The sequence below is a fragment of the Anaerosolibacter carboniphilus genome (assembly GCF_014205875.1).
Lineage (GTDB): Bacteria > Bacillota > Clostridia > Peptostreptococcales > Thermotaleaceae > Anaerosolibacter > Anaerosolibacter carboniphilus.
Genome location: NZ_JACHEN010000017.1, coordinates 57,672 through 110,645, shown reverse-complemented (window position 1 = coordinate 110,645; position 52,974 = coordinate 57,672). Strand labels below are relative to the sequence as shown.

The 52,974-nt window shown below is 39.7% G+C and carries 54 protein-coding genes, 1 rRNA gene and 4 riboswitches (1 of these 59 cut by a window edge); of the genes, 22 read left to right on the top strand and 33 right to left on the bottom strand.

Annotation, left to right across the window (positions count from 1 at the left end; genetic code table 11):
* Together HNQ80_RS14225 and HNQ80_RS26290 are read right to left on the bottom strand one after the other, a co-directional pair.
* Nucleotides 1-279, bottom strand: a 16S ribosomal RNA gene (locus tag HNQ80_RS14225); the annotation flags it as partial.
* A gap of 503 nt (nucleotides 280-782) precedes the next feature.
* Entirely contained in the window at nucleotides 783-1,571 is a 789-nt protein-coding gene (locus HNQ80_RS26290) for a methyl-accepting chemotaxis protein (RefSeq protein WP_330602884.1), read from the bottom strand.
* A 236-nt stretch (nucleotides 1,572-1,807) separates the two neighbouring features.
* On the opposite strand from HNQ80_RS26290, the gene HNQ80_RS14215 reads away from it, so the two are divergent.
* Entirely contained in the window at nucleotides 1,808-2,593 is a 786-nt protein-coding gene (locus HNQ80_RS14215) for an undecaprenyl phosphate translocase family protein (RefSeq protein WP_243183264.1), read from the top strand.
* 34 nt (nucleotides 2,594-2,627) lie between these two features.
* Here the strand turns inward: HNQ80_RS14215 and HNQ80_RS14210 are convergent, their stop codons facing one another.
* Nucleotides 2,628-3,266 (bottom strand): tetratricopeptide repeat protein, encoded by a 639-nt coding sequence (locus HNQ80_RS14210; RefSeq protein WP_207727025.1) that lies wholly within the window; start codon nucleotides 3,264-3,266, stop codon nucleotides 2,628-2,630.
* Between the two features lie 304 nt (nucleotides 3,267-3,570).
* On the opposite strand from HNQ80_RS14210, the gene trhA reads away from it, so the two are divergent.
* Nucleotides 3,571-4,251: a PAQR family membrane homeostasis protein TrhA gene (trhA, locus tag HNQ80_RS14205; protein ID WP_184311331.1), complete on the top strand. Its 681-nt coding sequence runs from the start codon at nucleotides 3,571-3,573 to the stop codon at nucleotides 4,249-4,251.
* Nucleotides 4,252-4,617: 366 nt separating this feature from the next.
* Nucleotides 4,618-6,084 (top strand): alanine/glycine:cation symporter family protein, encoded by a 1,467-nt coding sequence (locus HNQ80_RS14200; protein ID WP_184311330.1) that lies wholly within the window; start codon nucleotides 4,618-4,620, stop codon nucleotides 6,082-6,084.
* Between the two features lie 83 nt (nucleotides 6,085-6,167).
* Here the strand turns inward: HNQ80_RS14200 and HNQ80_RS14195 are convergent, their stop codons facing one another.
* The 6 genes from HNQ80_RS14195 to HNQ80_RS14170 form a co-directional block, all read right to left on the bottom strand.
* Nucleotides 6,168-6,416 (bottom strand): late competence development ComFB family protein, encoded by a 249-nt coding sequence (locus HNQ80_RS14195; RefSeq protein WP_184311329.1) that lies wholly within the window; start codon nucleotides 6,414-6,416, stop codon nucleotides 6,168-6,170.
* Nucleotides 6,417-6,525: 109 nt separating this feature from the next.
* Nucleotides 6,526-6,613, bottom strand: a riboswitch (cyclic di-GMP riboswitch).
* Nucleotides 6,614-6,720: 107 nt separating this feature from the next.
* The gene (locus tag HNQ80_RS14190) at nucleotides 6,721-7,371 is read right to left on the bottom strand and encodes a potassium channel family protein (RefSeq protein ID WP_184311328.1); all 651 of its coding nucleotides are present in this window, start codon (nucleotides 7,369-7,371) and stop codon (nucleotides 6,721-6,723) included.
* Between the two features lie 16 nt (nucleotides 7,372-7,387).
* Nucleotides 7,388-8,749: a TrkH family potassium uptake protein gene (locus HNQ80_RS14185; protein ID WP_243183262.1), complete on the bottom strand. Its 1,362-nt coding sequence runs from the start codon at nucleotides 8,747-8,749 to the stop codon at nucleotides 7,388-7,390.
* Between the two features lie 51 nt (nucleotides 8,750-8,800).
* Entirely contained in the window at nucleotides 8,801-9,226 is a 426-nt protein-coding gene (locus HNQ80_RS14180; protein WP_184311327.1) for a CBS domain-containing protein, read from the bottom strand.
* Between the two features lie 109 nt (nucleotides 9,227-9,335).
* The gene (gene corA, locus HNQ80_RS14175) at nucleotides 9,336-10,295 is read right to left on the bottom strand and encodes a magnesium/cobalt transporter CorA (protein ID WP_184311326.1); all 960 of its coding nucleotides are present in this window, start codon (nucleotides 10,293-10,295) and stop codon (nucleotides 9,336-9,338) included.
* Between the two features lie 63 nt (nucleotides 10,296-10,358).
* A complete protein-coding gene (locus HNQ80_RS14170) occupies nucleotides 10,359-10,991 on the bottom strand; it encodes a DedA family protein (protein WP_184311325.1) in 633 nt (210 codons plus the stop codon).
* A gap of 172 nt (nucleotides 10,992-11,163) precedes the next feature.
* Nucleotides 11,164-11,324: riboswitch (M-box (ykoK) riboswitch) on the top strand.
* A 225-nt stretch (nucleotides 11,325-11,549) separates the two neighbouring features.
* Here HNQ80_RS14170 and mgtE point away from each other — a divergent pair.
* From mgtE to HNQ80_RS14155, 3 genes are all read left to right on the top strand, one after another.
* A complete protein-coding gene (gene mgtE / locus HNQ80_RS14165) occupies nucleotides 11,550-12,893 on the top strand; it encodes a magnesium transporter (RefSeq protein WP_184311324.1) in 1,344 nt (447 codons plus the stop codon).
* 129 nt (nucleotides 12,894-13,022) lie between these two features.
* Nucleotides 13,023-13,178, top strand: a complete 156-nt coding sequence (locus HNQ80_RS14160; protein ID WP_184311323.1) for a CDIF630_02480 family spore surface protein — start codon at nucleotides 13,023-13,025, stop codon at nucleotides 13,176-13,178.
* A gap of 135 nt (nucleotides 13,179-13,313) precedes the next feature.
* Entirely contained in the window at nucleotides 13,314-14,402 is a 1,089-nt protein-coding gene (locus HNQ80_RS14155) for a YibE/F family protein (protein ID WP_184311322.1), read from the top strand.
* Between the two features lie 21 nt (nucleotides 14,403-14,423).
* On the opposite strand, the gene HNQ80_RS14150 is transcribed toward HNQ80_RS14155, so the two are convergent.
* Nucleotides 14,424-15,224 (bottom strand): M55 family metallopeptidase, encoded by an 801-nt coding sequence (locus HNQ80_RS14150; RefSeq protein ID WP_184311321.1) that lies wholly within the window; start codon nucleotides 15,222-15,224, stop codon nucleotides 14,424-14,426.
* 269 nt (nucleotides 15,225-15,493) lie between these two features.
* Between HNQ80_RS14150 and HNQ80_RS14145 the strand changes: the two genes are divergently transcribed.
* The 3 genes from HNQ80_RS14145 (at nucleotide 15,494) to HNQ80_RS14135 (ending at nucleotide 17,504) form a co-directional block, all read left to right on the top strand.
* The gene (locus HNQ80_RS14145) at nucleotides 15,494-16,006 is read left to right on the top strand and encodes an RNA polymerase sigma factor (RefSeq protein ID WP_184311320.1); all 513 of its coding nucleotides are present in this window, start codon (nucleotides 15,494-15,496) and stop codon (nucleotides 16,004-16,006) included.
* Complete coding sequence (locus HNQ80_RS14140) at nucleotides 15,999-16,946, top strand: anti-sigma factor family protein (RefSeq protein ID WP_184311319.1); 948 nt, start codon at nucleotides 15,999-16,001, stop codon at nucleotides 16,944-16,946. The genes HNQ80_RS14145 and HNQ80_RS14140 overlap by 8 nt, the downstream gene beginning before the upstream one ends.
* Nucleotides 16,947-17,075: 129 nt before the next feature.
* Nucleotides 17,076-17,504 carry a Fur family transcriptional regulator gene (locus tag HNQ80_RS14135; protein WP_243183273.1) on the top strand — a complete coding sequence of 143 codons (429 nt, stop codon included), beginning with the start codon at nucleotides 17,076-17,078 and terminating at the stop codon, nucleotides 17,502-17,504.
* 67 nt (nucleotides 17,505-17,571) lie between these two features.
* Here the strand turns inward: HNQ80_RS14135 and HNQ80_RS14130 are convergent, their stop codons facing one another.
* From HNQ80_RS14130 to zupT, 3 genes are all read right to left on the bottom strand, one after another.
* Nucleotides 17,572-19,641, bottom strand: a complete 2,070-nt coding sequence (locus HNQ80_RS14130) for a cobaltochelatase subunit CobN (protein ID WP_184311317.1) — start codon at nucleotides 19,639-19,641, stop codon at nucleotides 17,572-17,574.
* A gap of 59 nt (nucleotides 19,642-19,700) precedes the next feature.
* Nucleotides 19,701-20,078: a sirohydrochlorin chelatase gene (locus HNQ80_RS14125; protein ID WP_184311316.1), complete on the bottom strand. Its 378-nt coding sequence runs from the start codon at nucleotides 20,076-20,078 to the stop codon at nucleotides 19,701-19,703.
* Nucleotides 20,079-20,377: 299 nt separating this feature from the next.
* Nucleotides 20,378-20,572: riboswitch (cobalamin riboswitch) on the bottom strand.
* Nucleotides 20,573-20,645: 73 nt separating this feature from the next.
* Entirely contained in the window at nucleotides 20,646-21,461 is an 816-nt protein-coding gene (gene zupT, locus HNQ80_RS14120; RefSeq protein ID WP_184311315.1) for a zinc transporter ZupT, read from the bottom strand.
* A gap of 176 nt (nucleotides 21,462-21,637) precedes the next feature.
* On the opposite strand from zupT, the gene HNQ80_RS14115 reads away from it, so the two are divergent.
* Complete coding sequence (locus HNQ80_RS14115; protein WP_184311314.1) at nucleotides 21,638-22,066, top strand: flavodoxin; 429 nt, start codon at nucleotides 21,638-21,640, stop codon at nucleotides 22,064-22,066.
* A gap of 67 nt (nucleotides 22,067-22,133) precedes the next feature.
* Here the strand turns inward: HNQ80_RS14115 and HNQ80_RS14110 are convergent, their stop codons facing one another.
* Nucleotides 22,134-22,529, bottom strand: a complete 396-nt coding sequence (locus HNQ80_RS14110) for a transcriptional repressor (protein ID WP_184311313.1) — start codon at nucleotides 22,527-22,529, stop codon at nucleotides 22,134-22,136.
* Between the two features lie 165 nt (nucleotides 22,530-22,694).
* On the opposite strand from HNQ80_RS14110, the gene HNQ80_RS14105 reads away from it, so the two are divergent.
* Entirely contained in the window at nucleotides 22,695-23,807 is a 1,113-nt protein-coding gene (locus HNQ80_RS14105; protein WP_184311312.1) for a GGDEF domain-containing protein, read from the top strand.
* Nucleotides 23,808-23,856: 49 nt separating this feature from the next.
* On the opposite strand, the gene HNQ80_RS14100 is transcribed toward HNQ80_RS14105, so the two are convergent.
* The 5 genes from HNQ80_RS14100 to HNQ80_RS14080 form a co-directional block, all read right to left on the bottom strand.
* Entirely contained in the window at nucleotides 23,857-24,018 is a 162-nt protein-coding gene (locus HNQ80_RS14100; RefSeq protein ID WP_184311311.1) for a FeoB-associated Cys-rich membrane protein, read from the bottom strand.
* 18 nt (nucleotides 24,019-24,036) lie between these two features.
* Nucleotides 24,037-26,052, bottom strand: a complete 2,016-nt coding sequence (gene feoB / locus HNQ80_RS14095; protein WP_184311310.1) for a ferrous iron transport protein B — start codon at nucleotides 26,050-26,052, stop codon at nucleotides 24,037-24,039.
* Nucleotides 26,053-26,112: 60 nt separating this feature from the next.
* Nucleotides 26,113-26,337 carry a FeoA family protein gene (locus HNQ80_RS14090; RefSeq protein ID WP_184311309.1) on the bottom strand — a complete coding sequence of 75 codons (225 nt, stop codon included), beginning with the start codon at nucleotides 26,335-26,337 and terminating at the stop codon, nucleotides 26,113-26,115.
* A 31-nt stretch (nucleotides 26,338-26,368) separates the two neighbouring features.
* On the bottom strand, nucleotides 26,369-26,590 hold the full coding sequence (locus HNQ80_RS14085; RefSeq protein ID WP_184311308.1) for a FeoA family protein: 222 nt from the start codon (nucleotides 26,588-26,590) through the stop codon (nucleotides 26,369-26,371).
* 228 nt (nucleotides 26,591-26,818) lie between these two features.
* Nucleotides 26,819-27,415, bottom strand: a complete 597-nt coding sequence (locus tag HNQ80_RS14080) for a DUF3793 family protein (protein WP_184311307.1) — start codon at nucleotides 27,413-27,415, stop codon at nucleotides 26,819-26,821.
* A gap of 351 nt (nucleotides 27,416-27,766) precedes the next feature.
* Between HNQ80_RS14080 and HNQ80_RS14075 the strand changes: the two genes are divergently transcribed.
* Entirely contained in the window at nucleotides 27,767-28,669 is a 903-nt protein-coding gene (locus HNQ80_RS14075; RefSeq protein ID WP_184311306.1) for a DUF2156 domain-containing protein, read from the top strand.
* 10 nt (nucleotides 28,670-28,679) lie between these two features.
* Nucleotides 28,680-29,867, top strand: a complete 1,188-nt coding sequence (locus HNQ80_RS14070) for a GNAT family N-acetyltransferase (RefSeq protein ID WP_184311305.1) — start codon at nucleotides 28,680-28,682, stop codon at nucleotides 29,865-29,867.
* A gap of 59 nt (nucleotides 29,868-29,926) precedes the next feature.
* Here HNQ80_RS14070 and HNQ80_RS14065 read toward each other — a convergent pair whose 3' ends face one another.
* The 5 genes from HNQ80_RS14065 to HNQ80_RS14045 form a co-directional block, all read right to left on the bottom strand.
* Nucleotides 29,927-30,673 (bottom strand): TIGR03943 family putative permease subunit, encoded by a 747-nt coding sequence (locus HNQ80_RS14065; RefSeq protein ID WP_184311304.1) that lies wholly within the window; start codon nucleotides 30,671-30,673, stop codon nucleotides 29,927-29,929.
* Nucleotides 30,674-30,687: 14 nt separating this feature from the next.
* Nucleotides 30,688-31,839, bottom strand: a complete 1,152-nt coding sequence (locus HNQ80_RS14060) for a permease (RefSeq protein ID WP_330602881.1) — start codon at nucleotides 31,837-31,839, stop codon at nucleotides 30,688-30,690.
* A 168-nt stretch (nucleotides 31,840-32,007) separates the two neighbouring features.
* Complete coding sequence (locus HNQ80_RS14055; protein WP_184311303.1) at nucleotides 32,008-32,835, bottom strand: metal ABC transporter permease; 828 nt, start codon at nucleotides 32,833-32,835, stop codon at nucleotides 32,008-32,010.
* Nucleotides 32,836-32,851: 16 nt separating this feature from the next.
* Nucleotides 32,852-33,607: a metal ABC transporter ATP-binding protein gene (locus HNQ80_RS14050; protein WP_184311302.1), complete on the bottom strand. Its 756-nt coding sequence runs from the start codon at nucleotides 33,605-33,607 to the stop codon at nucleotides 32,852-32,854.
* 2 nt (nucleotides 33,608-33,609) lie between these two features.
* The gene (locus HNQ80_RS14045) at nucleotides 33,610-34,557 is read right to left on the bottom strand and encodes a metal ABC transporter substrate-binding protein (RefSeq protein WP_184311301.1); all 948 of its coding nucleotides are present in this window, start codon (nucleotides 34,555-34,557) and stop codon (nucleotides 33,610-33,612) included.
* Nucleotides 34,558-34,928: 371 nt separating this feature from the next.
* Nucleotides 34,929-35,046: riboswitch (FMN riboswitch) on the top strand.
* 263 nt (nucleotides 35,047-35,309) lie between these two features.
* Here HNQ80_RS14045 and ribD point away from each other — a divergent pair.
* The 5 genes from ribD (at nucleotide 35,310) to HNQ80_RS14020 (ending at nucleotide 40,599) form a co-directional block, all read left to right on the top strand.
* Entirely contained in the window at nucleotides 35,310-36,404 is a 1,095-nt protein-coding gene (ribD, locus tag HNQ80_RS14040; protein ID WP_184311300.1) for a bifunctional diaminohydroxyphosphoribosylaminopyrimidine deaminase/5-amino-6-(5-phosphoribosylamino)uracil reductase RibD, read from the top strand.
* Nucleotides 36,405-36,435: 31 nt separating this feature from the next.
* Nucleotides 36,436-37,086 carry a riboflavin synthase gene (locus tag HNQ80_RS14035; protein ID WP_184311299.1) on the top strand — a complete coding sequence of 217 codons (651 nt, stop codon included), beginning with the start codon at nucleotides 36,436-36,438 and terminating at the stop codon, nucleotides 37,084-37,086.
* A 126-nt stretch (nucleotides 37,087-37,212) separates the two neighbouring features.
* Complete coding sequence (locus HNQ80_RS14030) at nucleotides 37,213-38,421, top strand: bifunctional 3,4-dihydroxy-2-butanone-4-phosphate synthase/GTP cyclohydrolase II (protein WP_184311298.1); 1,209 nt, start codon at nucleotides 37,213-37,215, stop codon at nucleotides 38,419-38,421.
* 2 nt (nucleotides 38,422-38,423) lie between these two features.
* Nucleotides 38,424-38,885: a 6,7-dimethyl-8-ribityllumazine synthase gene (gene ribH / locus HNQ80_RS14025; protein WP_184311297.1), complete on the top strand. Its 462-nt coding sequence runs from the start codon at nucleotides 38,424-38,426 to the stop codon at nucleotides 38,883-38,885.
* Between the two features lie 205 nt (nucleotides 38,886-39,090).
* Nucleotides 39,091-40,599 (top strand): FMN-binding glutamate synthase family protein, encoded by a 1,509-nt coding sequence (locus HNQ80_RS14020; RefSeq protein WP_184311296.1) that lies wholly within the window; start codon nucleotides 39,091-39,093, stop codon nucleotides 40,597-40,599.
* A 32-nt stretch (nucleotides 40,600-40,631) separates the two neighbouring features.
* Here HNQ80_RS14020 and HNQ80_RS14015 read toward each other — a convergent pair whose 3' ends face one another.
* The 6 genes from HNQ80_RS14015 to HNQ80_RS13990 form a co-directional block, all read right to left on the bottom strand.
* Complete coding sequence (locus HNQ80_RS14015; protein ID WP_184311295.1) at nucleotides 40,632-42,377, bottom strand: urease accessory protein UreH domain-containing protein; 1,746 nt, start codon at nucleotides 42,375-42,377, stop codon at nucleotides 40,632-40,634.
* Between the two features lie 296 nt (nucleotides 42,378-42,673).
* Entirely contained in the window at nucleotides 42,674-43,006 is a 333-nt protein-coding gene (locus HNQ80_RS14010) for a metal-sensitive transcriptional regulator (protein WP_184311294.1), read from the bottom strand.
* Between the two features lie 59 nt (nucleotides 43,007-43,065).
* Nucleotides 43,066-43,281: a heavy-metal-associated domain-containing protein gene (locus tag HNQ80_RS14005; RefSeq protein ID WP_184311293.1), complete on the bottom strand. Its 216-nt coding sequence runs from the start codon at nucleotides 43,279-43,281 to the stop codon at nucleotides 43,066-43,068.
* 141 nt (nucleotides 43,282-43,422) lie between these two features.
* Nucleotides 43,423-43,779 (bottom strand): hypothetical protein, encoded by a 357-nt coding sequence (locus HNQ80_RS14000; protein ID WP_184311292.1) that lies wholly within the window; start codon nucleotides 43,777-43,779, stop codon nucleotides 43,423-43,425.
* Between the two features lie 2 nt (nucleotides 43,780-43,781).
* The gene (locus tag HNQ80_RS13995; protein ID WP_243183260.1) at nucleotides 43,782-44,993 is read right to left on the bottom strand and encodes a DUF1576 domain-containing protein; all 1,212 of its coding nucleotides are present in this window, start codon (nucleotides 44,991-44,993) and stop codon (nucleotides 43,782-43,784) included.
* A gap of 193 nt (nucleotides 44,994-45,186) precedes the next feature.
* Nucleotides 45,187-46,998 (bottom strand): S-layer homology domain-containing protein, encoded by a 1,812-nt coding sequence (locus HNQ80_RS13990; RefSeq protein ID WP_184311290.1) that lies wholly within the window; start codon nucleotides 46,996-46,998, stop codon nucleotides 45,187-45,189.
* Between the two features lie 226 nt (nucleotides 46,999-47,224).
* Between HNQ80_RS13990 and HNQ80_RS13985 the strand changes: the two genes are divergently transcribed.
* Complete coding sequence (locus tag HNQ80_RS13985) at nucleotides 47,225-47,920, top strand: hypothetical protein (protein ID WP_184311289.1); 696 nt, start codon at nucleotides 47,225-47,227, stop codon at nucleotides 47,918-47,920.
* A gap of 59 nt (nucleotides 47,921-47,979) precedes the next feature.
* On the opposite strand, the gene HNQ80_RS13980 is transcribed toward HNQ80_RS13985, so the two are convergent.
* Nucleotides 47,980-48,537, bottom strand: coding sequence for a YhcN/YlaJ family sporulation lipoprotein (locus HNQ80_RS13980; protein ID WP_184311288.1), 558 nt, complete (start codon nucleotides 48,535-48,537; stop codon nucleotides 47,980-47,982).
* Between the two features lie 264 nt (nucleotides 48,538-48,801).
* On the opposite strand from HNQ80_RS13980, the gene HNQ80_RS13975 reads away from it, so the two are divergent.
* Nucleotides 48,802-48,990 carry a hypothetical protein gene (locus HNQ80_RS13975; protein WP_184311287.1) on the top strand — a complete coding sequence of 63 codons (189 nt, stop codon included), beginning with the start codon at nucleotides 48,802-48,804 and terminating at the stop codon, nucleotides 48,988-48,990.
* A gap of 59 nt (nucleotides 48,991-49,049) precedes the next feature.
* Here the strand turns inward: HNQ80_RS13975 and HNQ80_RS13970 are convergent, their stop codons facing one another.
* Together HNQ80_RS13970 and HNQ80_RS13965 are read right to left on the bottom strand one after the other, a co-directional pair.
* Entirely contained in the window at nucleotides 49,050-49,868 is an 819-nt protein-coding gene (locus tag HNQ80_RS13970; protein WP_184311286.1) for a nitroreductase family protein, read from the bottom strand.
* An 87-nt stretch (nucleotides 49,869-49,955) separates the two neighbouring features.
* On the bottom strand, nucleotides 49,956-50,849 hold the full coding sequence (locus HNQ80_RS13965; RefSeq protein WP_184311285.1) for a DMT family transporter: 894 nt from the start codon (nucleotides 50,847-50,849) through the stop codon (nucleotides 49,956-49,958).
* A gap of 252 nt (nucleotides 50,850-51,101) precedes the next feature.
* Here HNQ80_RS13965 and HNQ80_RS13960 point away from each other — a divergent pair, with 252 nt between their 5' ends.
* Together HNQ80_RS13960 and HNQ80_RS13955 are read left to right on the top strand one after the other, a co-directional pair.
* Nucleotides 51,102-51,929, top strand: a complete 828-nt coding sequence (locus HNQ80_RS13960; protein WP_207727024.1) for a CsxC family protein — start codon at nucleotides 51,102-51,104, stop codon at nucleotides 51,927-51,929.
* A 181-nt stretch (nucleotides 51,930-52,110) separates the two neighbouring features.
* Nucleotides 52,111-52,974 carry the 5' portion of a CsxC family protein gene (locus HNQ80_RS13955; RefSeq protein ID WP_207727023.1) on the top strand. 33 nt of this gene lie beyond the right edge of the window, so the window shows 864 of its 897 coding nt (coding positions 1-864); its start codon is at nucleotides 52,111-52,113; its stop codon lies beyond the right edge, outside the window.

Below are 52,974 nucleotides of genomic sequence, written 5' to 3'. Positions count from 1 at the left end.
CCTTGGTGAGCCGTTACCTCACCAACTAGCTAATCAGACGCGGGTCCATCCTATACCGATAAATCTTTGACTGAAATACCATGCGATACTCCAGTGTTATGGGGTATTAGCACACCTTTCGGTGTGTTATCCCCCTGTATAGGGCAGGTTACCCACGCGTTACTCACCCGTCCGCCGCTAAGCTGAATCATAGCAAGCTAATCATCAGCTCCGCTCGACTTGCATGTGTTAGGCACGCCGCCAGCGTTCATCCTGAGCCAGGATCAAACTCTCTATATAAAATCTTCTGGTTTGAGTTGTAAGTTCCAAGTTGTAAGTTGTAAGTTTTAGGGGCTATCTCTTAGGTCTTTCGACCTTAAATCCTTTCCCTAGTAACTTTCAACTGTCAACTTTCAACTGACAACTAAAAATTCATGCTGGCTTAATTCTTACACTGTGTAGTTTTCAAAGACCAAAGTTTGTGTCGCTCGTTTTGGCGACTTATATAGATTATCATGTTTGTCGTTTTGTGTCAACAAGTTTTTTTATGGTAATTTTTATAGCTTGTTTCTCGCGACGACAAAATCTATCTTACCACGTTTCTTTCCCCAAATCAACTGGTAATTTTTCCTACCATTTGACCCTCACCCCTTAAAAAGGGCCGGAAGAATAATATAGCATAATTTTAGAACAACAGCAATGGCCACTTTATTCCATTTCTCTTACCAAATCTCTTTACAATAAAAACAACCCCTTATTTTCAAAGGAGTTGCTAAAATCCCTATTATTCAATTATCTATATATTATTTAAAATTTGCATCATCGATCAGATTAGCTACGGCTTGATTCACTTGGTCCGATGCTTGCACTTGAGTCTGGGATAAGTGCTCTAATCTTTTTACTTCATTAAATACTTTTTGAATTTCTTCAGCCAAATGCTTCAATATATTATTAATCTCGTTAGCAAATCCTTCACTACTGTTGGCAAGCTTCTGTACTTCCTCTGCCACGACGGCGAAGCCCCTTCCATATTCCCCTGCTCTAGCTGCTTCTATGGTTGCATTAATACCTAATATCTTTGTCTGTTTCGCAATACCATTTACATATTTGACAATCTTATCGCTCTCTTGTATGTATTGAGTAGAAGCTTGACTTGAATCATTCAACTTCATACTGATATCATGGATCGTTTCTATGGAAGATGAAATCTCTAAGAGCTGCTCTTGGACAATACCTGTTGTACTGTTTATCGTAACTAGCTGATCATTTAACCGATGTAACGTTTTAATGTCCCTTTCCACCAGTGACATGATCAATCGAGCACCGTGGGAGTCAATAATATTGCATCTGCTTCCAAATCTCACATTTAGTGCTTGGGCCACGCTTTCTTTGCCTGTGGCTTCAATAATTGTATCTACAGAAAATTTATCAATGTCTTCCAGCGATTGGGCATATTGAATACCTAATCCTTTTGCCAGCGTTATTCCTGGTGCTTCAAGGTTTGCATCTACAACGAGTACAATAGCCGTGTCCTCAAGCTTTGCTATGGATTCTATCAAACTAACGCCACCTTTTCCAGCTCCTACGATCACAATATTCAAAGCTTCTCCTCCTTATGTTCTATGTTAAATTATTATGTAAACACATTCTATATGATCATCTGAAATTTTACAATATTATTTGTTTAATCAGCGTATCTTGCAAATTTTCTAATAAACAATTAACTTTTTATAAAGACCTAGATTAAGGGCACAATAGATATGGTATAATACATTTGAAATACTTTGTCCTAGCTTAATTCAAAAGATACTTCTAAGGGTCTTCCGTGTTGAAACGAAAATTGGTGGTGAATAACTTGCTTTCTATATTAAAGGGTTTTGTATTGGGACTCATTATCGTATTGCCCGGTATGAGTGGTGGAACCGTTTTTGTTATTCTAGGTATGTATGAAAGTATGATCAAAGATATCGTACGATTTAATATTAAGCCATATATTCCTTTGATTTTAGGCATTGCAGGTGGAATATATGTAGGCGGAAATATTTTTACAGTATTTTTTCTGACCTATCGAGATATTACTGCCGCCTTTCTTCTTGGGGCCTTACTGGCTTCCATCAGGGCAGTCATTAATGTGAAGCAAAAGCCCCATATCAAACATTTGCTAACACTTTTTTTCGGGGTAATCTTCGGGTATTTTACCGCAGGTGAGTCCATTAGCATGTTTCCCAGGAGTATCGAGGCAAATGCTTGGTTGCTCTTTGTTGCTGGTGCATTTTCAAGTGCCGCCATGATTATACCTGGTATACCAGGAAGCTCAGTTCTATTTATCCTAAATATATATGACACTATGCTTCTTTCCATCAAGGAACTTCATATTTCAAATTTATTTTTCTTTGGAACTGGAAGTATAGCTGGCATATTATTGCTAGCGAATATGCTGGAAAAAATCTATGAAAAGCATAGGGATCTGCTGTCCTATTTGTTTGCAGGGCTCATCATCGGATCCGCTAGAACCCTACGCCCGTATGATATTAATACTGCCATTATCATCGCATTTTCTCTGGCATTTGTAGTAGTATGGAAATTAAGCAAATCAACGTTGGTAGCTGATTAACATCATTTTGTTTGTACTAGCTTTCCGATTTGGCCTATACCCCTTTATATATTCTGGATAGGATGGCCCATTTTCTATGGAGTCTTTTAAGACCTCTTGGGCAATAAGAATATGTTTCTATGGCTTTGGTGAAGAATTCCTTAGCCTTTTCTTTATTGTCTAAACTCCTATACGCCCTACCCATTCTATATAGATTTTCTGTGTTTCCAAACCTTTCAATTTTCTCTTCCAGGTCTTCTATCTTATTCATGTCAGGTATACTCTGGTTCATTTCATTTTTCAGCAAATAAATATAAGGGAGTCCATAACCTACTCGAGGATCCATTTCTAACGCTTTTTCGATGGAAACTTTACCTAAACCTATTTCCTTAAGCTCCATCATTGTCATGCCTAGATAATAGTGGTAGCTTGCTGAAGCATCCTTTTCCAATTTGGGATGTTGAAAATAGTTTAGGGCTTCTCTATATTTTTTCTTTTCAAAATATAGCATACCTAGGGTAAGGGCAGCATGAGCATTTTGTGGGTTCAAGGTTAGTTCTTTTAAATTACTCTTGATTTGCTGATTTGCCCGAATCCCCTTTGTGAAGTCTGGCAAAAACCCAAAGTAAAGCTTGTCCATAAGCCCATAGGCAAAAAATACAAGAACTAGTGCAATCAATGGGTTTCCTGTCATATAGGAGAGTAAAAAATATAAATAGAAGCTGCGCATCATATTCATCCTTTCCTGCTATAATTCTGCTCACCTCTATTATACAAAAAATACCTAGTGATCGATAGTATAAATGGATGTAAGCATCAAGCACAACAATTCTAAAACAAATTATCCATTTCTTTCATTAATATATATTCTTATATGGAAAAGGGTTGAAATATTTGATATGCTTAATATAATAGTTATTTCTTATGAATAGAAAAGAAATCTAATTTCTATAATATAAAAAGGGTACTATACAAAACTATTATCTTGGAGGTATTTTATGAGCCATTTACCCACTCCCCTTGAATCAGTCCCAAAACTCAGCAAGAGATATACGCTAGGTGAAGAGATTGCCAACAGCATCACCCACGGTATAGGTGTATTGTTTAGTATTGTGACCTTAACCATTTTGCTGGTTTATGCAATCTGGAAGGGAAGCGTCCTATCTATCGTCGGATTCAGCATCTATGGTTTTTGTTCTATTTGCCTGTACCTATCGTCAACCCTTTACCATAGCTTTCAAAATGAAAGGATAAAGCGAATTCTGAGAGTGTTTGACCACTCTTCCATATACCTGTTTATCGCTGGAACCTATACCCCGATTACCCTGCTGGCCATGAGAGGTTACTGGCGCATCGGTATATTGTCAGCAGTGTGGATTATCGCAGTTTCTGGTATATTGTTCAAAGTCTTTACTTATAATAAGTTTGAAAAATATAAGATCGTTTCATTAGCCCTATATATTGCCATGGGCTGGCTAGTGGTTATTGCAATCAATCCTATGCTAAAAATGGTACCCATAGGATTTCTCATGTGGCTGCTGGCAGGGGGAATCATTTATACGCTAGGCACTGTTTTTTATGCGATCAAGAAGATCCCTTATAACCATGCTATCTGGCACCTTTTCGTGCTCTCGGGTAGCGTCGCCCATTTTCTAGGCATCTTTATTTATCTAAGATAACACTCTGCTCTATCTCTATTGGGAGATAGAGCATTTTTTAAATTCTCGTAATATCTTAGAGAACAAGTATCAAAAAATGAAATATGGCAATACTATTAAAGTGCATTTGTACATGAGCTGGTTTTTATATGCATCCTTTTTTTTCCTTAAAAGAAAATGTATCATTTCACAAGTTTCATGTATTTCAAAGGTTCAGAGGCGCCTTATACATATTATAAAACTAATTTTCTGAATATTTTCTAAAAAATCTAATTTTAGAAAATAGCAAATTTGATGTTGTATTCGTCTTCAAAATATAGTATTATTTTATTACATTTATTAATTTTTTTTAACATTTTAAAAAAATTTATGGAGGTGGGGTTTTTTATGGCACAATTTGTTGATGCAGTAAACGGGATACTCTGGAGCAAAGCACTTATTTATTTATGTTTAGCAGTTGGTTTGTATTTCTCTGTAATCACTCGTTTTTTGCAAGTTCGCCATCTAAAAGACATGTGGAGACTTTTGTTTGGTAGCCAAGCTTCTGACACAGGCGTATCGTCTTTCCAAGCTTTTGCCATGGCAGTATCTGGTCGTGTTGGTACTGGTAACATCGCTGGGGTAGCTACAGCTATCGCAATGGGTGGCCCTGGTGCCGTTTTCTGGATGTGGACAATCGCTTTCCTAGGCGCAGGTTCAGCTTTCGTTGAGTCTGTACTTGCTCAGATTTACAAAGAAGAGCAAGATGGCGAGTATCGTGGAGGTCCTGCATTCTATATTGAAAAAGGCCTAGGTATGAAATGGTATGCAGTATTGTTCGCTATTTCTACAGTACTTGGAACTGGTCTTTTCTTACCTGGCGTTCAGTCTAACAGTATCGCTGCTGGGGTTAAAAATGCATTTGGCGTTAGCCCAACAGTAACTGGTTTCATAATTATCGCGCTATTAGGATTAATCATTTTTGGTGGTGTTAAGCGTATCGGTAAGGTTGCTGAGTTAGTTGTACCTTTCATGGCAATCGCTTATATCATCGTAGCCCTTATCATTATTGTTATGAATATCGGTCAATTACCAGCAGTTATCGCGTTGATCTTCAAGAGTGCCTTCGCTGTAGAGCCAGCATTTGCAGGTATCTTAGGTATGGCAATCTCCTGGGGGGTTAAGCGTGGTATCTACTCCAATGAAGCTGGCCAAGGTACTGGTCCGATTGCTGCGGCGGCTGCAGAGGTATCTCACCCAACAAAGCAAGGTTTGGTGCAAGCATTCTCTGTATACGTAGATACATTGTTTGTATGCTCTGCTACAGCTTTCATGATCCTAATTACTGGTATGTACAACGTTAACAATCCTGCAGGTGGATTCCTTGTAGAAAAGATCCCAGGCGTAGATTATGGTCCTGCTTATACACAAATGGCCGTGGATACATTGATTCCTGGTTTAGGTAGTAAATTCGTTTCCATCGCATTATTCTTCTTTGCCTTTACAACATTGATGGCATACTACTACTATGCAGAAGCAAACATTGCATACCTGTTTAAAAACAATGCTTCCTTAAGAAAAACAGCCATCATGGGCGCAAGAATATTACTATTAGGCTCCACTTTCTACGGTGCAGTGAAGACAGCTTCCCTTGCATGGGGTCTTGGTGATATCGGTGTTGGTTTAATGGCTTGGTTAAACGTAATCGCCATCGTCATCTTACAAAAACCTGCTTTACAGGCACTAAAAGATTACGAAGATCAACAAAAGCAAGGCTTAGACCCAATCTATGATCCTAAGAAGTATGGCATCAAGGGTGCTGAAGTTTGGGAAAGAATATTAGCAGCTTCAAAAAGTGGTAAGAGAGTAGGATAATATCAGCTTAAAAAAGCCCTTCTAATGTGAGATTAGAGGGGTTTTTTATTGAAATTTATCAACGTAAGCGAATCACAAATCCTTTACTTTCCAATATCAGCTACAGCTGATGCAATCTCTATAAGGGCCTTCATACGAAGCTGTTTGTCCAATAGAAAAGCTTTCTTTTCACCTTCACTGCTCGTAGAAAGAAAATATCTTTGGGGCAATTTATTTAAAACTGTGGCCAATACATCTGCCTTACGATTTTCATCTCCATCCAAACCATAGTGTTTCATATACTCCATCATCACTTCTGCTACCAGTACCTCCGTATAGTTTTGTATCGTCATATTACCACCCCTTCCCCTACAAAAAACATATTTTCTATGTAAAAAAGACACCTTCACAGGTGCCCTCCATCGGATAAAAGAACTTTGTCCTTTCGTCACTAACTTTTACTTCGGCAACCTGGCAATCATCAGAATGAGCTTCCCTTAGACCCATGGCTTTGCGTCCTTACCTTTCGATAAGTTTGCAATTATCGGCATATCGTTCATATACATTTGTTGCGTATTTCAGTGTGATTTCATCATCATCTTACTTGTATTCCATATGTCTCTATGGATTTCCTGCCAGTTAATAAAATAATAACAATTATATTCGCTGCTCGATTTTCTGAATGTCATCATTATGGCCTACTACGACCAACACATCATCCTTACCGATCATATCCAATGCATTGGGAGAAATATTAATCTCACTGCCATGCTTAATGGCCATTACATTGATACCGTATTTGGCCCGCATATTTAAATCCTTCAGATTCTTCCCTTCCCATTCCTTCAAAGCAGATATTTCTACAATACTATAGTCGGGTGCTACCTCTATGTAATCTAGAATATTCGAAGATACCAAGTTATGAGCTACCCTTACCCCCATGTCCCGCTCGGGGAATACAACGCGATCAGCGCCAATTTTGTATAGCACTTTGGCATGGAGTTCATTTTGAGCCTTTGCCACCACATACTTAATTCCCAATTCCTTAGCAATCAGGGTAATTAAAATGGATGACTGGATATCTGAACCAATGGTCACAACTGCCACATCGAAATTTCTGATCCCCAAGGATTTCAGTGAGGTCTCATCGGTGGCATCCACCTGCACTGCATGGGTAACTGAATCCGCAATAGTCTGTATCACATCTTCATTTTCATCAATAGCCAACACATCATAACCCAGGCTATATAGTGTTCTTGCAACACTGGATCCAAATCTTCCACATCCGATGACGACAAATTGCTTCATGTTTTATTTCCCCTTTCTATCCTACGATTACCTTTTCCTCTGGATATTTGTACACACCCTTATTCTTTCGTTGTTGTCTAGCTAACGCCAATGCCACGGTCAACGGTCCAAGTCTTCCTGCAAACATGGTTAAGGAAATAATCACCTTTCCTAAAACCGTCAGCTTTGGTGTAATACCTAAAGATAGACCTACTGTACCAAAAGCTGAAGTTGTCTCAAAGAAAATCTCCAAAAAGCTATGGCCCTTCTCTGTAATTGTTAGAATCATGGTTACCATAACTACCAAAGCCATGGCAATTCCTATAATGGCTAGAGAGCGACTCATGATCTCTCTGGGAAGTCTCTTATGAAAAATCTCTGTATCTTCTTTTCCTCTAATCTCAGAAATGATTGTCCAAATCAATACACCAGCAGTAGTGGTTTTTACCCCTCCAGCTGTTCCTGCAGGTGAGCCACCGATAAACATCAATACGATCGTAAAGAAAATAGCCGCCATGGTAAGCTGATCTGTAGGTAATGTATTGAAACCCGCAGTTCTTGGTGTAACAGAATGGAACAAAGCGGATAACAATTTCCCTTTTAATGGCAAGGGAGCCATTGTATTTGGATTACCATATTCCAACGCTAAAATTACGATAAAACCAATGAAAAGTAAACTTGCCGTAGCCACCAAAACCACCTTGGCATGTAGTGAAAATTTCTTAAAGTTTCTTTTCTGAAGAATCTCTAGAATTACTGTATAGCCTAGGCCACCTGCAACAATAAGAAAACAGATGACAAGATTGATTAAGGCATCATTCACAAAAGGGGTTAGACTCCTAAATTCGCCAATTAAATCAAACCCGGCATTACAGAATGCAGAAATCGCATGAAATATGCTATAGCCAATTCCCTTCCATAGTCCATAGATAGGTATAAACTTTAGGGATAACAGAACTGCACCAACACCCTCAATCGTGAAGGTGGTAATTAATATGTATTGTGTCAATCGTACAATGCCTTCTATGTTGAATTGGTTGAGCGCTTCCTGCATGACCAATCTTTCCCGTAAAGAGATTCTTCGCCCAAAGATCAATGCCATAAAGGTTGCCATGGTCATAAACCCCAGACCACCAATCTGTATCAACAATAAAATAATCACTTGTCCAAAGACCGTCCAATAGGTACCTGTATCAACAACCACCAGACCCGTTACACACACAGCAGAAGTGGCCGTAAAAATGGCATTGATGAAGCCTATGCTCTCTCCACTTTTTGTGGCAATAGGTAGATTTAGCAATATAGCCCCAATAAGAATCACAGCTGCAAAACCGAGAACAAGGATTTGGGCAGGATTTAATTTTATATCATTCCATCGCATGGTATCTATCTCAATCATCTCCTAACATACAAAGCCTTACTGTATTCATTATCACCAAATATTTTTATCTTATGTTTCATTTTTAGAGGATTTATCTACTATTAATCGGTGACAGTATTGAATAATATCACTTCTTTTAATAATACCAATAAAAACACCCTGATCATCAATCACAGGAACAAAATTCTGATTTGCAGCCAGAGTAAGTAAATCTTCTATATCAGCATTAATAGATACAGGTTTGTTCACCATTCGCTTTGGAATATCCTTAATGCGAATCTTATTGGCCTCTTTTAAGCTAAAATCTGACATCCCTTTTAGCATCCAGAGCAGGTCTCCCTCTGTCAAGGTACCTACATACCTACCTTCCTCATCAATCAAAGGAACTGCTGTATATCTGTGGTACTCCATTCTTTCCAGTGCCTGTCTCATGGTTGATCCAGGCAGTTCATAGATCACTTCGCTTTTTGGGGTAAGAAAAAATGCAATATTCATAGTTTCTCCTTTCTTTCCTCTTTCCCTCTATTTTCAGCTTTCATTATAAATTGATTTGGTTCCCCCGTCAAAGGGGAATTTTGTTCTTCCTTGCTTATTTTCCTTATTTTTACTTGTAAATATCAAACCATCCTTTTCTTTTGAACCAAATAAACATGATACCTCCGATCATGCCCATTAGTCCTAAAACAGCAAAATATCCATATCTCCACTCCAGCTCTGGCATATACCTAAAGTTCATCCCATAAATTCCTGCAATAAAAGTTAATGGAATGAAAATAGTTGTTATCACTGTAAGGAGCATCATAATCGAATTCATGCGATTAGAATTCATAGCCAAATAACTATCCCGCATATCTGATGTAATTTCTAGATTGGATTCCACCATCTCCGAAAGCTTTAATAGATGATCATAAATGTCATCAAAATATAACTTTTGTTCATGAAAGTCCTTTAAGTGACTTGAATTAAGAATACGATACAATAAATCCCGCATCGAATTAATCAATCGTCTTATCTTTATTAAATCCTTTCGAATATCAAAGACCTTGTCTATCAATACCCTGATCGAATACCCTTCCTCATTGTCTTCAAGTTGATCAATTTTATTCTCTATTTGAAATACAGCGGGGAAATATTCGTCGGTGATTTTATCCAAAATAAGATGGGCAATAAATATAGGATCCTGATTCTCTATCTTTTTCTCTTCTGCCACCTTATTCCATGCCCCATTCATTTCAGAGGAATGCTGCAAATGCACCGATACCACATAGTTCTTCCCCACAAAAAAGTCAATTTCTTCTGCTTCCAGCGTCTCTTTATTTAGGGCATTTACCACAAAAAAGATATAGCCTTCGTAGTAGTCAAGCTTAGGACGCTGCAGCATGTAAAGACAATCTTCTATGGCCAAAGGATGAAATTGAAAACCATGCTCTAGCAGTGAGATCTCCTCTTCATTAGGATTCTCAAAATCTACCCAAAACCATTTAAGCCTCATCTCATTGAGTTTTTCTATGGAGAGATTCATGATTATTTTCGAGTCCTCTGTTACCGCCAACGTACGAATCAACCCTTACGCACCACCTGTCCACTAATCTATATTTGGAAGAGTCTATTTAAAACGACTCGCTTTTCATCTTTTTTTATTCCTTTTCATCATATATTGAATGATCATCACACCAATTAGAGGAACTCCTACCACCAGTCCTAGCAGAGATCCTGTTGAATCAACAATTCTTTGAATATCATCTAGATTGTGCCCTAATTGATAGCCCAAGTAACCCATCAACATCACCCATGGAGTCATCCCCAAAAAGGTATACAAGGCAAACTTACTTCGTCTCATGCTATGCATACCTGCAATATAAGAGAAGTAATTGCTCAAAAATGTGGGCCTCGATAGACATACGGCGATTTCACCATATTTATGAAACATCTCCTCCACCATAAGGATTTTATCTCTATGTTTATCCATTGTTTTTTCAAACCTTCTATGGGCAAAATCATTCATGTGTTTACCTATATAGTATGGAATAAAGGCAGCCAATGTATAAGCACCACTGCCTAAGAGAAGCATGATAAGAGGATTGAGCCGATAATGTTTGACAAAAAATCCACTTAGTACCAATACAAGGGTGCCAGGGAAAGGTAATGAGCTCCCTTCCAAAAACATACCTATACCCATGGCCAAATAGCCATATAAACCCGATTTTTGCATAATATCAGCAAGTCTCCCAACCAACGAAGCTGCAACACCGATAACCATAGCATCCCTCCTTTTATCGACACATTAGTATAATTATAACAGAATCCATACTCTGTTTATATAGGATTTATCTTATATCCTTCTTTAGTATATACATATTATTTGCATAAGGTTCTGATACAAACCACTTGACATTTACACCCCTTTTCACATATCCTATTCATAGAAAGTAAATACTATTTGTTAGGTGAGGCTCCTGCAAGGATATATGCTGCTGCCCAGAAAAATCGAGAGATTCCAATGGGTCAACAGAGATAATCGTGAAGGTTATATCTAATGTAGCTGACATTCGTCAACGCTTTGCAGTGCTAAAGCTCAACATGAAAAAGAAGGTTAGGCTTTTTAGTGTTGTGCTAAAAAGCCTTTTTATTTTTAAATTTCAATTTATTTGCTATTGGGAATTGTTTGAAGTATAAGTTATTAGTATATAGGAGGTGGGATCAATGGATTCAGGTCCGTATGCCAGTCGTTATATGGACAATTTCATACTGCAGCAGAGTCTTGAATCCATGGTACTACCCTTGGACTCATCCTCTGCATAAAAGGAGGAGGGAGAATATGCCTTATGAATTCTATGAAAAAGATTTAATTCAATTTTTGATTAATACAAGCCAGTCTCAAATCGATGAACTAATCGAAGATATCCATCCAGCGGATATTCTGGATGCAATTCATGCTTATGAAGGTGATAAGAAACTCTTGCTTCAAAAGCTTCCGGAATGGGTAATTGCTGCAATCATTGACTATGCTGAGGATGAAGAAAAATATGAGATTCTTTCTATCTTCCCAGAAAAAAGACAAAAGGATATTGTAGAAGAAATGTCTTCCGATGAGCTGGTAGACCTTTTGGGCTCTATTCCAAAGGAACAAGCCGATGACATCATTGTAAAGCTTGACCTGGAAGAAGCTGAAGAAGTAAGGGAATTATTAACCTACAAGCCTGATACTGCCGGTGGTATCATGGCCACAGAATTTATCTGTGTCCAAGATACCATGTCTGTGGGAGAGACCCTAAAATACTTGCAAAAAGAAGCACCTGATGCAGAAACCGCCTATTATATCTATGTATTGGGCGAGCATGATGATCTAAAAGGTGTCGTATCTTTAAGGGATATCGTCGTAAGTAACTTCGATGTAAAAATCGGTGATATTATGAATGAGAATGTTATCAGTATTCCTGTGGACATGGACCAGGAGGAAGTGGGTCACATCTTTGAGAAGTACAGCTTTCTTACTATGCCCGTTGTGAACGAAAGAGATGAGATGCTTGGTATTGTTACCGTGGATGACATCATGGCAGTACTGAGCGATGAGCATACAGAGGATATGTATCGTCTGGCAGGTCTCCAAGAGGGAGAAAAGGTAACAGGGAGCATTGGAGAATCTGTAAAAAGCAGGCTTCCCTGGCTCTTTGTGAATCTGATCACTGCCATTCTTGCTGCAGCCACAGTAAGTCTATTTGAGGACACTATCTCTAAAGTTGTGGCCTTAGCTACCTTTATGCCTATTGTAGCCGGTATGGGTGGCAATGCGGGTACCCAAACCTTAACCTTAATTGTCCGGGGAATCGCCCTGGGAGAGTTGACCTTTGAAAATGCAAAAAAAGTCCTTTTCAAAGAGTTTGGCGTAGGCATCAGCAATGGTTTCGCCATAGGCCTAGCTGTAGCAACCCTGGGATATCTTTGGGAACGAAAGCCTATCTTCGGCCTTGTAATTGGCTTGGCCATGTTTTTAAATCTCATCGCCGCCACTACTGCAGGTTTTCTTGTACCCGTAACCCTTAGAAGGTTCAAAATCGACCCTGCCCTTGCATCGGCAGTGTTTGTCACCACCGTTACAGATGTATTAGGCTTTTTCTTTTTCTTAGGATTGGCCACCCTATTTATCTCTTATCTGCTATAGCGATTTATTAGATTTATATATTTTTAGCATTCATCGGGTTTGCTTTCCTTCTTTCTGGGTATCTATACCAATACAGAATATTCAATTAATTTATGGCAAATAGGTAGAAGATGGAAGGGAGTTGTTCCTATGGCAAATCCAAAGGTTGAAAGAACAAATCTAGGCATGGATTCAACAGCTGCCTGGGCTGATATAGACCATGTTTTATCAGACACAGGTGTTCCTATTCCCAGTGAAACTGCTGTTACTGAAGCCAAAGAGTGGGTAGAAGAAAATCAGAAATAGCCAATCAAAAACCTTCGAGCTTAATGCCCGAAGGTTTTTATATTCATCTTGCTTCTTTTATTGTGCTATAATGAAAAAGCGGTGGAATTCCTTCCACCCATAAGCAATGAAGTCATATTCTCTAGGAGGCAAAGGATGAAAAAGCTGATTCTACTCACGATACTCCTTCTCATTTTATCGATCGTTCCTACATATGGCGAGGAGATCCAAAGTTATACGGAAACGGCTGTTGTTCTGGAGGTTTTGGACCTTGGGGATGCGTCCCAGCATGTTCAATTAAGGATTACCAGCGGCAAATATAAAGGCGAAATTGTTGAAACTGTGAACCATCTTTCCGGCAATTATATCTATGACTTTCCCGTGAAGGAAAATGATAGAGTGGTAGTTGTTATCGAAGAGCATGATAATTCCATAGAGGTTTTTATTTCCGATTACATGCGGCAAAACTACGCGATCTACCTGGCTATTCTTTTTGTGGCGTTGATTCTTCTCATAGGTAGAAAAAAGGGATTTAAGGCTGTAGTCACCCTAACGATTACATTGTTTACAATCCTGAAGGTACTATTGCCCTTAATGCTGAAAGGCTATCATCCTGTTCCAATTACCATCGCAGCATCCGTTTTTATTACAATCATTACCTTGTTTATCGTTGCAGGCGTTAACAGCAAAAGCATAGCTGCCATCCTAGGCACAACTGGCGGCGTTCTTACGGCAGGGCTTCTGGCATATTTCATCGGTAGCAAAGTTCGACTGACGGGGATGAGCAGTGAAGAGGCCGTCATGCTTACCTATATTCCTCAGTCCGTTGCTTTTGATTTTAAGGGATTACTTTTTTCAGGAATCATCTTGGGTGCCTTGGGTGCTGTGATGGATATCGGTATGTCCATTGCTTCCTCCATTGAAGAAATCCATCGAGTCAATCCCAGCTTAACCCGAAAGGAACTTTTCGCTTCGGGGATGAATGTAGGGCAGGATGTTATGGGCACCATGACCAACACCTTAATCTTAGCCTACACAGGCAGCTCTATTCCCTTACTGCTTCTGTTTATGGCCTATGAAACCTCCTTCGTAAAAATACTCAACCTGGATATCATCGCCACAGAGGTAATCCGTTCCCTGGCTGGCAGTATCGGCTTGGTGATAGCCATCCCAATCACGGCCATGGTATCAAGTTTCTTCATTAAAAAAGATAAAGAAGAAGATAAAACCCATGAAGAGGGCTAGTAGCCCGCTTCATGGGTTTCATTATAATACAAAGGCCATCATTCTCAATGCCTCAAAATAATCATGGGTTTCAAAGCCTACACAATGGGCTGATAACTGCTTAACGCCTGGAAAAAAGGATGCTTTATATGCCTTCTTATGCTCAGCAAAAGAAATCTCTATTTGGAAGCTTTTTGGGACTTCGATTTTACATAAGTCTAAATTTTCCTTCAATGCCAGCTCTACCTCTTTTTTCATTTGTTCCACAGCCACATGAGGATGGATACTCACCGTAGAGTCCCCAATACCTTCATTCACAGCCAAGGCTCTCATATTTCCATTCAGCACTTTTGCCTCTTCCATCAAGCCTTTATCCCCACTGATAAACACCACAGGTACGCCCAAGGACGCTGCAGCATAGGCATGGATCGTGAATTCGCTGGCATACCTACCATTAATCTTAATATACTGAATGCCATGGGCATCCATGGTATGGGCCAATGGGTTATGATTAGACCCTGCCCAAGAATGGTACCCTACAAATAATAAGGCATCAAAGGATGCATCTACCCCCTGTACCATGGAAAATGGATGGCCACTCCAACCCCTGATGAGTCGAACGTTTTCTGGAAGGGCGCTAGGATCTATATTTCTACCTGTTTCATGGGCATCCTTCACCCAGATTTCTGTAGCACCAGCCTTTCTTGCCCCTTCGCAAGCCGCCGCCACCTCTCTGGTCATCTGCTCTGCGAAATATCCATAATCTCCCTTGAGCTTATCCGTTTCGTTCCAATGGGTAATTCCCGTTACGCCTTCCATATCCGCACTGATGTAAACCTTCATATAATCTCCCCCTTTAAAGTCTGGTTAGCAGTTAGTCGTAGAATTGTTCTTGAATTAACATTCATATCCATATATATTATCAGTTCTATATATTTTTTTAAAAACCTTGTGTGTGTTTTATTTTTAAAAAATATTTATAGACAGAATTTATGAAGATTTATATTCTCCAATATATTACAAGAATTTATCGTTTAAAACCCTAAAAATCGTGTAACATTTATAAGGAAGCCACGTCTAATAGATAGGCTAGCAGAAAGGAGGAATCACCTGTGCACAGTAACCTAGAGCGCCTTTGTCTAAGCTACTATGATGATATCTTTAGATATTCTTTGTCTTTATGTCGTGATAGGGACTTGGCTCAAGACATTACCCAGGACACCTTTCTCAAGGCGCTAAAATCTCTTCATCAACTGAAGGACGCCTCGAAACTAAAAACTTGGCTTTTCACCATCTCTCGCAACCAGTTTATTTCAAAGCTGCGGCAGGCTATCAAACAAACTTCGATTTCCACTGAAGAACTTCTTGCGGAGATTATAGATACAAAGATTCTATCCCCAGAGCAACAGTATCTGCTAAAAGAAAGTACGGATTATATTCAAAAAATGATCTGTCAGTTGACAGAAGAAGAACAGCAGATCTTCCATATGAAGGTTCAACACAAATATTCCTATGAAGAAATCTCAGAAACCCTAGGAATCAATTCCAATACAGCTAGGGTGAAATTCCACAGATTAAGAATCAAGTTGGTAAATTTTATAAAGGAGGGTGAAAGATATGAATAAGTGTATATTGGTCGGTGATTTACTACCTCTTTATATAGAAAACTTGCTCAGCGAAGAGAGCATGGAATTTGTTGAAGCCCATTTAAATGAATGTCCTGACTGTGCATCCCTCTATGAAGCACTTCAGAATGACCATCCTTCTCCAGAAGCATCGGGCACAGAAAAAGAGAAATCTGTACGCTCTATCCTAAAAGGCTATCGTAAATGGTTTTACACCTTGGTCATCGCTGTAATGCTTAGTTCCTTAATGGGTGGCATCCTAGGTACCTATTTTATCATGAAGTATGAAGAGCTCATCCCTACCAATATGGCGAAGGATTTCGTCACCTATGCATTACAGGGGGATCGTTGGATATACCAAGAGAAAATCGCTCTAGACCTAAAAGAACAGATTTCCTTTATCCAGTATTTTGATTGGGAGACATGGGAAGATGTAGCGCAGTCTACTGCCCATATCACACCAAAGGGCTTCAAGGTGTATAAAAACATTCTTGCCCAGGAATTTGGGCCTATCGATGTATCTCTTCGCGTTGGCTTGGTACTGACGAGAGATGGCTTCAAAGTATTTCAGGTCTTCATCAACAATAAGGAAGATTATTTAAAAAAGAAGGCTGAATATATTTCCACGCTAGATAACAAAGGCGAGACCCACAATGTAGAAGTTTCTCCTACCAATCCCTTAGAGGGTGAGTATTTCGTGGAAGGTAGGATTTTAGAAATCAAAGACGGTCAGATCCACATAGAGCAGCACATGGACACTGGAAGCCGGGAAGTTTCTCGTTTTTCAGTGGCAGAAGACACCCTTCTGGTCAAGCATGCCATCGTTAACAATCAGGACTATTTTGATCGTATCGGTTTGGATGTCCTCCAAGTGGGGGATGTGATCGCCATCATCTTTACGAAAGAAAACCTTCCACGGGTGATCATCCTATCGAAATAGTTGTATCTTTTAAACCTGGATCGCCTAAAGCGGTTCAGGTCTTTTGTGCTCCGTTATTCTTTTTCATTGAATCTCAGGGTATACTATAATAAAATAGTATTAACCGAATCCTTGGGAGTGAAAATCGTGATGAACAGAACATTTATTGAAGATAAATTGAAAGAACATGGCTATAAGCTAACCAATCAGCGAAAAGCCATTATTGACGTATTGGTTGAGCACCAAGGGCATTTCCTCTCTGCTGAGGAGATTTATTCAAAGTCTAAGGACAAATATGCTCAAACCAATTTTTCCACGATTTATCGGAATCTGGAAATCCTCGTGAATACCCACATCATTCATAAGACACAAATCAAGGATGGTACCTTCAGCTATGAGCTTGTCTGTTCCGAAGCCCACCATCATCACCTAATTTGCAAAGGCTGTGGCAAAACAGAAAACATTGATTTCTGTCCTATAGAGGATTTACAAAAAAAACTTGGTTCTAAAAACTTTACCCTCACAGACCACAAATTTGAATTATACGGCTATTGTCAAAAATGCCAGGAAGATCAATAAAAAATCCCTGTATCAGGAATTTTTTATTGATCTTGCATCTACAAAATTAATATTTTCAATAAAATTTTTATTCTACATCATTCTTACAGGCTTCTTTTCTATTTATCTGTCCGCTCCCAATCTCCATCAAAACCTGCAGCGTCTTAGGCTCTGGACACCACATTTTTCGTTTGACTGCCTCCAGCAATTTTTTGACTATGGGAAATAACCCTTGAGATTCATATTTCCGTAGCCATTCCCACATTTTTTCATCTTGAATATAGTGGTGGGCCAGTTCTTCGTACATCCAATCATCTATACAATTGGTTAGCGCATCCCAACAAAAAACATAATCTATTATTTTTGAAAAATAGAGTGCACCCTGGTATTCATACTTTTTTATAGACTCTATCCAATGGGGATTTAATACCCTGCAGCGAAAAATGAATTTTAATTGTTTCTCTATGCTTCGTATCCTTACATAGAATGGATTGCTGCTATCTCCGCAGTACATTTTAGGAGCCTTTCCGCTAATGCTCTTAACTGCGTTTCCTATTCCCCCATGATGCTGGTAAAATCTTTCCCTATCCAAAATATCCCGTTCTCTGCACGAAGTATTTTGCACAACAATATCAACTTGTTTTAGCCTCCTATGAAGCAGCTTTCTTGCATGCACGCCCTTCTTATTTCTACTGTAGGCGTAACCGCTCCACTCCAGATAGTTGTCTCCTAGTTCCTTACATCTGGTCCACTGTCCCGTCTCCATGACGCGCCCTATTGCCATTTCATCGGCAACAGTTCTACAGCCGAAGATACGGTACAAAGAATACGTCCTGGCCAAATCAAAAGTTTCACCCTTTTCTAAAAAGCTATGAATATCTTGCCCCAAATGTTTTCGAATATAGTTCTCTTCTTCTGTTTCATCCAACGCTGCCACCATTTCTACAGCCAAATCTAATAAACCCATTGCCTCTGGAAAGCTCTCTCGAAAACACGGACTAATTTCCATTATCACATCTATTCTAGGTCTTCCTAATGCTTCTAAGGGTATGACTTCCAGTCCATATATTTGTCCTGTGTTGCTATCCCATACTGGCTTTACCCCCAGTAAATATAAAACTTGAGCGATGTCTTCCCCTTGTCTGCAAAAGCTAGACATCCCCAATAGAATAATGGCAATGGCATTCGGATATCGATCTTCTTCTTGGAGAAATGTATTCAGTAATGTCTCTCCCAATCTCTTTCCCACTTCCCACCCATTCTTTGTAAGAATCATAGAAGGGCCTGATCCATTAAAACCTTCATGGAAAGACCATGACTTTGTGTTTCTCCTTAAACATTCCTCAAAAGTCTTTGGTGACACAACACCCTTTTCTAAATCATTTAACATCTTATACCCATCCAAATAGGCTTTTCTTAAATATGGAACCAATTGATCTGCTATATAGTCCATCACCTTTATAATCCTATGAATTTCTCTTCCAAAAAACGCCTTGCAAATCAAGTAGCCTTTACCCTTATCAAACTTTTCATTGGCAAATACCGTTATTAGCTCTTTTCCCAAATAATTTATTTTATCTAATATCTGGCCATAAGTTTTTCCCTCTGTAGGGCAAAATCTCCCTCTGTTTCTGACCAATTGGTGATAATTGTAGCCCCTCATTTCTGCAATGGTATCATATAAACCTGGAATATCCCCTATTGGCAGACGAACAAGATGTAATATCATATTGATCAGATCTTCTTCATCCAGTTGTTTCAATAATACGCCGGGCCCTGCCTTGATAGTTGTGTGCTTGATTTCGTTCAAATAACCATAAAGTACTTCCAAAAACTTATCGAAGTTTGCATTCATCATCTTATGGGTAAAATCAATGTCTCGATGTAAGTTTTCTCTTTTTACGACTTCCCATATCTCCATCTGATATTTTCGATATTCTTCTAGATTATGAATGCGCCCTTCATGATATTGATTGATTTTTCTCTCTATGGAATTTAATCGATCATAACTTTCTATGAAATTTAAAGGAGGTATTATATCATTTAACATCATGATTAGAAATTCCTCATATTTCTCTTCCAATGTCTCTTTACCTTTTATTCTACGATAGCCCTTTCCATCCCGTGAAGAATATTCGATCAGTTGAAAAGATCCCATGTACTGATCCCCTCCATTTCTTACGATAACCATTATATTCTATGTATTTCTTTTCCCTGTTAATAGGATACCTTCATAGCGGCCAGCGCTCTTTCTTCAATGATCGCAGCAATTTTATGGTCTGCACCGATATGCTTCGCCATAATGAAATTTACGGTAGGATATTTTTTCTTTAGGCTTTCCAGCGCCTCTGGAATGTCATATTGAACATGATTTCCCTTAAAAATAAAAAGGGGAACGATTATAATTTCCTCAACGTCTTGCATGATTAAATCTTCAATCCCCTCTTCAAAACTCGGTTTAGAAAGCTGTAAAGATCCCATACCAATCGTCTCAAAAGAAGTAATATTCATCACCATTTCTACAATATTAGAAAATATTTCTGCTGCCTCTTCTGCTTGGCTGCCATGGCCAAGTATGAACAATGCTCTTTTCATAAACACCCGTCCTTTCCGTTTAAAGAACAAAGTTGCCTATCGGCAATTTGTTTTCGCTAGGAAACCCTAGGTTTCCTTCGACGCCTGCAAAGCAGGCTGAGCACCTTCCTGAAAACGGCAAAGGGGAAATCCCCTCTGCACACCCCATATCTAAGAAATCAAAAACCATAATTTCTTAGATATATAAAAATACCCTTCTTCTGAGAAAAAGGGTATTTGATACATGATGAGAAGCTGAAGGGAAACATCAAAGCATATGTTCTCCCTTGGCATCCACACCTCCTTATCCTCGTAAGTTTTATCGGCGCATCATCATGGCAGGTCTCCTGGCTCAGCATCATTGTAAAACTACTCCCTTCCCATCTTTCGATAAAGACAGTGGTATTTTTATAGTTTTACTCTGCTTTACAGTGGCGGGACCGCGTCGGTTTTTCACCGTACTTCCCTTTTAAGCTATTTTTCATATCAATAGCACCATGATGTATCCTATTCAATTATAGAAAACAATAAACACATATTATTATACTAAATATATATGCTCCATACAATATTCATTTATTTAAGAAATTAAATAAATAATAACAGGCTTACAGCCATGACAATCATCCCTAATACCAATCCGTATATCGATAAATGATGTTCCCCATATTCCCTTGCTGTAGGCAAAAGCTGGTCTAGGGAAATAAATACCATAATCCCTCCCACAGCTGCAAAAACAATGCCGAACACCATATCTGTCATGATAGGCGCCAGTAGGAGATAACCAACGATAGCGCCCACAGGCTCCGCCAATCCAGATAGGAAAGAATACTGAAAAGCCTTTTTCCTGCTTCCTGTTGCATAGTAAACAGGAATGGATACCGCAATTCCCTCTGGAATATTGTGGATCGCTATAGCAATTGCAATGCTAATTCCTAATGCAGGATCCTTGAGGGCAGAGATTAAGGTGGCGAATCCTTCTGGAAAGTTATGAATCCCTACTGCCAAGGCAGTAAAGATCCCCATTCTAAGCAAACCTTTATCTTGCTTCTCCGGTTTTGCTTCTTTCATCTCCCTTACTCTTTCAACCGTATGAACTTCATGGGGATTCTCAAAGGAAGGAATAAGTTTGTCGATCAAAGCAATCATGAACATTCCTCCGAAGAATGATATGACCGTAATCCAAGAGCCCAGTTTTTCTCCCAATTCTCCAACCAAAGCGCCTTGTGCTTTGGTAAATATTTCAATCATTGAAACATAAATCATAACCCCCGCTGAAAACCCTAAGGTAATAGAAAGAAATTTCTTATTGGTCTGCTTTGTAAAAAAGGCTAAAGCACTTCCGATTCCCGTAGATAGGCCGGCGAACATCGTTAATCCAAAAGCCAGTAATAGATTTTCCATCTTTAAATTCCCCCTCGAATAAGTCTCATAAATTATTATTATCCAAAAACAACTGTCCTTAACAAAAACTTTATGTATTTTCTACATTCTTATTTACAAGGCTATTTCATATGATATAATGTTATTGATAATGAATTTCATTATTAATAACATTATATCATATGAGGGGGATATTTATGAAAAAAGTTTCTATTATCTATTGGAGCGGTACTGGTAATACAGAAATCATGGCCCAAGCAATTAAGGAAGGTGCAAGTTCAGGCAGTGATGCAGTAAAATTATTGAGAGTAGAAGATGCCTCCACCAATGACATCATTGGAGCCGATGCAGTGGCCCTAGGTTGCCCTTCTATGGGTGCCGAGGTACTAGAAGATGATTTTATGGAACCTTTTGTTGCTTCCTTAAAGGATGTAGATTTCTCAGGGAAAACAGTGGCCCTTTTTGGCTCCTATGATTGGGGTGACGGGGAATGGATGAGAGATTGGGTAGACCGCATGAAGGGGTATGGCGCTAACATCATCGCTGATGGCCTCATTCTTCGTCTTACGCCAGATGAAGATGGACTGCAGGAATGCAAAAACCTTGGTATGAGCCTAACAAAATAAGTATACATAAAACTAAACAAAGGGACCCATCATGGGTTCCCTTTGTCTATGGTGTTATTTCTTCCTTTTATGTACATTGTTTGCATACACCAGAAAGTATCATCCGTCCCCCGATCATGGAAGGATCGCCAATCGTATCATATAATTGATAAAACACTTTGCTTTGTTGTAAATCGATATCTTCTATCCAGCCACATTTGCTGCAGCAAAGTTGCACATGATACTTGTTTGTTAGAGAGAACAATCTGATTCCTTCTCGAATGTCCATGCAAAAGACAACTTTCTTCTTTTGCAGGTTTTCGACCATTCTATATATTGTTCTAATGCTTAAGGTTTGAAAATCGCGCTCCAGAATTGTCCATATATCCTGTACACTAAGCCCTTTATAAGGATTATTTCTAAATATGGCATATATCAATGCCTCATGCTTTGATAAGGATTCGACCTTGTTAGGCTTCTTCAATATATCATCCTCCATCTATTTCTCGTATTTAAAGGGGGACAGATCCATTATTTTCTTTGATGCTGCATGATATAGATTTATTTTAATCGTTATTGATATTCATTGTCAATTATGTTTATATGCTTTATAATAATTATTATCATTATTCAACTCGGAGGTTTTTTTATGCATCAAATCAACAACTTTCGTGATAAGATGATTTATGAGCTCTATCTGGGTGTACAGGTTTTAAGCATCATTGCTATGCTGATTTTTTTTAAATCTTTTACTACTTTCTCGGTCAACCCATCTCCATATACCAATGTCTTCTTGTGGATCTATGGTCTATATGTGCTTGGGAAATTCATACATTTTATCTATAAAAATTATTTTCTTGAATTGCCCCAAATACTCCATCCAAGTCTTTGGATCATGTTCACAGATGGGATTTTTCTTACCTTTTTTCTATATATCACAAAAGACTCCTATTACGTTTTATCTCATTTATTCTATCTGTACATCACCATTCAAACCATTATTTTTCACGCTCGACATTCGATGATTAGCAGTACCTCTGCCGCTATATTCTACATATTTCTAGTGGTCATGGAGAATCCAAAATCACTGATATCGGCACCAGTAGCTATTCATATTGGTTTATTTTATCTATTAGGCTATATCATTTCTTCTGTCATGAATGAACTTCATCGATTAGAAGCCTACAGTACTCACATGTACGAGGAACTAAAAAGAAAAAACGAACAACTAAGTGAGATAGCTAACAAAGATTATCTTACCAGTATGTATAATCATAAAAGCTTTTACTGTCACTTTAATGAGATTATTCAACATGCTACCATCAGCAATGTACCCTTCAGTTTAGCCCTGTTTGATATCGATGATTTTAAAAAAATAAATGATACCTATGGCCATCTATCGGGTGATATGGTTCTGAAGGAAGTATCTTTCCTCATTTTAGAAACCATCCGAAAAACAGATATTGCTGCCAGATATGGTGGTGAAGAATTTGCCCTAATCTTTCCCAATACAAGTCCAGAAGAAGCTGAAAAGATTTGCGAGCGCATCAGAGAAGCCATTGAAAGTCACCCCGTCATAACAGATGAACATACCATTCACGTGACGATTAGTGGTGGTATGGCAGGCGGTATTTTATGTAATCAGCACTGCAAACAACATAAATTATTGGAATTTGTTGATCAACTGTTATATGAAGCGAAATCCCATGGTAAAAACCAAATCAGAGCATCTTACCAAACTTTAATCTTTATCAATGAATAGCAGAAAGGATACTGCATATGCAGTATCCTTTCTGCTATTCTTTTATTAGTTATCTTCCTTTGGATTCGCATCCACAGCCGGCATCTCCCTGATGGCTGCAACCAACGCAGTCACCCTTCGCCTGTTTCTTTAAACTTTTCACCAACATATAGGCGCCATAGCCAATGATGGCAGAAGCCAATAGCATCGTAATGATATTTCCTGAGCTCATTTTATCATCTCCTTAGAATTAAAAACCTAGCAGTCTTCCAACTTGAAATACAAGCATTGCCATAAACCAAGCCACTGCAAATTGATATCCTACTGAGAACCCTGTCCATTTCCAAGAATTTGTTTCCCTTTTAATAACCGCAATGGCTGTTACACAAGGTGTATACAGTAATACAAACACCATGAACGCGTAAGCTGTCAACTGAGTAAAGCTAGCACCCAGCGCCTGGGCAAATTCTCCCGCTGAAGGATCTTCTGCCAACCCATAGATAATAGCCATATTACTTACAACTACTTCCTTGGCCAAGATACCAGTAATCAAGGATAGGGATGCCTGCCAATTACCAAAGCCCAAAGGCGCAAAGATTGGAGCAAATGCTTTACCAATTGTTGCACCAATACTTTCTGTTAATTCTGCAGGCCCTGCAAAGTTAAAACCTAAAATAAACCACAATACGATGGAAACACCAAAGATTAGCGTACCTGCCTTAACCAAGAAGCCTTTCACCCTGTCCCATACATGAATTCCTAAACCCTTTATCGTTGGAATTCTATAAGGAGGGAGCTCCATGACAAATGGCGTAGCATCTCCTTTGAATAAAGTACTTTTAAATATAAGACCAATGGTAATCGCCATAGCAACCCCCAAAACATATAATGAGAAAACCACAGTTTTTTCATTATGCGGGAAAAATGCCCCTGCAAACAATGTATATACGGGGAGTCTTGCAGAGCAAGACATAAATGGATTGATCAGAATTGCCGTTAATCTATCCTTTTCGTCTTCTAAAGTCCTTGTACCCATGATGGCCGGCACATTACAACCAAAACCCAAAATCATTGGGATGAATGCTTTACCACTCAAGCCGATGTTTCTCATGGCTCTATCCATGATAAAGGCAACTCTTGCCATATACCCACTATCCTCCAGAATAGATATGGCCAAGAATAAGCAGGCAATGTTTGGCAAGAATACTATAATACCCCCAACACCACCGATAATCCCATCAACCACTAGAGATTGGAGCCACTCTGAAACACCCATGGACGCTAAACCTGTAGAAGTCCATTCAGTCAAAGTCTCAGCAAAGAATACATCAATCACATCCAACAGTTTATTTCCTACCAAATCAAAGGTAAAGAAGAATACACCATACATAATTAAGGCGAAAATAGGTAGACCCAGCCATTTGTTCGTAAGAATCTTATCTACTTTATCCGTAGTAGTAAGGACATTCTCCTTAGGCTTTTTCACTGTTTTCCCAATAATTTCTGTAATGAACTGATATCTTTTATCGGCAATAACAGACTCTATATCATCCTCTATACTAAAGTCTTCTGCCGTAGCCGCCACATCTTTCACGTGGATGTTCATCAAAGACAAAATTGTCTCATCTTCCTCCAGAACTTTAATGGCCAACCATCTTGGATGATATTTGGATAGATTAGGATTTTGTCCTAAAGTAATCATTAACTCTTCGATTCTTTTCTCCAATTGCTTTCCATAGTTAGGATACTTCGGACTATAGGTCATTTCCTTTTTCGCGACCTTGATGACAGCATCCATTAATCCGTCAATTCCCTTTTGCTTACTTGCCACGATGGGCACGACGGGCACGCCTAATTCTACGGATAGTTTTTCTACATCGATTTTGTAGCCTCTACTTTCCGCTACATCCATCATATTTAAGGCAATCACCACAGGTCTTCCCAATTCCATGATTTGGGTGGATAAGTAGAGATTTCGCTCAATATTCGATGCATCTACAATATTCACAACTACATCTGGTGCATCCTCTACGATATAATTTCTTGCAATCATCTCATCCATAGAGTAGGGTGATAAACTGTATGTACCGGGTAAATCTACTACTAATACATCATGATCTTTGTTCTTTAATCTTCCCTCTTTCTTCTCAACTGTAACCCCCGGCCAGTTTCCCACATACTGTCTTGCCCCTGTCAAAGCATTGAACAATGTAGTTTTTCCACAGTTGGGATTTCCAGCCAACGCAATGGTTATCGATTTGTTCACTTATGTTCCCCCCTCAAAATATTGATACTAAAATTCATTCTCATTTTATAAATAAAAAAATTATTCTATGACGATATTTTCTGCATCTTCTCTACGAAAGCTTAGGTTATAACCTTTTACTTTTACTTCGATAGGATCTCCCAAAGGTGCAACTTTCTCTACCAAAATAGCTGTGCCTTTGATAACGCCCATATCCATGAGCCTTCTTTTTCCGGGGCCTTTTCCCTTAATCATAGAGATGATCCCACTTTCTCCTGGTTTAAGATCCTTCAATGTTTTCTCCATGCGCTTCACTCCTTCTTTCTTTTCGTTGCTCTTAGGCAGCCTCAACAAATATTTGCTGAGTCACCGCTCCCCCTAAAACAAGTCTTGAGCCCCTTACGTTGATAATGAAGGCTCCGTTTAAATCATTGGATATGATATTGATCTTTACTCCTGGGGTTAAGCCCATATCCTCCAGCTTTTTTTTCATTTTGGGTCCCCATTGAATTTGTCGCAGTACCACTTCATCTCCAATCTTAGCCATAGCTAACGGCATGACAATCCCTCCTTTTGATACAATAAAACATTTCGAATGATGAACATTAATGTATATGCAAACACTCTATCAATTATGATAATCATTTTCATCGTACATTTTATTACAAATGAGAAATATTGTCAACATTCTATTGTAAATCTTTTCCTTGATAGATATCAGGCGATTTGTGAATCGTCCTACATGCAGCTTCACTTTCTTCATTCAATATCCATATCCTACAATCTACTATGCAGATTGCACGATATGGATAGGTGTATAATGCTCCAACATTTCTTTCATATGATCTTTCGCCTTCGTAAATGAATTGTATTTTTCGTCTGAAATCCTTGGATCCCCATAGACTCTCCACCCATTTATTTTAGTTAGCTTCAGCGAAGTGTGTCCAATAAAACCCATAACATCCTTTAAAGGATATCCTAGAAAAATCCCGATCTCATCAGGAATTTCTCCCGTTGACATTTTAGCTAATAATAAATTTAAATAGCCTTCCATATCATTGTTGTTGGAATATCCCAGTTGTTTCAAGAACTTTAAGTTTCTCGAATCCCCCAGGGCTTGCGCTAAAGAAACTTTATGATAAAAAAATAATTTGGTACAGTGATTGGAGATTCTTATCTCTTTATAATCTACTTTGCTGCAGCAGCGGAACACCTGCTTAATGATTTCCATTTTATTGATACCATCTTGATTATTTTTAGGAAAGCTAAGTATTTCTGCAGGTTTGGCACCTAACAAAACTGGCCCTAGGAGTTGCACCAGCCATTTCATAAAATCATCAGGATTATTATTAAAACAATAGCAACCTTTGTATTTTTGATCCATCCAATTTGCCTCCTCTTCTATTCCTACGGATATTTTCTATGATCAATTCGTTGATAATGATAATCTATCTCAATTAATTATATCATATTTTTCAAAGGCCTGCTATATTTTACTATTTTTTTGCAAACAATACTTTTTTCTATCTTACTTTCCCAGCTACATCCATGTCCTCATCACATTCCATCCTTTCATTTCCTTTCGTGGCCAGAAATAATTTTTCACTCGCCTTATTCACCATTGATTGTTTTCATGATAGACTATTTAGGAAGCCAATAATTAGCATTTTAAACGATGGAATATTGGGTATAAACTATTCATATAAGACTATGAATACATTGTAAGGAGAATTTTATGCTGACTCATTCTATTTCAATAACGGACAAAGCTTTTCTTGATACCTATTTAAGATCAAGTTCCTATGAGGTTTCTGATCTGAATTTTACAAATCTTTTTATGTGGCGCCATCTCTATCATTTAAAATATGAAGTCATCCATGGACTATTGTGGATTTCAGGCATATATTATGATAAACCTTTCTTATTTCCACCCCTTTTTAAGAATGCAGAAGACTTGGCAAATTTACCTGCCTGCCTAGAAATACTAAAGGGAAAATTTGATCACATAAAAAGCCCGGCGATGATAAAGTTCCTTCCTGCCTCAGCTGTAGAGCTTTTCCAAAATACTGCGCCCCAACAGCTTCGATTCCAGCGAGATCGCGACAATGATGATTATATTTATCTGGCCCAAGATCTGATGGAACTTAAAGGCAGAAAGCTTCACAGCAAGAAAAATCATTTGAATTTTTTCCGTAAACATATGGAGTTTGAATATGTACCCCTTACCAAGGATCTTATAGATGATTGTCTATCCTTGGCGCAACGATTGAAGGTAGGCAATTATACGGACTTAGAATTGGATTTGCTTCAAAACGAAGCATTAGCTATTGAGGAAGCACTTCAGCATATGGATCAACTGCATATCGCCGGTGGTGCCATCTGGGTGGATAATCAGGTGGAAGCTTTTACATTTGGTGAGAAATTAACAGAGGATACCATGCTGGTGCATATTGAAAAGGCAAATGCAGACATCCGAGGGTTATATCAAGCAATCAATCAACAGTTTTGCATTCACCATTGTGAGGACGTTATCTATGTCAATCGAGAAGAGGACATGGGCTTTGACTATTTACGAAAGGCTAAGGAATCTTACAATCCCGTAAAAATGCTGGAAAAATACGATGCTTTCCTTATTTAGGAGGGTGAACATGATCATTAGACGTTTGGAAAAAAAGGATATGGAGGCGGCAAAATCCCTATGGCGCTATGCTTTTGAGAGTCAAGAGCCTTTTTGCAGCTGGTATTTTGAGAATGTAGTAGCTCCTGAAAATCTATTGGGTATTTTTATGGAAGATGATTTGGCCGCTAGCCTACAGCTAAACCCTTATCGTTTATGGCTAAATGGCAACAGCTTTGATACTTCCTATGTGGTAGGTGTCATTACCGCCCCCGCCTATCGTCATAGAGGTTTGACCAAAGAATTAATGGCAGCGGCTATTGGAGAAATGAATCGAAAAAATCATGGGGTCTCTATTCTTATGCCCTTTGATACAAGCTTTTACAGCACCTATGGCTGGGAATTATGTTATTCGCAGCTGCGCTATGAAATTCCTATGGATATGTTGAAGAATTTTGGCGCTACCCAAGGAAATTTCACTCCAGTCCACGGAAAAGACGATGTGAATGCCCTCCAAGGCATTTATGAATCATACTTAAAAGATTACCAGGGCTATGTTCAACGCACACCTAAGGACTGGGCTATTCTTATCCAGGATTTACACCATGATGGGGGTTATGGTTATATCCTCATGGATGAGACAGGCACGCCTGCGGGGTATATTCTTTATTTTCTAAAGGACGGTACCCTAAATATCAGAGAATTGGCCTATTGCAGCCATTGGGCAAAGAAGTCTCTAATCCACTTCGTCTATCGCCATAAATCTCAAACCACAAAGGCCGCATGGCCTGCTCCTGTTGGAGATTTGGATTTTCTCTTCCTTCGGGATACCATCAAACCAACCCCTACCAATACCATACGTATTCTTCCCTTTATGGCGGGAAGAGTGGTAAATGTGAAAAGTGCGCTGGAAAACTGCCGTTATCCTAAGGATACGCTTTTATCATTTACCTTACAGATTTCAGACATCTATGGTCCTTGGAATCATGGTATTTTTTCCGTAATGATTCAAGACGGCATTCCATGTGTTCAGGAGACAGAGGATATGGAGCCGGATTTATCCTGCAGTATCAATGTCTTTTCTCGATTATTCTTTGGCGCTATCAGCCTGGAACAAGCTCTCTTTATGGAAGAAGCCCTATTACATAACCCGCTCCTTTCCGATGATTTGAAAAGGATTTTTCAACAAAAAAATAATTTCATCAATGAATATTTTTAACAAAAAGAGTCTCCTATAGATGAGTAACACCCTATATGCTAGCATATAGGGTGTTACCATTATGGATATACATACTGGGTTGCAGGTTTTTCTATTTTTTCAATCTCTTCCACTTGAATAACAGGCATCTGGGTATCTTCACCAGATATTGCATCATGGTACGCTGTAACATCCAAAGTTCCCATCACCCTTACCCATTCATCTTCCTCTACGATCTTTCCAGCTTCACCTCGGCTAAACAGACCGATCACTTGAGAGTCTGCTGCACAACAATTCATCAGAAGTCTCGCTACTACAAACTCATTCTCTTGAAAATTTTCTTCCCGAAATACAAAGCCCGTAATAACTACCTTATTTCCCTTATATTTCTCCATATTATTATAGATCTCATCCATAGTATATAAAAAATCCTCATCATTAAATAGGATCGTTCCATCCTGTAAAAAGGCCTCTTCCTCTGATCCTTCAATGGTAATCGACCCTTTATTGCCGCTGACGGTCACACCTTTTTTGGCAGCCACACTGGCGCTTAATCCAGTAGGATCTACTGCAAAGCCAAGGATCAATGGAATCAGAAATAAAATGTATCCAATTTTTATTGATTCTCTGTTATGTCTGCTAAATATTCGTTTCAATTGTACCCCACTCAATATCATGAAAACAGCAAACGAGAAATAGACATATTTCAACATCTTGGGATGGATAAAAACCAAAATCTTATCCGTAGAGATTAAATGATATACGTAATAGGTAAATCCTAATAAAATGGCAAACCATATGCTTTCATTCACATTGAACCGTCTCATCTTTACCCCCCCAATCATCCAATGATATTGACTAGCATGGCCAACATGAAGCACACCATAGAGATTACAACAATAAGCTTAACAACAAATTTTCCTTTAAAAGCACCACTGAGCATTAAAGTATTCTTGATATCAATCATCGGTCCAAATATCAGAAAGCCTACGATGGAGCCCGTTGTAAACTGTCCTAGGAAGGTTCTGGCAATAAACGCATCGGCTTCAGAACACAAAGACAATACAAAGGCCATCAGCATCATAACCAATACAGAAGTGACACTACCCTGACCAATGGATAGAATGTAGCTTCTAGATACAAAGGTCTGCATCAATGCGGAAAGGAATGCCCCCAGAATCAAGAACTTTCCTACATCATATAGTTCCAAGCTCATATGCTCCATGACATCCATCAGTGTTCTCCATAATCCCTGCTTCTGATGGACAGCAGGATGCCCATGATGATGCTCACATCCACAAGGATGGTGATGATCATGATGATGCGCTCCATGGTGGTGGCTATGATGTTCTTCCTCAATTTCCAATCCATTTTCAAATTCCTCATGGTGATGATGTCCACAACCGCATCCTGATCCCTCGGATATCCCATGATTTTTTAAAGGATTCTTTTTTCCCTCTAAAAGTCCTATGATATGCCCAATCAAAACGGCCCCGAATATTCCCAATCCACCCCTCAGTAGCACCATGGAGGTTTGTCCAGAGAATGCATAATACGTGGATGTCAATACCACCGGATTCACGATAGGCACTGCCAGCATGAACGTAACAGCAATATGTAATGGCACGCCCTTGTTCATCAGTCTTCTCATGATCGGCACAATGGCACACTCACAAACAGGAAAAATAAATCCCATCAGAGATGCTGCCAACAGCCCCAAAAATCGGTTTTTGGGAATAACTTTGGCAATGGTCTGCTCTGAAACAAACATCTGAATCATCGATGATACAAAAGCACCGATCATCACAAAGGGAATCGCTTCCAGAATAATGCTGAGAAAAACGGTTGTGAACCCCTCTAACGCCGATGAAGAAGCAGACAGTAAATCGCCTTCCCAAATTACATATACTCCTACAAATAAAATGAGACCTAAGAACACGAGCATGCTAAGCTGTGTAAAAAGATCCCTTGTCCTTTTTTCTGACCCCAACACCTATATCTTTCCCCCTTTCACCTTAGAAAGCATTCATTTCATTGTACTTTATCTTCCAAATATTCAAAACAATTGTCATCTTTGGTCAAACATTCCTCACCATGTTTTCTTTGTTTCAATGTAAAGAAAGGGCTCCTCAAAAGCGGGAGCCCCTGCATTTTTCTATTCTTAAGAAACAGTTGTACCTTTCATTCTCTTGACAATATTCTTTCCACTAATGACCATCATCAATATAAGAACAGACAGCAGCACAATGGTGCCGCCTGAAGCCAATTCGAAATAATAGGAAATGATAATCCCAGAAATGACTGCCAGCTGGGCAAATATAACGGCTAAAACTGTGGCATGCTTGAAGCTCTTTGCAATTTGCAGGCTCGTAGCCACGGGAATTACCATGAGGGATGATACCAAAAGAACGCCTACAATTCGCATAGATACAGTGATCGTGATGGCGATCATTAAAATAAAGAAAAGATTGATCCACTTTACTGGGATTCCAGCCAACCTTGCACCTTCCTCATCAAAGGCAATATAGAACAACTCCTTGTAGAGCAGCCGAATAGCCAATATGATAAAAACTCCTAGCCCACCAATTAGCCAGAGATCTTCTTTCAATACCGTTGTAATGCTCCCAAAGAGATAGCCAAACAAATCTACATTAAATCCCTTTGCCAAGCTGATCAAGACAACTGCTGTACCGATCCCCGCAGATAGAATAATGGCGATGGCAAGTTCTGCATACTGTTCATAGCTTTTTCTTAAGCGTTCAATGGCCAAGGCAGCCCCTACGGAAAAAATCAGTGCCATCCAGAGAGGATAGACTCCCCCTAGAATCCCTGCTGCTACGCCAGCCAAAGCCACATGGGACAAACTGTCCCCGATGAGCGACATTCGCCTTAGTACAAGGAAGATCCCAATCAAGGGGCACAATATCCCAATGGTTATTCCTGCCAGTAAAGCTCTTTGCATAAAGCTGTATTGTAAAAATTCTAGCATAATCTACGGCTCCTTCTTAACGGTGATGATGATGAACCAGGAGCTTCATTTGCTCCCCGTAAAATTGTGTCATAACTTCGCTCAAGGGGATATTGCAGCAGTTGTGATGGGTAACGAGACGTTTGTCTCCCATACATGCCACACGACTAACCTTTTCCGTAATCATCCCTATGTCATGGGAAATCATGACGATGGTGATGCCCATCTCTTTGTTCAGCCTCTCCAACAATTCATAGAACTCGCCTTGGGATTTCAAATCAATTCCTACCGTAGGCTCATCTAAAAAAATTACCTTGGGTGCGCTCACCAAAGCCCGGGCAATAAATACCTTCTGCTGCTGTCCACCAGATAGATTCCCAATCAACCTTTTACAATAGGCTTCCATACCTACCACACTCAAAGCCTCATGAATCTGCTCCCTATGGGCTTTGTTCATACGCCGAAATAACCCAATATGGGAATAAAGGTTTGCTCCAACCACTTCTTCTACCGTGGCTGGAAAGCTGGTGTTGAAGGAATTGGCCTTCTGCGCCACATAACCAATCTTTCCCCACCCTCTAAATTTTTCGATGTTCTGTCCGAAGATTTCAATTTTGCCCTGGGTCGGTTTTAAAATATTCAGCATCAGCTTTAATAAGGTACTCTTGGCAGAGCCGTTAGGCCCTACAATTCCCAAGTAATCGCCCTCATAAATATCCAGGTTAATATTCTCCAAGACCAAATTTTGATCGTATCCAAAGAAAACATTCTTTATTTCTACTACCTTGTTCATTTCTACTCTCCTAACGCGGTTTTCAAGGCTGCAAGATTTTCCTCCATAACAGCGATATAATCCTTTCCAGCATTGATTTCCTCTTGGGTCAATCCTTCCAATGGATTCAGCACCAATGTCTCAGCCCCTACCTCAGCTGCAAGCACTTGTGCTAATTTAGGACTCGTCAATGTCTCAAAGAAAATATATTTTAAGCTATGATCCTTCGCGAATTCGGTAATCTCTGCCAGTTTGGCAGCACTAGGCTCTTCTTGAGGGGATAATCCAGTAATAGCCACTTGCTCTAAATCATACCGATTTGCCAAATAACCAAAAGCAGCATGGGCTACCACTATTTCTTTTCTCTTCATATTGCTTAATTCCTGCTTATACTTCTCATCTAATGCTCTTAATTTATTTGCAAATTCCTCAAAGTTTGCCTCATAGAAATCCTTGTTCTCTTCATCTGCTTTCACAAAGGCATTTTTGATATTTTCAGCCTGTTTCATGGCATTCATAGGATTTAGCCACACATGGGGATCATATTCTCCATGTTCTTCTTCCTCTTCATGTTCATCTTCATGTTCTTCTGCCTTTATCAAATCCACATCCTGGGAAGCTTCTACAGTAATGAGTTGATCATTTTCAATGGACCCCGTCATCTTTTCAGCCCAAGGCTCTATGTCCAGGCCATTATAGATGAAAACATCTGCCTTTTCCATTTCTCCCATCAACTTTGCCGTAGGTTCCCAGTCATGGGCTTCTACACCTGGTGGGATCATAAGCTTAAGATCTATTTTATCCTTTCCTATGTTTTTTGCAAAATCATACATAGGGTAAAAACTTGCATACACCAACAATTTCTCTTCCGTATTTCCTTGGGCTTCTTCCGCTGGCCTGCTGCATCCCCCCATTAGCAACAAAGTAAGAATCAATAGAATACTCCATGTTCTTGATCTTTTTCCCTTCATGTTTATCCTTCACTCCTTTTTATGTAAACATTTTATTTCCGGGGTTCCAAGGACAACCTTCTCGTTGTCCTTGGATGAATCAAAATCTAAATGCTAATGATTTGCATCTACAAGAAATATACCATAGAATTTTTTTAAATGCAACTCATTCCTATTTTCATTTATCGACATATTCATAGGAAATCTTGTATGGGCGCCTGATACCTGCCATCAATGGGCGATTCGTGAATCGCCCCTACTGCTTTGGGCTTGCTATACGCTTTCTTTATGGAGTATTGCCTTGCTAGAAACCGATTACTCTAATCCTCAAATTTTTCAAAAATATTCTTGACATATCCTTTCGGTAGATGATAAGATTGTGTCAAACAAAATAGAACCTTCAGGGCAGGGTGTAATTCCCGACCGGCGGTAAAGTCCGCGAGCGACGAAAGTTGCAGAACTGGTGTAATTCCAGTACCGACAGTAAAGTCTGGATGGAAGAAGGTGCATAATAAGGTCACAGGTGTAATTTATTTCCTTTTGTGTGACATAGAATCAACAAGCCCTGAAAATACTATTTTCAGGGCTTATTTATTTTGTATATAAATCCTATATACTGCTGGGACTTTTATGAAGCATCTGTTAGAATATAGGGACCTTTTAAGCAACGGAAATCTCGAGAGCCTCCCTCGAAGAGATTTCGTTGGCGCCTTCTGAGGAGTTGCGATAGCAACATGCGAATTTTATTTTTTATTTTAGATTGAGGTGATTCCATGGAAGTGAAATATATGAGCAGGGCTTTGGCACTGGCTCGAGAAGGCATTGGCTACACCAGTCCTAATCCCTTGGTTGGTGCCGTAATTGTCAAAGAGGGTCGTATCATCGGCGAAGGTTATCATCAGCTCTACGGAGGTCCCCATGCAGAAATCAATGCTTTTGAAAATGCTGCAGAGGATGTCTATGGTGCCACCATGTATGTGACCCTGGAGCCTTGCTCCCATTATGGCAAAACACCGCCCTGTGCCAATGCCATCGTAGAAAAAGGAATAAAAAAAGTAGTGATCGCCATGATGGATCCCAATCCCCTGGTGGCTGGAAAAGGTATTGATATTTTAAAGACCAATGGGATTGAGGTTGTTACTGGCATTCTAGAGGATGAGGCTAAGAAAACAAATGAAATTTTTATAAAGTATATTACCACAGGTTCTCCATTTTGCCTTTTAAAAACAGCCATGACCCTAGATGGAAAAATTGCCGCCTATACGGGAGATTCCAAATGGATTACCAATGAAAAGTCTAGAGGATACGTTCATCAGCTCAGACATCAATATAGAGGTATCATGGTAGGTATAGGCACCGTCTTAGCCGATGATCCCATGTTAACAACACGTTTAGATGCTAAGGAGGGCTGTGATCCTGTTCGTATTGTAGTGGATAGCCGTGGAAGGATTCCTTTGAACGCCCAGGTACTCCATGTTTCTTCCCAAGCCAGAACGGTGATTGCCACAACAGACCAGATTCCTCAGGAGAAGTTGATCGCCCTCCAACAATTGGGCGCTGAAGTCATCCTTCTCCCCAGCATACAAGGACAGGTTAGTTTACCTGATTTAATGAAAGCCTTGGGTGAAAGAAAAATCGATAGCATTCTACTGGAGGGCGGCAGCACCCTGAACTATACGGCTTTAGATGCTGGGATTGTGGATAAAGTCATGGCCTTCATCTCCCCAAAGATTCTCGGAGGCTCGGGTGCAAAAACACCCGTAGGAGGTCAGGGTAAATCCCTTGTAAAGGACGCAGTACATCTTAAGAATATCTCTATCAATCGTTTCGAGGAAGATATTTTGATCGAAGGATATGTAGATAGATAGCCATTATGTATCGAAAGGAGGTTTTCCTTGCATGTTTACTGGAATTGTAGAAGAAATCGGTGTGGTCCAATCTGTATTGAAAGGCACCAAATCTGCCAAAATCGTCATCAAAGCCCAAAAGGTACTGGAAGATGTAAAATTGGGAGACAGTATCTGTACCAATGGTGCCTGCCTTACAGTCACCGATTATAGCAACCATAGCTTTGCCGTCGACGTGATGGCAGAGACTATGGGACGAACCAACTTAAGAAATCTTGTCCCTGGAAGTAAGGTAAATTTAGAGAGAGCCCTACGGCTCAGCGATCGTCTGGGTGGACATCTTGTCAGCGGTCACATCGATGATGTGGGTATCATCAAAGCTTTTGAAAAAGAAGACAACGCCGTATGGGTCTCCATCGCTGCGCCACCAGAAGTTCTAAAGTATATTATTCATAAAGGTTCTGTCGCCATCGATGGGATCAGCTTAACTGTCGCCTATATGGATGAAAGAATTTTCAAGGTATCGGTAATTCCCCACACCAAAGAGGTAACCACCCTATTGAACAAAAGTCCAGGAGATGAGGTCAATCTAGAAGGTGATCTGGTGGGAAAATATATTGAAAGATTTATTATGTTTAGAAACACCCCCCCTGTTCAAAAAGGGATGGATCTGAGTTTCTTGATAGAACACGGATTTGCTTAAAAAATAAAGAGATAGGAGATAGGTTGAAAGAGAAATTTTTTAGATGTTTTAAGGCCACAAGATATAAAATCAATTAACATTCAACCTACAACCTCCAACATAAAACATATATGATGAGGTGATATAATGTACAAGTTTAACACGATTGAAGAAGCCATTGAGGATATAAAAAATGGCAAGATCATAGTAGTCGTAGACGATGAAGACCGTGAAAATGAAGGGGATCTTCTCATGGCTGCAGAAAAAGCTACTCCAGAAGCCATCAATTTCATGGCCAAATACGGCCGAGGATTGATCTGCATGCCTATCCTAGGAGAAAGACTCAGAAAACTTAAGATTCCTCAAATGGTTACCCAGAATACCGATCTCCATCAAACAGCCTTTACCGTATCTATTGATGCCGTGGAAACCACCACGGGAATCTCTGCCTTTGAACGATCAGCCACAATTCTTAAGGTGCTGGATCCTGACGCAAACCCCGAGGACTTTAAGCGTCCTGGTCACATCTTTCCTTTAGAAGCCAGGGAAGGCGGCGTACTAAAACGTTCTGGTCATACGGAGGCAGCCGTTGATTTTGCCAGATTAGCAGATTTATACCCAGCGGGTGTTATCTGTGAAATCATGAATGAGGATGGCACGATGGCACGGGTTGGAGAATTAATGGAGTACGTCAAGGAGCATCAATTAAAAATCGTCACCATCGCAGATTTGATTGCCTACCGTCGAAAACATGAGCTATTGGTGGAGAAAGTAACGGAAGCCAATATGCCTACCAAATATGGCGATTTTCGAATCGTCGGTTATCAAAACAAGTTGAATGGTGAGCACCATTTGGCTTTGGTCAAGGGAGATATTTCCGATGGTAGTCCCGTTCTTGTTCGGGTCCACTCCGAATGTCTCACAGGGGATGCGTTTGGTTCTATACGCTGCGATTGTGGCGATCAATATGCCGCTGCCATGAAGGCCATCGATGAGGAAGGTCGTGGCGTTCTCCTTTATATGCGTCAAGAGGGACGAGGGATCGGCCTCATCAATAAATTGAAGGCCTATGCTTTACAGGATCAAGGCATGGATACGGTAGAAGCCAATCTTGCTTTAGGTTTCCCTGAAGATATGCGGGATTATGGCATTGGCGCACAGATTTTATTCGATCTAGGCATTCGAAAAATACGCCTGATGACCAATAACCCCAAGAAACTATCGGGACTTACAGGTTATGGCCTAGAGGTTGTGGAACGCGTTCCTATTCAGATGAATCACAATGAAAGAAATGCCTATTACTTACAAACGAAAAAAGAAAAACTAGGTCATATGCTGAAATTTAAGGAGGAATAAAAATGAAAATTTACGAAGGAAAATTAATCGCCCAAGGATTGAAGTTTGGAATTATTGTGGGAAGGTTCAATGAGTTTATAGGTGGCAAGCTTCTCAGTGGTGCTTTGGATGCCTTGAAGCGCCATGGAGTTGAGGAAAAGGATGTAGAGATTGCATGGGTACCAGGAGCCTTTGAAATCCCCTTGGTAGCGAAAAAAATGGCCACATCTCAAAAGTATCATGGTGTCATCTGCCTTGGAGCCGTAATCCGTGGTGCTACCCCTCATTTTGATTATGTATCCAATGAGGTAACCAAAGGCGTTGCCAGTGTTTCCTTAGAAACAGGAGTTCCTGTAATTTTCGGCGTACTGACTACAGACACCATCGAACAGGCTATTGAACGGGCTGGCACCAAGGCGGGGAACAAAGGCTATGAAGCAGCAGTTACCGCCATTGAGATGGCAAACCTATTAAAAGAATTTTAATTTCAAGGGAAGCGATATTTTCGCTTCTCTTTTCTTTTGCATATTTCTTGTTATTTTTATAAGAATAATAATTAAAGGCGATTCGTGAATCGCCCCTACTTTCCAATTTCTAAGGATATTGCCTAAGGTTAGATGTCTATTGTTTTTTAAGCTTCTAACCTCTAACTTCTAACCACTAACATCATTATAAAGGGAGGTCCAAAATTTGTCTGATAAAGCAAAGAAGCAAAGAGCATTTTCCCCCCTCTTCCACCCTATACGTTATCTTATGCGCAAAATGATGGCCAATGGCTTTAATACATATACGGAAATCCTAATGACAGATAACTATGATGAAAATGCCATCGAAATCATCACCGCAACGCTGAAAACGGGTATACAAGTTGCAATAGAGAACGAACTCCGCTCTGCCGGAGGTGCAGCCATCGATCGTCCCCTAGGCACCTCAAGAAAATTCCCATCCTTAGATGAGTTACTGTTTAGTATTGGCCAGCTTTATATCATGCCACAGGACTTTGAAGATCCAGTCGATACCAAGGTTATTATAGGTAAAAGAGCAAAGAGTCCCCTCACCATAGATATTCCTATTCTCATTGCGCCCATGGCCTATGGAACGGCCCTTTCAAAAGGTGTAAAAATAGCTTATGCAAAAGCTTCTGCCCAGCTAGGTACAGCCGCCACCTCTGGAGAAGGTCCCATCTTGGATGAAGAGTTCAAAGAAGCAAAGCATTATATCCTGCAATATAATCGTGGGGATTGGGCAAAGGATGAAGAAACCTTGCGCAAGGTAGATGCCATTGAAATTCAATTTGGTCAGGGAGCCATCGGAGGTGTCGGAAGCAGAATTAAAGCGGAAAATATCGACGCAGAGATGAGAAAGTATTTTAAGTACCCTGCTGGAAAAGATATAGTGGCCCATTCCAGACAACCAGAGGTTCAGCACCCAAAGGATGTGGCGAAGCTTGTAGAGAAGCTTAAAGATATCACTGGTGGAAGACCTATCGGGGCAAAAATCGGTGCTGGGAAATATCTAGAAGCGGATTTGGACATTCTGTGTAGCGCAGGTATAGATTTTATCACCGTTGATAGTGCGGAGGCTGGCACAAAGGGATCTGTTCCTATCCTGCAAGATGATTTTGGTGTTCCTACCCCCTTTGCGATTTCCCGTACTGCGGAATGGCTTTACAAGCACAACTTTAAAGAGCATGTAACCCTCTTGGCCTCAGGGAAAATCCGTGCCCCAGGCGATATGTTAAAAGCCTGTGCGTTAGGAGCCGATGCCTGCTATGTAGGCAATGCCGCCCTCTTTTCCGTTGCCCATACCCAAGCCTTGAAGACCTTACCCTTTGAACCCGTTACCCAACTGGTATGGCATACAGGGCAGTTTGAAGATGATTTTGATATTGAAGCGGGTGCTACGTCCGTGGCAAATTATCTAAAAGCTTGTACCCAAGAGTTGGAGAAGGGCGTTCGGGCCCTCGGTAAAACTAGATTGGCAGATGTGAATAAGGGAGACCTATGTGCCTTAAGCGAAGTGATTTCCAAGGGCTGCGGTGTACCTATGTGCTATGAGCCCTATGAATATGAAGATAAATTTAAAGGCGTACAGGAGGTCCATGAGGAGCAAGAAAAACAGCAAGGAAAACCTCAGCGCCGCCGTATCATCCTTGGCAAGAGAAAAGAAGAAGAAGAGTCTAAAGAAGAAAAAGAATAGGGAACAGACAATAAGTCTGCTCTCTATTCTTTTTAATGACAGCTTCCGCCACTGCTTGCAGGAAGGGGAATATCGCTGTTTTCCAGGGCTTCTAAGTCTACATTGTTTACATCGTCTACAATAACGATCTTTCCACTGAGCATATTCATCCCACATGTAAAAACAAGCTCTCCTTCTTGATTCGGCGTAAAGCGAATTTCATTCTTCCCTTCCTTTACTTCCTTTTGAAAGCCTGCATCAGGTATGGTCAGTATATAATTACATGAGTTAATTTCTATACCATTCATTATCCAAGTCACAGGCATGTCTTTCTGTACTACAAAAATATTGGGACTATATCCATCATTACCCACATTCATCTCTATGGTCTGTTGTCCATCAGCAATGAGGGCTACAGCTGCTTTGTTCTCCCCTTGGACTGATGCACAACATCCCCCGCCAAACAAGCCCCCGTTTGTACTATTATCCTTTGCTACTTCTACGGGTTGAGATGGATCATTGACTGCCGTAAGCTGGCTGGTAATCATCCCCATCCAACAACTAATCCGAATTTTTCCTTCCTTCGTTGGAATAAACTCAATCTCAGGATTTTCTTCCATAAGATTAACCTCAACGTTATACTCTGGAATCACGATTGGATTGTTACATCCATTGATGCTTTGTACATCAAATTTAATTTTCACCGGCACGCCTACCTGAACCACAGAATTATCTGGTGTGTACCCATTGGCGGTCACCGTCATATTGATCACTTGTTTTCCGTCTTCCATCTTGATTTCAGGAACCTCCGTTACAGTACCTTTCATCAGTCCAAGATCCAAGGCCATACCCGATAGAGCCATGCCTCGGTTTAGCATCACAATCCCCAATACCATAACCAAAACCGCACTGGCCTTCATCATGGTTCTACTGGATTTATTGCTGATGGCAGAAGTTATTGCCCCAAAGATGAATAGCAGTGGTACAGTTCCAGCGCTGAAGAAAAACATGGAGAGAGCCCCCTTGGCTACACTTCCTGTTCCCAAAGCATAGAGCTGCATGGTCTGAAGCGGACCACAGGGCATTAGTCCATTCATCAAGCCTACAAAGAATGGTCTGAATGGCGTTGATCCCCCTATTTTTCCAAATGCAATGCTAGGCATCCGTAAGCCTAACCAATTGGGAAAGTGAAGAATATTTAGCATTTTAAGCCCTAGCAAGAACATAAAAACCCCGGCACCTATGGCCACAATTCCTTTAAACTGACCTGATGGGGTCACTACAGCACCTACACCACCAACAATGCCCCCAATCACCGTGTAGGAAACAATCCGACCTGCATTATATAAAAGGGATGGGGTAAACCGTCTCCCTCCATTGGTTTCACCTACACTCTGAGACAATGCAATCCCCCCACACATGGCAACACAATGGATGGATGTTAGTAAACCCACCATAAAGATCAATCCATAGCCCATGCCTTCTGAAACCTCAGGAATAAAATTAAAACCAATGGTATTCTGAATTAAATAAAACCCAGCAAATAAAAGGAGCAAAAGAGGCATGACCTTTTTAAAGCCATGTTTCCCTTCCTTCATCACACCATAGCCTAAAGCCTCAATATTTGACTGAAATAATTTCTCATCTACAAGATCTTCATCATAATGGATCTCCACCCTTGACTGATGAAAGGATGCCTTCACGTGATGAACCCCGTTCAACTTCTGCAATGCCTTTTCAATCCTTGCCTCGCAATTACCACATGTCATCCCATCAATAAATAATGTAATCTTTTTCATTTTTTTCCCACCCCTGTATTCTATAGACTACGTAATCGCAGCACTATTTAGTAAGAGTAACCTTGGTTCATACCAATCCTTACGAATAGTATAAAACAAGAGCAAGAATCATGCCAAGTAGAAACATGATTCTTGCTCGTACTCTATGACGATCTCATTTATAAAGGTATTTTCCTATCTGCTTAGCAGTTAGCGGTTGGCGGCAAAAAAGGGTTAGCCGCTAACCATCAACGGTTAACTGCTGACCCTTTTTATAAATAGTGTATTATTTCATGCATCTACTGTAGCATTTCATACTACCGCATCATCTTATTGATCGTCTTAAGAAACTCCTCCACCACCTCGGTATCCCCTTCACGAATACGATCGATGACACAGGTTTTCATATGGTTCTCCAAAAGCAGTTTACTCACACCATCGATGGCTGATTGGACAGCAGCAATTTGTATAAGTACATCATCACAATAGGTTCCCCGTTCGATCATCCCTCGAACGCCCCGTACTTGTCCCTCGATCTTATTCAAACGCTTCACCAGGGCTTGAGTAACGCTTTCGGGACGATGGCTCACCCTTTCGCCATCTGTACCTTGACAACAGCCAGAAACAAGCAGTTCTTTTTCCTTCTCCATGTCATACCTCCTTCCCCTACGGAAGGTCTCTGTACAATCAAGTCCTTCCCGCTTATGTCTTATATTGTCTTGATATCTACTACATCATAGCCAGCTTCTTCTACAGCACCCTTTAAGATTTCACAGGCCACATCTTTAGATAGCTCTACCAATGCATTTTTTCCCTGAAGGTCTACAACCACACTGCTAACGCCTTCAATTTCCTCCAAAGCATTCTTCACGTGATTCACACAATGCCCACAGCTCATTCCTTCGATCATCATTAATTTTTTCATTCCTAACGCCTCCTTTTATAGTATACCCCCGTATGGTATTTATAATTCTATCTTAAACTTCTCTATCATCGTTGTCAACAACTATTTTTATGATTCCCATTACCTTTTAAAAATATCACAGTACTACATTTTGCGTATTCTCTATGCCTTATTTTGCTTATATCTATATAAGGTAATCTCTATATCTTGTCCCTCACTATATTTAACAGTAGCCTCATCTGTCATCATGCCTACCAAGGATAATTCGTTGGCCACATCACAATCCCCTGTCAACGTCCAATAATACTCTTCCATTTCCTCATGCTTTGTACAGTTTAATAGCTTCACCAGCTTTTCAACCTTCTTTAGACTATTGTCCTTATAATCACACTTGCAATAAATCTTAAAGAATTCATCGGTTTCCTGCACATCTACATGGATATTGGTGGACCCCATATAGAAGCAATAATTCATCAGTTCATCCACGATTTTTGATATCTTCAATCTATCGTGCTTCACATCTATCCCTCCTTCTTGAACGCCTCAATAATTGGTATCAGCGTAGCTGCCACGATGCCTCCAGAAAACCCATTGTTATATAGATTAATCCCTCCGTGGAGGAATCCTACATTTAATACGACAGAAGAGTGCAGAAATCCTGCAAGAATACCATATTTCCATCCAAATTCCCCTGCAATGGGCGCCAAAGTCGTGCCAAACAACGCAGCCAAAACAATATTGGGATCATTGATGGACCATACCTTTGTTAAGCTACCAAGGAATACCCCTAAAAAAATAGGAGACATGTTTCCAAGATGTTTTCCAAAGGCACTAAATCCCACAATGGTAAAAATCCCCCCTATGGTCGGACCATTTAAATCGCCTCGAATCATTAGAATATATGCTGTAGCAAACAAACCATTGATTCCCATATTTAACAAGCTCGGTGCAAAGCCTTCCAAAATAACAAAATCTGTAATCAGTCTTCCCGAATATTTGTAAAAACTCTTATAGCCCTTCACAGAACTACCATTCAGGTAAAAGCCAATGCCTATAAGCAGGATGAACAACGTAACCAAGAATATGGATAAAATCCCGTTATTCCCCGTAGTCCAAATCATTCTTGACTCCATGTTCAGTCCGTAGGATCTCAGCACAGAGACACAAATCGTTCCAATGATACCTGCTGTAAAACCTATATTGTAAAGGTTGAACCCTTGATGTACCCTCATAAGATACGAAGATAGCGGAGGCAAGACAAAACCAATCATCACCCCCATCGCCATTCCCAACGGGATGCTGATCCACCTTGACATGTTGGTAATAAACATCATCTGGGTTACTAACGGTGCCAGACTGGTACCAAAAAGTCCGATATACACATATTTGATGAACTTATCTCTTTGGTACCGAGTATAGATCCAAACTCCTGCCATGATAAACCAAACGTTAAAGATATTCTTCCCAAAAAGTCCAAAGCCAGTCATCAACCAAACTGTAGAAATGGTAGCACCAGTAACCTTAATCTCCATCTTATATAAGATAAAGATAGCCAGGAGGGTTAAAATGCCTGCATTGACAAAGGCGGCACCCAATCCCCCCACACCAATATAATCTGTGATTAGGAAGTCTGGCTCTAAGATGATCTGCTGGAGTCCTCTGAGGATTCCCTCTGGAGTATCCATAAGAAACCCAAAAACAACAAACAATGCACCATATAGGGTTAATACCAAGTACCGGGTCTGATTTGGAATCTTCCCCCCTTCTTCGATAAAAGCAGGTCTATTAAAAATACTTTTAAAAATAAGAATCCCCCCTTTCTAGTTTCTATTATTTCTATTGTACCCTAATACATCGTATTTTTCATCTTTAGCAACTATAAAAATCAAAATATACGGCTGTGATCCTTGGGATCACAGCCGTATACTAATCTTCTACCTCAATCTCTACAATAATGTTGTTTTCTACTTGAATCTCTATTTCACTGCCAACCTTTAACTCACTGAAATCAATCTCGTCACCATCATCATCAAGGATCTCTGCATCCTTGGCTACCACATAGGTTTTATATTGACTGCCTACTTTGATGGTAAGCTTGTTTTGTGTGCCTACTACTTTTTCGATGAGGGTTCCTGTATATTCATTTGTAACGGATTTAGCCGATAACTCCACTACTTTTCCATTTTCTATCCTTACTTCTACTTTCATGTTCAACACTAGTTTATCAAATCCTGCATCTTTTCCATCAACTTCTATATCCGTACCACTATCTAGCTGGATGGTTCTTTCTGTACTACCTACCTTAAGCTTCAATTCTTTTCGTGTACTGTTGATTCCAGCAATAACCCCTGAGAATTCTTCTTCGACGGATTTTGCATATACCTGTAGGACCTCTCCATTCTCAATGGCGACTTCAACTTTCATGCCGACAGCTAGATGTTTGAAAGCGACATTGTTTCCATTTAGCTCAATATCTGTTTCATCATCGACTTGGATGATTCTTTCCTGACTGCCTACTTGAATCTTCAGTTTTTCTGTAGAAGCATAGATCTGCTTGATGGTTCCTTTAAAGGTTTCTGTATTTGTCTGGGCACTAATGCTGTCTACCTTACCATCAATGATCTTTAATTCCACCTTCATTCCGATAGACAAATCACTAAAGTTCTTTGTTCTACCATCGATCTTGATCACTGTATTGTTCTCAACTTTGAATAATTTTTCTTTGCTATCATTTTTTACAACAACTTCTTTGTCTGTTCGGTCGATATCTGTAATGCTACCTTTGAAACTATCTTCGATCACAACGACTTCAGTATTCCAACGGATTTCTTTTACAAGCTTTTCTTCCACCTTTAGCGTGATAGTCTTATCCAGCCTTAAATCATCTAGCGTTTTTTGCTTTCCGTCAATATACACTTTTACATCATCATCTAATGCATAGCTTTCAACTTTTCCACTTTTCTCAATATATATTTTTTCGGCATTAAACCAGATTAGTTTTCCGCTGACTCGTTCTACATCCTCATCATCGTCATCGTCAATCTTGTCGTTTAAGGTAGCTACCAAGCTAGCCATCTCTGCTCTTTTTACTGGCTGATTCGGTCTGAAGGTTCCATCTGGATATCCTTTCATAATACCTTCTTGAGCAATCAAGTATACATACCCTGCAGCATCACTTTTTACTGCATTTTTATCATCAAAGCTTAAATCATCCTTGGTATATTTCTTGGCCTTTGCCTCTAATCCCATGGCACGAATGATATACATGGCTACTTCTTGTCTTGTAGCTGGTGTTGTAAAGCTTTGTTTCGTCACATCAGCTTCACTAATTAAGCCTCTTTGTATAGCGACTTCAATGTATCCCTTGGTCCAATCCTGTAACTGATCCTTTACTTTATCCTTGATTTTACCTTTTTGAATCAGCTCTAATGATAAATCGGCTTCATCATCCCAATCCAACCCTCTAATAATCATAGCTAGGGCTTCAATCTTTGTCACATTGCTAGATGGCGCAAACTTTTCTTCACCTACACCACTAAGTATGCCCTTCTCTGCCAACCTCTCAATAGCTTCTTGTGCCCATTCAAATCCATCTAAATCTTTAAACTTTTTCGCAATTCCTGGAGGAAGACCTCCTTTTTTTGCCAAACCAGGCGGTGTAAATCCTGCCGCATAGCTTGGAATTGCTGCGCTCATTAACAGAATCGTAATTAGCATAAGACTCATAATCTTTTTCATCTCTATTTCCTCCTTTTTTTATCTGTGTTATAGTCTACGGATCGTTTCTAGGCTTTAGGTACCATAAAGTCTTTTTTTTGTAAATTTTTTGAAGAATTGCTGACCGTCTTTCCAAAGGATTTTTATTTATATTCAATTTAGGTGTGCCCGTTTATGAAGCAAATGCATACCTTATAACTGAGAGATTAATTTCTCATATATTGAATACTTTTAAGGGGGAACGAAAGTGGATCAGAATAGAGATTGTAAAGATAAGAAAAAGGATGAAACTTATCCAGAAATGCCCTACGGGATGATGCCAATGATGGAACAGCCTATGCTGCCTTATTTGCCATGTCCTATGATGGGAATGATGCCTTATATGCACAATCCACACATGATGCCTGAGATGGATATGATGCCTTATATGCACAATCCTCACATGATGCCAAATGTCGGTATGATGCCTGCTATGGAAGCACCCATGATGCCAAATATGGGGATGATGCCCGCTATGGAAGCACCCATGATGCCAAATATGGGGATGATGCCCGCTATGGAAAATCCTCACATGATGCCTGAAATGGATATGATGCCTTATATGCACAATCCTCACATGATGCCAAATGTCGGTATGATGCCTGCTATGGAAAATCCTCACATGATGCCTGAAATGGGCATGATGCCCGCTATGGAAAATTCTCACATGATGCCTGAAATGGGTATGATGCCTGCTATGGAGTATTCCCACATGATGCCTAACATGGGTATGATGCCTGCTATGGATTATCCAATGACCCTGGGAATGGAAGATATGCCTCATGATATGAAGGATCTATGCTATCAAGCTAATTGGCACATGTATAGAGCCCATCTTCACAAGGCAGAAGCCTATCGCCATAAAGCAATGAAATGTATGCACGAAGAACATCATGATAAATAAATTTCCGCTAAATCAAAAAAGGCCTCTCTGAAACATGAGAAGCCTTTTTGATTTAAGCCTTAAAACAATTCTTCGATTTCGTTGATCATTTCTCTATCTGGTTTTTTACCGTCTAACTTATCCGCATATCCCCTAAGCCTCGATACCCGATCTTGATCCGTGGTGACATAAATCCTCTCAATGCCTGGCATCCTATTTCTAATTTTACTGGCGATTTCTGTTTGAAGTCCTCGCATGTTATTAATAATCCTGCCCTCTTCTGGCGCAATACCCACATAGGCAATCCTATCGCTGTATATAGCCACCACATCACCAACACCCTCTAAATCCTGAATTTCCCGTCTTAAGGCCTCTTGAGTCGTCTGCTCTGATGGGTTCCCAGCATAATTTCTTAAGGCAGGATCATTATTTGGCGTGATACCGCCCATGCTGAGATCTTGATCTCCTGAACCTATGTCCATGATTCTCTCTCGATCTGTAGTTATTCCTCTATTATATTGATCTTCTCCATATCCATTGGGTATGGGACGCCGGGCAGGTGTACAGCCAAACGCCATTAAAAAAATTAAAATCAATGAAATCCCTGTTATAGGAAGTTTTCTATACGTGTTTTTCACCGTCATTCTCCTTTCTGCCTCAGACTTTTCTACATTTTTATTTTTTGCAGTTTCGGGAGAATTTCTCATTGAATATTTATCAAGGTCTAACATTATTTCTCAAATATTCTTTTGTTACTTTTTCTATAGACTCTGTTAAAATATTACTTTCTATCAGGAGTTTTTCAAAAAATCTTTTTAAAAAAGCGTCACACTTTTTTAAGTTCTCCGTAATATGGTAATAGGCTATGTATTAAGTCAATATCTAAATTGGAGGGTACGCGTATGAGTGAAGCGAAAAAAGGATTCCTGGGTGGATTTGGTGACGATTCATCACTATTATTCTTTTTCCTGTTGCTTGTAGTACTATTCGGCGGTAACTTCTTTGGCGGCGGATTTGGTGATGACACATCTCTTCTGTTCTTCTTCCTATTGTTAGTCATCTTATTTGGCGGCGGCTTCTTTGGGATCTAATCTGCCAAATAAAAAAGTCTTCTTCATAGAAGACTTTTTTATTTGGCTATTATAAATATCTATATGCTGTAATATCCAACCAAAGTCCGATCTTCTGGAATTCCATAGATCGCTTTCATATCTTCTGGAATATCCAGCTTCCAGTTTCCAGGGAGCCCATCATCGTGGGCTGATTTTTCGAAATATAGCATGACAACCCCTGCATCTAATCTCAAATCTTCTCTTTCCTCTTTCTGAATTGTCAAGAGGATTCGGTCCTTGTCGATAATGAATTGCCATGGCTGTCTATTCCCCCAGGATGGTGCCAGTCTTGTATAATAAAATATGTTGGTCAATCCCCTTGCCTCTAAATCCTCCAATGTACATGGGGAACCCCACCTCTTTAAAAATGCTATTTCTTCAAGGCCCATACGGGTACTTTGTTTTGACATATCATGCTTAAATATACCTTTATAGCTATGTCCAATGGCTGCAAAAGCCGTAATTTTTTCTTCTCCTCCGATACCCAGTATTTCTCTTAGCGTCCCTTCATCCTCTACACTAAGCCAGCATGTTCCTAGATCCAACTCTCTAGACTTTAATCGCATTAGTTCCATGATATATCCACTGTTTTCCAGGTAGTTTGGAAATACTTTAGATGTAATCACAAGATAGTGAGGTGCCTCAACCATCTTTCCATAGTAGCCCGCCTTACCTGAGAGTTGATCAAAAACTTCTTTTCCATGATCTATAAACAGAATAGATACATTTCGTCCACCTGCGATACCTGCCGCTGTCTTGCCTGCATCCATCACTTCCTGAATAAGGTTTGGACTGACAGGTTCTTTCTTATAGTCTCTTACGGTTCTCATTTCCTCTATCATTTTAGAAAACTTCATATATCAAACGCCTCCATCCTCTTGGTAACTTTTTTATATACATATCCAATTTCTATGGTTTTAAAACTATTTTCAAATATAATTCTTCTATTTTTCATCCAAGATTACAGGATTTTTCTCTTCGTTCATCTGAATATATAAGTAGATTCCAAAGATGATCATCAAACTCCCAGAAATTTGCCAAATGGCTGGTACTTCTTGAAAGAGAAGTAATGCCCATAGGGTAGCGAATACAGGTTCTCCTAATATTGCCGTTGAGAGAAATGTAGGCTTAATGTAGGCCAAGGCCCAGTTAAAAATGCTGTGGCCTAGGATCGTACAGAAAATGGCCAGCGCCAAAAAAATAAACCATTCCTTTATGGGATAAGGGTATAGGCTGGTTCCAGTAACCATAGCCAGCAACAATAATGTGAAGGTACAACTGGTATACACAACAAATGTATAGGTAGTAACAGAAATACTTTGTCTTACAATCCTTCCAATCATCATGTAACCTGCAACAAAAAATGCACCCAAAATCGCAAGGATATCCCCATACAGCACATTGCTTCCCATACTGTGATCCCCTAAAGAGATAATTATGCTGCCAAACAAAGTAACGCCCATACTGATAAAAGCCTTCTTAGGCACTTTCTCCTTTAATATAAACAGGGTTCCCATTGCGATGAATAAGGTATGGGTATTGACAAGAACCGTTGAACTGGCGATGGAAGTATATCGAATGGAAGTAATCCAAGTGGCAAAATGAAGGGCTAGGAATATACCACTTATAAAGCAGGTGAGTAAACTTTTTCCATCGATGGTTTTCAACTCTTTCTTTTTGTTCTTTATGACAAATGGCAATAGAAGCAGAACTGTAAATCCCATTCGATAGGTTGCAATAACCAGAGACGGTGCTTCCGACATTCGTATAAATATGGAGGAAAAAGATACAAAAACAACGCCTAACAGGACAATCCACTTAGGACTTATTTTCGGCATAGGTAACACTCCTTACTTTTTATACATAAAATATAAATGAAAACCCTTTATTAGTATATTATCAGACTGGATCATACCGTCACAATACTTTCATCTTCTGGCAGCCCCCCTTTTGAAAAATAAAATTTCTTACAATTTTCAGCAAAAAAGTGTCACCTTCTGAGGGCGATAGAATAACATGTACTAGGACATTAGAAAACATATGCCAGCTATGATTGGCCAAAACCAGATATTAAAGGGGGCAAGGACACCATGCCTTGGATTAGATATGATCCATCTATGTATGGAAACAAGAAACAAAAACAAAAGCGGCAAGAACCTCCGATTAAAACGGCTTGTGTTCGTACCACGGGTGGCATAGCATCAGACTGTGTGAATACACCTGTAGAGATTACCGCTTTAAGCACGGGCGCCGTAGCCAAGATTCCCGTTGTCTTGGCTGAGCTAACACTCCAGCTAAATGTAAATGCAGTCATTGATTTGCCTGAATCCGCTTGGGAAATTAAAAGAATCAAGAAACATGTAAAAGTTACTCAATGTCTGCTTATCCAAGACACCAATATGCTCTTTATCAAGGGATTTGTACGAAAAAATATCGACTATACAACACATTGCTGCTCGAACAGTCAGGGAAGCTGCGGAGATATTAAGCAATGTACCGTAGATGTTCCTTTCAGCTGTACTACAGCCCTTGTCTTTAACGGTATCGATCCACTACCTCCTGTTCCAAGCATTTCCACAGAATTTGAGTATTTTAGAAAACAGGAGCTAAATGACCTTGGTTTTGCGGATAAAGACAAATTACTTTCTGGCGATCTATCGGAATTCAATCAAACAAGTACAGAATTTTTTAATGAGCTTCCATTCTGTGATCTAGTCAGTGCTAGAATTGTGGAGTTTGATGAGTTTCTAAATCCCACACATCCAACAGGGGGAAAAATACCTTTTGCAGAAAAATTTTTTGAAAGTATTGAAGAAAAAATGATTATTTTCCTCACATTAAAAATTATGCAAAATCGTCAAGTTGCCATTCCTCCCATTAGCATAGTCCCTGTCTGCTCAGATTATGAACAATGCTGATTATTCTAAGCTGAAGATGCTTGGATTCTATCCAATCATTTTTTAAGGTTAGACTACATTTTGTCTTTTGTCGAAAAAACTTTAAATATTATTGTAACCCTTAACGGACAAAGTGAATAGCATGTACTAGGTGAAGGACAATATTTCACCAAAATTGAAAATATAAGGGGGTTCTTAAACGATGTCATGGAATAAGAATTATGATGGTAGCAAATGTGGCTATGATCAAAAATATAGCGATGGTAATAAATATTATGAAACCAGCAAATATTATGGCGGTAATACTCGCACAAATGCCGCAGACGCTAAAATCACTTCTTTCAAACCTTATAAGGAAAAGTGTGCCACTGTAACAGGTGAAACTACAGCAGACTGCGTGAATACGCCTGCACCTATCGTTCCATTGGTTACTGGCGCTGTAGCCAAAATACCTGTTGTCCTTGCAGAGCTTACTATTCAGGTCAATGTAAACTCTATCATTGATCTACCAGAATATGCATGGGAAATCAAGGACATTAAGAAGCACTTGAAAGTTACTCAATGTCTTCTGATTCAAGACACCAATATACTCTTCCTCAAAGGCTTTGTTCGCAAGAACATCCAGTATGCTACTCGAAACTGCTCTAGCAGCCAAAGCTTCTGTGGAGATATCAAGCACTGCACAGTAGACGTTCCTTGGAGTTGTACTACACCTGTATTCTTTAACGGCATCGCACCATTGGCTCCTATTCCTAGAACTGCTACAGAGTTCGAATATCTAAGACAGCAGAAACTCCATAGTCCTGAATTTGCAGAAAAAGATCGGTTAATGTCCGGTGACTTGTCAGAGTTTAACCAAATCAGTACAGAATTCTTCAACGAACTCCCTTATTGTGAGCTTATCAGCAGCAGAATTGTAGAGTTTGACGAGCAATTGGGTCGTGTTTATCATGATTACTACAAGATGCCTTTTGAAGAAAAACAATTTAAGAGCATCGAAGAAAAAATGGTGATCTTCTTAACATTGAAGATATTACAAAACCGTCAGGTTGCCATTCCTCCTACT

Excerpts from the sequence above, each read along its gene's own strand:
- HNQ80_RS14210 (WP_207727025.1), bottom strand. The coding sequence starts at position 3,266 with ATGACAGGAAACCCATTGATTGCACTAGTTCTTGTATTTTTTGCCTAT.
- trhA (WP_184311331.1), top strand. The coding sequence starts at position 3,571 with ATGAGCCATTTACCCACTCCCCTTGAATCAGTCCCAAAACTCAGCAAG.
- HNQ80_RS14200 (WP_184311330.1), top strand. The coding sequence starts at position 4,618 with ATGGCACAATTTGTTGATGCAGTAAACGGGATACTCTGGAGCAAAGCA.
- HNQ80_RS14195 (WP_184311329.1), bottom strand. The coding sequence starts at position 6,416 with ATGACGATACAAAACTATACGGAGGTACTGGTAGCAGAAGTGATGATG.
- HNQ80_RS14190 (WP_184311328.1), bottom strand. The coding sequence starts at position 7,371 with ATGAAGCAATTTGTCGTCATCGGATGTGGAAGATTTGGATCCAGTGTT.
- HNQ80_RS14185 (WP_243183262.1), bottom strand. The coding sequence starts at position 8,749 with ATGATTGAGATAGATACCATGCGATGGAATGATATAAAATTAAATCCT.
- HNQ80_RS14180 (WP_184311327.1), bottom strand. The coding sequence starts at position 9,226 with ATGAATATTGCATTTTTTCTTACCCCAAAAAGCGAAGTGATCTATGAA.
- HNQ80_RS14170 (WP_184311325.1), bottom strand. The coding sequence starts at position 10,991 with ATGGTTATCGGTGTTGCAGCTTCGTTGGTTGGGAGACTTGCTGATATT.
- mgtE (WP_184311324.1), top strand. The coding sequence starts at position 11,550 with ATGCCTTATGAATTCTATGAAAAAGATTTAATTCAATTTTTGATTAAT.
- HNQ80_RS14160 (WP_184311323.1), top strand. The coding sequence starts at position 13,023 with ATGGCAAATCCAAAGGTTGAAAGAACAAATCTAGGCATGGATTCAACA.
- HNQ80_RS14155 (WP_184311322.1), top strand. The coding sequence starts at position 13,314 with ATGAAAAAGCTGATTCTACTCACGATACTCCTTCTCATTTTATCGATC.
- HNQ80_RS14150 (WP_184311321.1), bottom strand. The coding sequence starts at position 15,224 with ATGAAGGTTTACATCAGTGCGGATATGGAAGGCGTAACGGGAATTACC.
- HNQ80_RS14140 (WP_184311319.1), top strand. The coding sequence starts at position 15,999 with ATGAATAAGTGTATATTGGTCGGTGATTTACTACCTCTTTATATAGAA.
- HNQ80_RS14135 (WP_243183273.1), top strand. The coding sequence starts at position 17,076 with ATGAACAGAACATTTATTGAAGATAAATTGAAAGAACATGGCTATAAG.
- HNQ80_RS14130 (WP_184311317.1), bottom strand. The coding sequence starts at position 19,641 with ATGGGATCTTTTCAACTGATCGAATATTCTTCACGGGATGGAAAGGGC.
- HNQ80_RS14125 (WP_184311316.1), bottom strand. The coding sequence starts at position 20,078 with ATGAAAAGAGCATTGTTCATACTTGGCCATGGCAGCCAAGCAGAAGAG.
- zupT (WP_184311315.1), bottom strand. The coding sequence starts at position 21,461 with ATGGAAAATCTATTACTGGCTTTTGGATTAACGATGTTCGCCGGCCTA.
- HNQ80_RS14115 (WP_184311314.1), top strand. The coding sequence starts at position 21,638 with ATGAAAAAAGTTTCTATTATCTATTGGAGCGGTACTGGTAATACAGAA.
- HNQ80_RS14105 (WP_184311312.1), top strand. The coding sequence starts at position 22,695 with ATGCATCAAATCAACAACTTTCGTGATAAGATGATTTATGAGCTCTAT.
- HNQ80_RS14100 (WP_184311311.1), bottom strand. The coding sequence starts at position 24,018 with ATGAGCTCAGGAAATATCATTACGATGCTATTGGCTTCTGCCATCATT.
- HNQ80_RS14090 (WP_184311309.1), bottom strand. The coding sequence starts at position 26,337 with ATGGAGAAAACATTGAAGGATCTTAAACCAGGAGAAAGTGGGATCATC.
- HNQ80_RS14085 (WP_184311308.1), bottom strand. The coding sequence starts at position 26,590 with ATGCCGTTAGCTATGGCTAAGATTGGAGATGAAGTGGTACTGCGACAA.
- HNQ80_RS14080 (WP_184311307.1), bottom strand. The coding sequence starts at position 27,415 with ATGGATCAAAAATACAAAGGTTGCTATTGTTTTAATAATAATCCTGAT.
- HNQ80_RS14075 (WP_184311306.1), top strand. The coding sequence starts at position 27,767 with ATGCTGACTCATTCTATTTCAATAACGGACAAAGCTTTTCTTGATACC.
- HNQ80_RS14070 (WP_184311305.1), top strand. The coding sequence starts at position 28,680 with ATGATCATTAGACGTTTGGAAAAAAAGGATATGGAGGCGGCAAAATCC.
- HNQ80_RS14065 (WP_184311304.1), bottom strand. The coding sequence starts at position 30,673 with ATGAGACGGTTCAATGTGAATGAAAGCATATGGTTTGCCATTTTATTA.
- HNQ80_RS14055 (WP_184311303.1), bottom strand. The coding sequence starts at position 32,835 with ATGCTAGAATTTTTACAATACAGCTTTATGCAAAGAGCTTTACTGGCA.
- HNQ80_RS14050 (WP_184311302.1), bottom strand. The coding sequence starts at position 33,607 with ATGAACAAGGTAGTAGAAATAAAGAATGTTTTCTTTGGATACGATCAA.
- HNQ80_RS14045 (WP_184311301.1), bottom strand. The coding sequence starts at position 34,557 with ATGAAGGGAAAAAGATCAAGAACATGGAGTATTCTATTGATTCTTACT.
- ribD (WP_184311300.1), top strand. The coding sequence starts at position 35,310 with ATGGAAGTGAAATATATGAGCAGGGCTTTGGCACTGGCTCGAGAAGGC.
- HNQ80_RS14035 (WP_184311299.1), top strand. The coding sequence starts at position 36,436 with ATGTTTACTGGAATTGTAGAAGAAATCGGTGTGGTCCAATCTGTATTG.
- HNQ80_RS14030 (WP_184311298.1), top strand. The coding sequence starts at position 37,213 with ATGTACAAGTTTAACACGATTGAAGAAGCCATTGAGGATATAAAAAAT.
- ribH (WP_184311297.1), top strand. The coding sequence starts at position 38,424 with ATGAAAATTTACGAAGGAAAATTAATCGCCCAAGGATTGAAGTTTGGA.
- HNQ80_RS14015 (WP_184311295.1), bottom strand. The coding sequence starts at position 42,377 with ATGAAAAAGATTACATTATTTATTGATGGGATGACATGTGGTAATTGC.
- HNQ80_RS14010 (WP_184311294.1), bottom strand. The coding sequence starts at position 43,006 with ATGGAGAAGGAAAAAGAACTGCTTGTTTCTGGCTGTTGTCAAGGTACA.
- HNQ80_RS14005 (WP_184311293.1), bottom strand. The coding sequence starts at position 43,281 with ATGAAAAAATTAATGATGATCGAAGGAATGAGCTGTGGGCATTGTGTG.
- HNQ80_RS13990 (WP_184311290.1), bottom strand. The coding sequence starts at position 46,998 with ATGAAAAAGATTATGAGTCTTATGCTAATTACGATTCTGTTAATGAGC.
- HNQ80_RS13975 (WP_184311287.1), top strand. The coding sequence starts at position 48,802 with ATGAGTGAAGCGAAAAAAGGATTCCTGGGTGGATTTGGTGACGATTCA.
- HNQ80_RS13970 (WP_184311286.1), bottom strand. The coding sequence starts at position 49,868 with ATGAAGTTTTCTAAAATGATAGAGGAAATGAGAACCGTAAGAGACTAT.
- HNQ80_RS13965 (WP_184311285.1), bottom strand. The coding sequence starts at position 50,849 with ATGCCGAAAATAAGTCCTAAGTGGATTGTCCTGTTAGGCGTTGTTTTT.
- HNQ80_RS13960 (WP_207727024.1), top strand. The coding sequence starts at position 51,102 with ATGCCTTGGATTAGATATGATCCATCTATGTATGGAAACAAGAAACAA.